Raw genomic sequence first — 57671 nt, 5'->3', positions numbered from 1 at the left:
CATGCTGGAAGATCGGTCGCGGCAACGCTCAGTAACGAGGCTATGCATTCAGTGCGGGCTATTTTTACTCCAGCACGGCGCAGAGAGCGCGCTGGTCGAGGAGCTGTCCACGCGCCTTGGGCTGGCGCTTGGCATGGACAGCGTGGAGAGCGCCATCTCGTCAAACGCCATTGTGCTCACCACCATCAAAGACGGGCAATGCCTGACCTCTACCCGCAAGAACCACGATCGCGGCATCAATATGCACGTGGTCACGGAAGTTCAGCACATCGTCATTCTGGCTGAACATAAGCTGCTCGACCTTCAGGGGGTTGAGAAACGTTTCAACCAAATCAAGCCGTTACGCTACCCGCGCTGGCTGGTCGTTCTCATGGTTGGCCTGTCGTGCGCCTGTTTTTGCAAGCTCAACGGCGGCGGGTGGGACGGCGCGGTGATTACGTTCTTTGCCAGCAGCATTGCGATGTATGTCCGCCAGCTTCTGACGCAAAGGCGCATGCACCCTCAAATCAACTTCTGCATTACCGCCTTCGTCGCCACAACGGTTTCCGGCCTGCTGCTGCGCGTGCCCACGTTCGTCAACACGCCCACTATCGCCATGGCCGCCAGCGTGCTGCTGCTGGTGCCGGGCTTTCCCTTGATTAATGCCGTTGCCGATATGTTCAAAGGACACATCAATACCGGCCTGGCGCGCTGGGCCATCGCCAGCCTGCTCACGCTGGCGACCTGCATCGGCGTGGTGATGGCGATGACGCTGTGGGGGCTACGCGGATGGGCGTGATGGAATTTTTACTCGCACTGGTTCAGGACATGCTGCTCGCCGCCATTCCCGCCGTCGGTTTCGCCATGGTGTTCAACGTGCCGCAGCGCGCGCTGCCCTGGTGTGCGCTACTGGGAGCCATTGGCCACGGCTCGCGCATGGTGATGATGACGGCGGGTTTTAATATTGAATGGTCAACCTTTATGGCGTCGATGCTGGTGGGAAGCATCGGCATTCAGTGGTCGCGCTGGTATCTGGCGCACCCTAAAGTCTTTACCGTCGCCGCGGTCATTCCCATGTTCCCGGGCATTTCAGCCTACACGGCGATGATTTCAGCAGTAAAAATCAGCCACTTTGGCTACAGCGAACCGCAGATGATTCTGTTGCTCAGCAACTTCCTTAAGGCGTCATCCATCGTCGGCGCGCTGTCCATTGGCCTTTCGATCCCCGGCCTGTGGCTGTATCGTAAGCGCCCTCGCGTTTGAGATTTGTGTTCTCACGCGGCCATGGTAATAATCCCTGCACTCCGTTTGGTGATGAAAAGGAAAGGATGTGGCTCCCCCTGACAGTGAACATCTCGAAATGAATGAAAGCGCCAGCCTGAAGGACAAGATTTTTCAGAGCGCCATCGTCCTCTTTGCCGAGTACGGGCTAAACGGCGCGCGCATGGAACAAATCGCCGAAAAAGCGGGCACGACCAAACGCATGGTGGTGTATCACTTCAAGAACAAAGAAAACCTGTACCTTCTGGTGCTTGAGCATGTTTACACTCAGATCCGCGCCAGCGAGACGCGGCTCAGCCTGGCCGGCATGCCGCCCGTTGAAGCGCTGGTGCATCTCGTTGAAGCCACCTTTGACTATCATGCCGACCATCCGGACTACATCCGCATCATCTGCATGGAGAACATGCAGCGCGGCCGCTTTATGAAGCAGTCCGCCTATCTGCGTCAGGTTAACCGCAGCGCGCTGGAGCTACTGGAAGATATTCTGGTTCGCGGCAAAGAGAAGCAGCTCTTCAACCACACGGTTGACGCCCGCGATCTTCACCGGCTGATCAGCAGCTTCAGCTTCCACTATGTCGCCAACAGCTACACCTTTACCCTGCTGTTTGAAGAGGGCGCAGACGAACAGGCCCAGCGGCAGCACTACCGTAAAATGGCGGTTCAGGTTGCCCTCCGCTACACCTGCCCATAAATTGCTTGCAATTAAATCGCGCACTACCTATATTCATCCCATGAACGCGAAAACGAACAATTCTGCCGAAGCGCTAATGCTGGATAACCAGCTCTGTTTTGCCCTTTACTCGGCAAACCTGGCGCTTAACAAGCTGTACCGTCGCCTGCTGGCGCCGCTCAAACTGACCTACCCGCAGTATCTGGTCATGCTGGTGCTGTGGGAGCAGGATGACGTGACGGTCTCGGACATCGGCGAACGGCTGTTCCTGGATTCCGCCACGCTGACGCCGCTGCTCAAGCGCCTGGAAAGCGCCGGGCTGATCGGCCGCCAGCGCTCCCGACAGGACGAGCGTCAGGTCGCCGTCACGCTGAGTGAAGCGGGACGTGAGCTGCAGCAGCAGGCCGCCGGTATTCCGCACGCCGTGGGCTGCGCAGCGCAGTGTGATACCGACACTCTGCTGGCGCTCAAGCAGCAGCTTGAACACCTGCGGCAACAGCTTCAGCGCGCGTAGGGCTATACTTTACGCGTCTTTATTTACCCAACTAAATCGCACGCTATTTAATAGCGAACTTTATAAAATGAGGAACCTGCCATGTCTTTAGAAAAAGTTGTCTACACCGCCAAAGCAAAAGCAACCGGTGGCCGCGACGGTCGCGCAACCTCTTCCGATGGCGTACTGGACGTTAAGCTGGGCGTGCCAAAAGAGATGGGCGGCATGGGCGGTGAGGTAACCAACCCGGAACAGCTGTTCGCTGCGGGCTACTCCGCCTGCTTCCTGGGCGCGATGAAGTTCGTTGCGGCCCGCGATAAGTTCAGCCTGCCTAAAGAGGCGTTTATCGAAGGTGAAGTGGGCATCGGGCCGCTGCCAACCGGTTTTGGCATTGAAGCCAAACTGAACATCCACGTCGAAGGCATGGATCCGGCTGAAGCAAAAAAACTGGTCGATGCGGCCCACATCGTGTGCCCTTACTCCAACGCCACGCGCGGCAACATCGACGTGACGCTGAACATTATTGCGTAATCGCGTCCGCTATCCTCTCCTTCCCGGAGAGGATATCATCCCCCTCCTTCCCTTCCCCTCTCTGTGCTACCATAAGCCCCAATCACGCCCGTAGTAACCCAGTTGAGAAAGTGTTATGTCCTCCAGAATCCTGACTTCCAGCATCGCTGGCATTGATGCCTTTCTGCGCGATCCGCGCGGTATGCTGACGCATGCCGAAAAAGGCACGCTCGCGGTATTTGCCGACAACGCCCCGGCGTTCTATGCAATCACCCCGGAACGTCTGGCGCAGCTGCTGGAAACCGAAGCGCGCCTGTCTCGTCCGGCGAGCGACGTGAGTCTGGATACGCAGTTTTTCGATGAGCCAACGGGCGGCCCGGTGGCCGTCCCCATGGGCAAGTTTCCCATGTATGCGGGCTGGCAGCCGGATGCAGACTTCCAGCGCCAGGCCGCGCTGTGGGGCATCGCCCTCTCACAGCCCGTCACCCCGGAAGAGCTGGCCGCGTTTGTCGCGTACTGGCAGGCGGAAGGGAAAGTGTTCCATCATGTACAGTGGCAGCAAAAGCTCGCGCGCAGCATTCAAATCAACCGCGCCAGCAACAATGGCCAGCCTAAGCGGGATATCAACGCTTTTTCAGAACCGGATAAACAGATCCCTAACGGATTCCGAGGTGCTAAATGAAAAATGTCGGCGACCTAATGAAACGTCTGCAGAAGATGATGCCCGCCAACGTCAAGCCCGCCTTTACCACGGGTGAAGAGCTGCTGGCCTGGCAAAAAGAACAGGGCGAAATCCGCGCGGCGGCGCTCGCCCGCGAAAACCGCGCCATGAAAATGCAGCGCACCTTCAACCGCTCGGGCATTCGCCCGCTGCACCAGAACTGCTCTTTTGATAACTACCGGGTCGAGACCAGCGGGCAGATGAACGCCCTCGCCGCCGCGCGCCAGTATGTGGACGAATTCGACGGCAACATCGCCAGCTTTATCTTCAGCGGCAAGCCCGGCACCGGGAAAAACCATCTGGCGGCGGCCATCTGCAACGAGCTCCTGCTGCGCGGAAAGTCGGTGCTGATTATCACCGTCGCCGACATCATGTCCGCGATGAAAGAGACGTTCAGCAACCGTGAAACCAGCGAGGAGCAGCTGCTCAACGATCTGAGCAACGTGGACCTGCTGGTCATCGACGAAATCGGCGTGCAGACCGAATCGCGCTATGAAAAAGTGATCATCAACCAGATTGTTGACCGCCGCTCCTCTTCCAAGCGCCCGACGGGCATGCTGACCAACCACAATATCGACGAAATGACCCGCCTGCTCGGCGAGCGCGTTATGGACCGCATGAAGCTCGGCAACAGCCTGTACGTTATCTTCGACTGGGATAGCTACCGCAGCCGCGTCACCGGCAAAGAGTATTAGGATTTTTGCTATAAATGCGCGTTGGGCCGCGGCGTTATACTGGCTCAACTTCCGGCCCACTACGGACCTCTTTTGAGTAAGCCATGATGAAAAAACAGATCCTCTTAAGCACACTCTTCAGCGCACTGCTGGCTGCTGGCACGGCGCAGGCCGCCTCCTGGCAGGATTCACTGACCAGCGCCGCGAATCAGCTGACTAAGGAAAGCGGTTCGACCCAGGGCGGACTGTCCGCATCTTCACTGACCGGCCTGCTGGGCAACAGCTCGCAAAGCCTGAGCGCGGGCACCATGAACAACGCGGCCGGGATTCTGGAATACTGCGCGAAGCAAAAGCTGGCGTCGGTAACGGACGCGCAAAACGTCAAAAATCAGGTGCTTGGCAAGCTGGGGCTGGACACGCAGGAGCAGAAGCAAGATACCAACTATATGGACGGTATTCAGGGCCTGCTCAACGCGCAAAACGGCCAGCAGCTCAATCTGAGCACCATCGGCAACTCGTCTTTGGGTAAACAGGTCAAAACCAAAGCCTGCGATCTGGTATTAAAACAGGGCGTTAACTTCATCTCCTGATCGACCCCATTTTCTGCCACAACACGCCGGGTTTATTGCGTTAGCCTTACGACCCGGCGTGAAATGAGCGTTTCCCCTCCTAAGCCCTCTCTCAGCGTCACCATACCTGGATGCGACTGCCGTCAAAGAAACGATTTTCTCAACCAAATCCTAACCACAGCACACTTTTGTGACACTAAAATTGCAGCTTAACGACATCGCGATTACATTGTATCACCCAAAAAATAAACGCTTAGCCAGCAAAGCAACTGGCGTCATGAGGATATGCTGTTGTCAGAGTTAATGTCCCTTGTCCTTTTTATGGCTTCCATCGGCATTTACGCGTGGAAAGCTGGCCGCAACACCTGGTGGTTTATCGCCACCCTGGTCGTGCTCGGCATTTTTATTGTTTTAAACATTACGCTTTATGCCAGCGATTACTTTACCGGCGACGGTATCAACGACGCCGTTCTCTATACCCTGACGAACAGCCTGACGGGCGCAGGTGTTGGTAAGTACATACTTCCTGGTCTGGGCCTGGTTGTTGCGCTTGTGGCAATTTTCGGTTCACTGGCCTGGGTGCTGCGCCGTCGTCGACACCATCCCTATCATCTCGGCTACAGCGTGCTGGCCCTGTTTCTGGCGCTGGCGTCCGTAGATGCCAGCCCGGCATTTCATCAGATTACGGAACTGGTGAAATCCCAGTCCCGCGACGGCGATCCGGATTTCGTCGCCTACTACAAAGAGCCGTCGAAAAAGATTGCCGCGCCGACGCTCAACCTGGTCTATATCTACGGCGAGAGCCTGGAGCGTACCTATTTTAATAACGACGCCTTCCCCAACCTGACGCCCGAACTTGGTGCCCTGAAAAACGAAGGCCTCGACTTTAGCCACACCGCGCAGCTGCCCGGCACCGATTACACCATCGCCGGAATGGTCGCCTCCCAGTGCGGCATCCCGCTCTTTGCGCCGTTTGAGGGGAACGCCTCCGCGTCGATGTCGAGCTTCTTCCCGCAGAATATTTGTCTGGGCGATATCCTGAAGAACTCCGGTTACGAAAACTACTTTATGCAGGGCGCGAACCTGCGCTTCGCCGGAAAAGACGTGTTCCTGAAATCCCACGGCTTTGACCATCTGTACGGTTCGGAAGAGCTAAAAGCCACGGTCGCCGATCCCACCTATCGCAACGACTGGGGCTTTTACGATGACACGGTGCTGGACGAAACCTGGAAGAAATTTGAGGAACTCTCCCGCTCCGGCAAGCGCTTCTCGCTGTTTGCCCTGACCGTGGACACGCACCATCCGGACGGCTTTGTCTCGCGCACCTGCCAGCGCAAAAGCTACGACATTAACGGTAAAAGTAATAAATCGTTCAGCGCCGTCACCTGCAGCCAGGAGCATATCGCGGCGTTAATCGAGAAAATCAAAGCCTCGCCGTACTTTAAAAATACGGTCATCGTCGTCTCTTCCGACCATCTGGCGATGAAAAACAGCGCCTGGGACGAGCTGAACAAGCTTGACCGCAGCAACCTGTTCTTCGTCCTGCGCGGCGATAAGCCTCAGCAGGATGTCATCGCCACCCGACGTAACTCGATGGATAACGGCGCCACCGTGCTGGATATTCTCGGGGGCGATAACTTCATTGGCCTGGGGCGCAGCACGCTGTCGGGGCAGTCGCTGTCGGAGGTGTTCCTCAACATGAAGGAAAAAATTCTCGCCTGGAAGCCGGACATCATCCGCCTGTGGAACTTCCCGAAAGAGATCAAGGAGTTCACGGTCGATAAGGATAAAAACATGATCGCCTTCTCCGGCAGCCACTTCCGCCTGCCGCTGCTGCTGCGCGTGTCGGACAAGCGCGTCGAACCGCTGCCGGAAAGCGAATACTCCGCGCCGCTGCGCTTCCAGCTCGCGGATTTTGCCCCGCGCGATAATTTCGTCTGGATCGACAGATGCTACAAGATGGGCCAGCTCTGGTCGCAGCCGCTGTCGCTTTCAACCGACTGGTGCGTTTCCCAGGGCCAGCTCGGAGGAGAGCAAACCGTTCAGCACGTTGATAAACCGCAGTGGAAGGGTAAAACCGCGTTTAAAGATACGGTCATCGACACCGCCCGCTACCAGCACAACGTGGATATGCTGAAAATTGTCGAGAACGACATTCGCTATAAGGCGGACAGCTTTATCTTCAACGTCGCCGGCGCGCCGGAAGAGGTGAAGCAGTTTAGCGGGATCTCACGCCCGGAATCCTGGGGACGCTGGTCCAACGCCCAGCTGGGCGACGAGGTGAAAATTGAGTATACGCAGCCTCTGCCGGAAAAATTCGATCTGGTGATTACGGCTAAGGCGTTTGGCCCCAATGCCAGCCACCCGATCCCGGTGCGCGTCGGTGATACGGAGCAAACGCTGACGCTCGGAAATGAGGTCAGCACCACTACGCTCCATTTCGACAATCCGTCCCGTAGCAACACCGTGGTGATCGTGCCGCCGGAGCCGCAGTCCACCAACGAGGGGAATATTTTGGGTCATTCTCCGCGCAGGCTAGGGATTGGCATGGTCGAAATTAAAATCGTCAACCAGACGGGCTGACGCGATCCGCTGCGCCATATGCCTGCCTCTGTAATACCGCCCGGTGGCGCTTCGCTTACCGGGCCTACAAAAACCGCACGTCATCATACCGTAGGCCGGGTAAGGCGAAGCCGCCACCCGGCAATAACCACGATCCGTAGGCCGGGTAAGGCAACGCCGCCACCCGGCACAACGCGCAGGGTTAGAACGTTTCCCAGTTATCGCCCGCGTCGGCGGTTGCCGCTTTACGCAAGATCACCGGAGAGACAACGTTTTTGGCCGCGGCCAGCTCGCGCGCCTTCATCTGCTCCTGCTGAATGCGGAACACCGCAACGGCCTGCGTCAGGCGGCTCGCCTGCTCTTCCAGCGCGGCGGCAGCGGCGGCGGATTCCTCCACCAGCGAGGCGTTTTGCTGGGTTACGCGATCCATCTCGGCCACCGCCAGACCCACCTGGTCGATACCGCGGCTCTGCTCGTCGGACGCAGAGGCAATCTCACCCATGATGTCGGTCACGCGGGTTACCGCATTCACGATTTCGCCCATCGTTTCACCGGCGCTTTCGACAAGCGTTGAGCCCAGTTCCACGCGGCCCACGGAATCCTCAATCAGGCTCTTGATCTCGCGTGCCGCCTGGGCGCTGCGCTGTGCGAGGTTACGAACCTCACCGGCCACGACCGCAAAGCCGCGGCCCTGCTCGCCCGCACGCGCCGCTTCTACCGCCGCGTTCAGCGCCAGGATGTTGGTCTGGAAGGCAATGCCGTCGATCACGCTGATAATGTCGGCAATTTTCTGCGAGCTACCGGCGATGTCGCGCATGGTTTGCACCACGTTGTCGACCACCTTACCGCCCTTCTGCGCGGTTTCCGACGCGCTCAGCGCCAGGTTGCTCGCCTGACGAGCGTTCTCGGCGTTCTGCTTCACGGTCGCGGTCAGCTGTTCCATGCTCGCAGCGGTCTCTTCCAGAGAGGCGGCCTGCTGCTCGGTGCGAGAAGAAAGATCGTTGTTGCCCATCGAGATTTCACTCGCGCCGCTGTAAATGGCGTTCGCCCCGTTACGCACGTCGCCCACGGTGCGCACCAGCTCGCCCTGCATGTGGCGCAGGGAATCGGCCAGCAGGCCCATCTCGTTGCTGCCGTCAACGTCGATGCGCTTCACCAGGTCGCCGCTGGCGATGTGGCGAATGCTGTCGATCAGGCGGTTCAGCGGCGAAATCAGCGCCTGCTTGATGCCCAGCCAGACGGCGACAATCACCACCAGCACGGCAACCAGCACGCTAATCAGCACCCAGATAGCCTGGCTGTAGGAGCTGTTGCTGTCTTCTACCGCCTTCTGGTACAGCGCGTCGTTCTGCTGCAGGTAGCTAACGTACTGTTTCTCAAAACCGTCCTGATAGCTCTGGGTCGGCTGGTCGAAGAAGGCGTTGATTTTGCCCGCGCCCAGCAGCTGGATCAGCTCGGCCAGCGCGCCGTGGTAGATATCGTAGTTGCGCTTAATCTCCAGCGCGGCGGCATCGCTCTGACGCGGGTCGCGCGGCAGGGCTTCGTAATCCGCCCAGTTTTTCTCCGCCTGCTTGAGGGACGCCGCCGCAATCTGCATCAGATCGGAAACGGTCGCGCCGCTGCCGATATTGCTCTGATCCATCATGTAGCGGATGCCCGCGCGGTTGAGGGTGTTACGGGTTTGCAGCAGCGCCACCCAGCTGCCGTTCAGCGTGGATTGCTGCTGGCGAATGGTTTGCAGGACGGTGAAGTTCTCTTTGTCATGCTTGAGTGCATTAAAGAAAAGACCACCGGATGTCAGCTGTAGCAGGCCAAAAATGGCCAAAACCAGCAATAAGCTGGTGACAATCTTGATACGATTTAACATGTTTTCTCTTTCCATCAGACAGATAACAGAATTTTCGGCCTGGCAGGAGAAAACTTTACGAAAATCGTACTAAAAGTGATGATTAATCCAACTCTTCCGGCGCTGAATTTTGCCGATTCCCCAGCGTAATAAACTCCTCAAGCAGCGCCGTTAGCTGCTGCATCTTCTCCGGCGTGAACTCCGCCTCAATGCGCTGATACGCCTCTTCCACCTGCGCCTGGGCATGCTCGTACAGCGAATTGCCCGCTTTGGTCAGCGACACGTACAGCTTACGCTGGTCGTTCACCGGCTTCAGGCGCAGCACCAGGCCGTCGCGCTCCATGCGCGTGAGGATGCCCGTCAGGCTCGGGCGCAGGATACAGGTGCGAAACGCCAGGTCGTGAAAATCCATCGACGGGTTTTCCGCCAGCACGCGCACGATGCGCCACTGCTGCTCGGTCAGGTTATGCCGCTTCACGATAGGCCGAAAGTAGGACATCGCCGCTTCCCGCGCCTGCAGCAGCGCGATGGTTAAAGAGTCATGCATAGCCACCCCAAAATTCATTAATACATAAACAATCTATAAGCGCTGGTTTTATAAACAACCTGTTTAACGCTAAAAAGTTTAACAGAAATCACACATTTTAATTAACCCACTGTTTTGTATAGATATCGAAATAGTTATGTAAATTTATTGTTATTCCTATCACAAAATTTTCACTTCTGATTGCGAATTAACCAGCAAAAGCTTAAAACCAGATCATTAACATATTAATGAAATCACAGCCCGGAGAACCGGCTGAGGAGTATGTGGATGAAAGGTACCGTTTTTGCCGTCGCGTTAAACCATCAAAGCCAGCTGGCGGCGTGGGGAGACGCGTTCACGAAGCCCCCCTATAACGCGCCGCCGAAAACGGCGGTCTGGTTTATTAAGCCCCACAACACCGTCATTCGCGCGGGCGAGCCCATTCCGTTTCCGCAGGGAGAAACGGTGCTGAGCGGTGCCACCGTCGCGCTGGTGGTCGGTAAAACGGCGAGCAAGGTGCGCGCGGAAGACGCCGCGGAGTACATCGCCGGATACGCGCTGGCGAACGAAATCAGCCTGCCGGAAGAGAGCTTCTATCGCCCGGCGATTAAGGCCAAATGCCGCGACGGATTTTGTCCGTTAGGGGAGTTGGTCGCCGTCGACAGCGTGGACAACCTGACCATCATCACCGAAATCAACGGCCGCGAGGCCGACCACTGGAACACCGCTGACCTGCACCGCAGTGCCGCCGAGCTGCTGAGCGCCCTGAGCGAGTTCGCCACCCTCAATCCGGGGGATGCGATCCTGCTCGGTACGCCGCAAAGCCGCGTTGAGATCCGCCCGGGCGATCGCGTGCGCGTGCTGGCAGAAGGCTTCCCGGCGCTGGAAAACCCGGTGGTCGATGAGCGCGAGGTATCCCCCACGCACGGCGCACACCCGCACCCGACGCTGTTTGCCCTCGGCCTGAACTACGCCGATCACGCCAGCGAGCTGGACTTCACGCCGCCGACCGAGCCGCTGGTGTTCATCAAAGCGCCGAACACCTTCAACGGCGATAACCAGACCTCGGTTCGCCCGAACCATATCGAATACATGCACTACGAGTCCGAGCTGGTGGTGGTGATCGGCAAAACCGCGCGTAACGTCAGCGAAGCCGACGCGATGGACTACGTTGCGGGCTACACGGTCTGCAACGACTACGCCATCCGCGACTATCTCGAAAACTACTACCGCCCGAACCTGCGGGTAAAAAGCCGCGACGGGCTGACGCCAATTTCCCCGAACGTGGTGCCGAAAGCGGCCATTCCCGACCCGCACAACCTCACCCTGCGCACCTTCGTTAACGGCGAGCTACGTCAGGAAGGCACCACCGCGGATCTGATCTTCAGCATCCCGTTCCTGATTGCGTATCTCAGCGCGTTTATGACCCTGCAGCCGGGCGACATGATCGCCACCGGCACGCCGAAAGGGCTCTCCGACGTGAAGCCGGGCGATGAGGTGGTGGTGGAAGTGGAAGGCGTGGGACGCCTGGTAAACCGAATTGTGAGCGAGGAGACGGCAAAATGAAAAAGATTAACCACTGGATCAACGGTAAAAACGTGGCCGGAAGCGAGTACTTCCACACCACTAACCCGGCCTCCGGCGAGGTGCTGGCGGAAGTGGCCTCCGGCGGCGAAGCGGAAATCCACCTGGCCGTTGCCGCCGCCAAAGAGGCGTTTCCGAAATGGGCCAACCTGCCGATGAAGGAGCGCGCGCGCCTGATGCGCCGCCTGGGCGATCTGATCGACCAGAACGTGCCGGAGATCGCCGCCATGGAGACCGCCGACACCGGCCTGCCGATCCACCAGACCAAAAACGTGCTGATCCCGCGCGCCTCGCACAACTTCGAGTTCTTCGCCGAAGTGTGCCAGCAGATGAACGGCAAAACCTACCCGGTCGACGACAAGATGCTGAACTACACCCTGGTGCAGCCGGTGGGCGTCTGCGCGCTGGTGTCGCCGTGGAACGTGCCGTTTATGACCGCCACCTGGAAGGTTGCGCCGTGCCTGGCGCTGGGTAATACCGCGGTGCTGAAAATGTCCGAGCTCTCGCCGCTGACCGCCGACCGCCTGGGCGAGCTGGCGCTGGAAGCGGGCATTCCGGCGGGCGTGCTGAACGTGGTGCAGGGCTACGGCGCGACGGCGGGCGACGCGTTGGTGCGCCATCACGACGTGCGGGCCGTGTCGTTTACCGGCGGCACCGCCACCGGGCGCAACATCATGAAAAACGCCGGGCTGAAGAAGTATTCCATGGAGCTGGGCGGCAAATCCCCGGTGCTGATTTTTGAAGACGCCGACATCGAGCGCGCGCTGGACGCCGCCCTGTTCACCATCTTCTCGATCAACGGCGAGCGCTGCACCGCGGGCTCGCGCATCTTCATCCAGCAGAGCATCTACCCGGAGTTCGTTAAACGCTTTGCCGAGCGCGCTAACCGCCTGCGCGTGGGCGACCCGACCGATCCGAACACCCAGGTTGGCGCGCTGATAAGCAAGCAACACTGGGAGAAAGTGTCCGGCTATATCCGCCTCGGCATCGAAGAGGGCGCAACCCTGCTGGCGGGCGGGCCGGACAAACCGACCGACCTGCCTGCGCACCTTCGCGGCGGCAACTTCCTGCGCCCGACCGTGCTGGCGGACGTCGACAACCGCATGCGCGTGGCGCAGGAGGAGATCTTCGGGCCGGTGGCCTGCCTGCTGCCGTTTAAGGACGAAGCGGAAGGGCTGCGGCTGGCGAACGACGTGGAGTACGGCCTGGCGTCCTACATCTGGACCCAGGACGTCAGCAAGGTGCTGCGCCTGGCGCGCAACATCGAAGCCGGCATGGTGTTTGTGAATACCCAGAACGTGCGCGACCTGCGCCAGCCGTTTGGCGGCGTGAAGGCCTCCGGCACCGGGCGCGAGGGTGGCGAGTACAGCTTTGACGTGTTTGCGGAGATGAAAAACGTCTGTATCTCCATGGGCGATCATCCAATACCAAAATGGGGAGTCTGATATGGGAAAGTTAGCGTTAGCAGCAAAAATTACCCACGTTCCGTCGTTGTATCTTTCCGAGCTGCCGGGCAAAAACCACGGCTGTCGCCAGGGTGCCATCGACGGGCATAAAGAGATTAGCAAGCGCTGCCGCGAGCTGGGCGTCGATACCATCATCGTGTTCGACACCCACTGGCTGGTGAACAGCGCGTACCACATCAACTGTGCGGACCACTTTGCGGGCGTCTACACCAGCAACGAGCTGCCGCACTTTATCCGCGACATGACCTACGACTACGACGGCAACCCGGAGCTGGGCCAGCTGATTGCCGACGAGGCGGTGAAGCTCGGCGTGCGCGCCAAGGCGCACAACATCCCGAGCCTGAAGCTGGAGTACGGCACGCTGGTGCCGATGCGCTATATGAATGCGGATAAGCACTTCAAAGTGGTCTCCATCTCGGCGTTCTGCACGGTTCACGACTTCGCCGACAGCCGCAGGCTGGGCGAGGCCATCGTCAGCGCCATCAAAAAATACGACGGCACCGTGGCGGTGCTCGCCAGCGGCTCGCTGTCGCACCGCTTTATCGACGACCAGCGCGCCGAGGAAGGGATGAACAGCTACACCCGCGAGTTCGACCGCCAGATGGACGAGCGCGTGGTGAAGCTCTGGCGCGAGGGCCAGTTCAAAGAGTTTTGCAGCATGCTGCCGGAGTACGCCGACTACTGCTACGGCGAGGGCAACATGCACGACACGGTGATGCTGCTGGGGATGCTCGGCTGGGACCGCTACGACGGCAAGGTGGAGTTTCTCACCGAGCTGTTTGCCAGCTCCGGCACCGGCCAGGTTAACGCCGTTTTCCCGCTGCCCGCGTAAGGAGCCACCGTGCCGCACTTTATTGCTGAATGCACCGACAATATCCGCGAGCAGGCCGACCTGCCGGGGCTGTTCGCCAGAGTGAACGAGGCGCTGGCCGCGACGGGGATTTTCCCGCTCGGCGGCATCCGCAGCCGCGCGCACTGGCTGGATACCTGGCAGATGGCCGACGGCAGGCACGATTACGCCTTCGTGCACATGACGCTGAAGATTGGTGCCGGGCGCAGCCTGGAGAGCCGTGAAGCGGTCGGGGAGATGCTGTTTGAACTGATCAAAGCGCACTTCGCCGAGCTGATGGCCGCCCGCTATCTGGCGCTGTCGTTCGAGCTCGACGAGCTGCATCCGACCCTCAACTACAAGCGGAACAACGTGCACGCGTTGTTTAAGTAATGCCGCACGGTCTGTTCCCTCTCCCTCTGGGAGAGGGTTAGGGTGAGGGGAAATCGCTGCGGCCGGTTGCCCTCACCCCGGCCCTCTCCTACGGGGAGAGGGAGAAAACATTACAACAGGAAACCGCCATGCTCGACAAACACACCCACAGCCTGATCGCCCACCGCCTGCACCGGGCGGAACAGTCCCGGGAGCAGATCCGCGCGATCTCGCTGGAGTACCCGGAGATCACCCTCGAGGACGCCTACGCCGTTCAGCGCGAGTGGGTCGGCCTGAAAATTGCCGAAGGCCGCACGCTGAAGGGCCACAAGATCGGCCTGACCTCAAAAGCGATGCAGGCCAGCTCGCAGATAAGCGAGCCGGACTACGGCGCGCTGCTCGACGACATGTTCTTCCAGGACGGCGGCGATATCCCGACCGACCGCTTTATCGTTCCGCGCATCGAGGTGGAGCTGGCCTTCGTGCTGGCAAAACCGCTGCGCGGCCCGAACTGCACGATCTTCGACGTCTATAACGCCACGGACTACGTCATCCCCGCGCTGGAGCTGATCGACGCCCGCTGCCACAACGTGGACCCGGAAACCCAGCGCCCGCGCAAGGTTTTCGACACCATCTCCGATAACGCCGCCAACGCGGGCGTGATCCTCGGCGGCCGCCCGATTAAGCCCGACGCGCTGGATCTGCGCTGGATCTCCGCCCTGCTCTACCGCAACGGCGTGATCGAGGAGACCGGCGTCGCGGCGGGCGTGCTCAACCACCCGGCCAACGGCGTGGCGTGGCTGGCGAACAAGCTGGCGCCGTACGACGTGCAGCTTGAGCCGGGGCAAATCATCCTTGGCGGCTCCTTCACCCGCCCGGTGCCCGCCAGCAGGGGCGACACCTTCCACGTGGATTACGGCCCGATGGGCTCCATCAGCTGCCGCTTTGTCTAGGAGACGACCATGCAAAACGCATTTAAAGACGCGCTCAGGGCCGGAAGGCCGCAGATCGGCCTCTGGCTGGGGCTAACCAGCAGCTACAGCGCGGAGCTGCTGGCCGGAGCGGGCTTCGACTGGCTGCTGATCGACGGGGAGCACGCGCCGAACAGCGTGCAGACGGTATTAACCCAGCTTCAGGCGATTGCGCCCTATCCCAGCCAGCCGGTGGTGCGCCCGTCGTGGAACGATCCGGTGCAGATCAAGCAGCTGCTGGACGTGGGCGCGCAGACCCTGCTGGTGCCGATGGTGCAAAACGCCGATGAAGCGCGGCTGGCGGTACGCTCGACACGTTACCCGCCCGCGGGCATTCGCGGCGTGGGCAGCGCGCTGGCCCGGGCGTCGCGCTGGAACCGCGTTCCGGACTACCTGCACAAGGCCAACGACTCCATGTGCGTGCTGGTGCAGATCGAAACCCTAAGAGCGCTGAAAAACCTGCCGCAGATCCTCGACGTGGACGGCGTCGACGGCGTGTTTATCGGCCCGGCGGATCTCAGCGCCGACATGGGCTTTGCCGGCAATCCGCAGCACCCGGAGGTGCAGGCCGCCATTGAACAAGCCATCGCGCAGATCCTCCGCGCGGGCAAAGCGCCGGGGATCCTGATGGCGAACGAACCGCTGGCAAAACGCTATTTAGAACTCGGCGCGCTGTTTGTCGCCGTCGGCGTCGACACCACCCTGCTGGCCCGCAGCGCCGAGGCGCTCGCCGAACGATTTGGCGCGCACGTCAGCGCGGTGAAATCCAGCGTCTATTAACCGCAGCAAGCCTCACCCTACAAAAATTCCCATCAGAGGAAACTACAATGAGCGACACATCATCAGCACTGCCGGATCGGCACGATCCCGCGAACCAGCACAAGCAGCTGACGGCGCGACAGCAGTCGGTTATCAACAAACTGTTCCGCCGCCTGATCGTGTTTTTGTTCGTGCTGTTTATTTTTTCGTTTCTGGACAGGATCAACATCGGCTTTGCCGGGCTGACGATGGGCCAGGATCTCGGGCTTAACGCCACCATGTTCGGCCTTGCCACCACGCTGTTCTATGCCACCTATGTGATTTTCGGCATTCCGAGCAACGTGATGCTGAGCATCGTCGGCGCGCGCCGCTGGATTGCCACCATCATGGTGCTGTGGGGCATCGCCTCCACCGCCACCATGTTCGCGACCGGGCCCAACAGCCTGTACGTGCTGCGAATGCTGGTCGGGATCACCGAAGCCGGTTTTCTGCCCGGCATCCTGCTCTACTTAACCTACTGGTTCCCGGCCTTTTTCCGCGCCCGCGCCAACGCCCTGTTTATGATCGCCATGCCGGTGACGACCGCGCTCGGCTCGATCGTTTCCGGCTATATTCTCTCGCTGGACGGCATGCTGAACCTGCACGGCTGGCAGTGGCTGTTCCTGCTGGAAGGGTTCCCGTCTGTGCTGCTGGGCATCATGGTCTGGTTCTATCTCGACGACAAACCCGCCAGCGCGAAGTGGCTGACGGAGGAGGATAAGCAGTGCCTGCACGAGATGATGGAGAACGACCGGCTAACGCTGGTGCAGCCGGAAGGCGCGCTGAGCCACCGCGCCCTGCAGCAGCGCAGCCTGTGGCGCGAGGTGTTCACGCCGATTGTGCTGATGTACACCCTCGCCTACTTCTGCCTGACCAACACCCTTAGCGCGATCAGCATCTGGACGCCGCAGATCCTGAAAAGCTTCAACGAAGGCAGCAGCAATATCACCATCGGCCTGCTGGCTGCCGTTCCGCAGGTGTGTACGATTCTGGGCATGATCTACTGGAGCCGCCATTCCGACAGGCACCAGGAGCGCAAGCACCACACCGCGCTGCCGTTTCTGTTTGCCGCAGCGGGCTGGCTGCTTGCCTCCGCGACCGATCACAGCCTGATCCAGCTGCTCGGGATCGTAATGGCCTCGACCGGCTCCTTCAGCGCGATGGCGATCTTCTGGACCACGCCGGATCAGTCCATCAGCCTGCGGGCGCGGGCGATCGGCATTGCCACGATCAACGCCACCGGGAACATTGGCTCGGCGCTCAGCCCGTTTATGATCGGCTGGCTGAAAGACGTGACCGGCAGCTTTAACAGCGGCCTGTGGTTTGTCGCCGCGCTGCTGGTGATAGGCGCGGTGATTATCTGGATTATCCCGATGAATGCCTCGCGTCCTCGCGCCACGCCGTAAGGAGCCGCCATGTGCCAAAGCCCGATTGCCAATATCGACATCAGCAAAGAGTACGACGAAAGCCTGGGCACGGACGATGTGCATTATCAGTCGTTCGCCCGCATGGCGGCCTTTTTTGGCCGCGATATGCAGGCGCACCGTCACGACCAGTATTTTCAGATGCACTTTCTCGATACCGGGCAGATTGAGCTTCAGCTCGACGATCACCGCTACTCGGTGCAGGCGCCGCTGTTCGTCCTGACGCCGCCGTCGGTGCCACACGCGTTTATCACCGAGTCCGACAGCGACGGGCACGTGCTGACGGTGCGCGAGGATCTGATCTGGCCGCTGCTGGAGGTGCTCTACCCCGGCACGCGGGAAACCTTCGGCCTGCCGGGGATTTGTCTGTCGCTGGCGGATAAGCCGGACGAGCTGGCGGCGCTGAAGTACTACTGGCAGCTGATCGCCCGCGAATCGATCGGGCAGCTGCCCGGCCGGGAGCACACGCTGGTCCTGCTGGCGCAGGCGGTCTTTACCCTTCTGCTGCGCAACGCGAAGCTCGACGATCACGCCGCGAGCGGCATGCGCGGCGAGCTAAAGCTGTTCCAGCGCTTTACCCAGCTGATTGACGTGCATTACCACCAGCACTGGACGGTGCCGGACTACGCCTGCGAGCTGCACCTGACCGAATCCCGCCTGACGGATATCTGCCGCCGCTTCGCCAACCGCCCCCCGAAGCGGCTGATTTTCGACAGGCAGCTGCGCGAGGCCAGGCGGCTGCTGCTTTTCTCCGACAGCGCGGTCAGCGATATCGCCTGGCAGCTAGGCTTCAAGGACCCAGCCTATTTCGCCCGCTTTTTTAACCGGCTGGAGGGCTGCTCGCCGAGCGCGTATCGGGCGCAGAAAGTACCGGTGTCGTAATTCCCCTCACCCTAACCCTCTCCCCAAAGGGGAGAGGGAACGATGACACCCTCGCCCCTTTGGGGAGAGGGCCGGGGTGAGGGGACAACGATCACAAAACTAAACCTCCCCCGAAAAGTACCCGCCGTTGTCCCAAACGTCCCTTCACGTTCCGCCCCGCACAGGCTTCAATTGAACAACAAATACAAAACATAAATTTAACAAACACACTTCCGATAACGAGGTCCCTATGAAGCCTGAAGATTTCCGCGCTGACGCCAAGCGCCCGCTTACCGGCGAAGAGTATTTAAAAAGCCTGCAGGACGGCCGCGAGATTTATATCTACGGCGAACGCGTGAAGGACGTCACCACCCATCCGGCGTTTCGCAACGCGGCGGCGTCCGTCGCGCAGATGTACGACGCGCTGCACAAGCCGGAGATGCAGGACACCCTCTGCTGGGGCACCGACACCGGCAGCGGCGGCTACACCCACAAGTTCTTCCGCGTGGCGAAAAGCGCCGACGACCTGCGCCAGCAGCGCGACGCCATCGCCGAATGGTCGCGCCTGAGCTACGGCTGGATGGGCCGCACGCCGGACTACAAAGCCGCGTTTGGCTGCGCGCTCGGCGCGAACCCGGCGTTTTACGGCCAGTTCGAGCAAAACGCCCGTAACTGGTACACCCGCATTCAGGAAACCGGCCTGTACTTCAACCACGCGATCGTCAACCCGCCGATCGACCGCCATAAGCCCGCGGACGAGGTGAAAGACGTTTACATCAAGCTGGAGAAAGAGACCGACGCCGGGATTATCGTCAGCGGCGCGAAAGTGGTGGCGACCAACTCGGCGCTGACCCACTACAACATGATCGGCTTCGGCTCCGCGCAGGTGATGGGCGAAAACCCGGACTTCGCGCTGATGTTCGTCGCGCCGATGGACGCCGAGGGCGTGAAGCTGATCTCCCGCGCCTCCTACGAGATGATGGCCGGTGCGACCGGCTCGCCGTACGACTACCCGCTCTCCAGCCGCTTCGACGAGAACGACGCGATTCTGGTGATGGATCATGTGCTGATCCCGTGGGAAAACGTGCTGATCTACCGCGATTTCGACCGCTGCCGCCGCTGGACGATGGAGGGCGGCTTTGCCCGCATGTATCCGCTGCAGGCCTGCGTGCGCCTGGCGGTGAAGCTCGACTTCATCACCGCCCTGCTGAAAAAATCGCTGGAATGTACCGGTACCCTGGAGTTCCGCGGCGTGCAGGCGGATCTCGGCGAGGTGGTGGCCTGGCGCAACATGTTCTGGGCGCTGAGCGATTCCATGTGCTCCGAAGCCACGCCGTGGGTCAACGGCGCGTACCTGCCGGACCACGCGGCGCTGCAAACCTACCGCGTGATGGCGCCGATGGCCTACGCCAAGATCAAGAACATCATCGAGCGAAACGTCACCTCCGGGCTGATCTACCTGCCGTCCAGCGCCCGCGATCTCAACAACCCGCAGATTGACCAGTACCTGGCGAAATACGTGCGCGGCTCCAACGGCATGGATCACGTCGAGCGCATCAAGATCCTCAAGCTTATGTGGGACGCCATCGGCAGCGAGTTCGGCGGCCGCCACGAGCTGTACGAAATCAACTACTCCGGCAGCCAGGACGAAATTCGCCTCCAGTGCCTGCGCCAGGCGCAAAGCTCCGGCAACATGGACAAGATGATGGCGATGGTCGACCGCTGCATGTCCGAGTACGACCAGCACGGCTGGACCGTGCCGCACCTGCACAATAACTCTGATATCAACATGCTGGACAAGCTGCTGAAATAGCGCAGCGGGAGATAATCATGCATACAGATGAACAACGCCTGCGCTTTCGCGACGCGATGGCCAGCCTGTCGGCCGCGGTCAACGTGGTCACCACCGAGGGCGACGCCGGACGCTGCGGCATCACCGCCACAGCCGTCTGCTCGGTCACGGACACCCCGCCGTCGCTGATGGTCTGCATCAACGCCAACAGCGCCATGAACCCGGTCTTTCAGGGCAACGGCAGGCTGTGCGTGAACGTACTGAACCATGAGCAGGAGATCATGGCCCGCCACTTCGCGGGCATGACCGGCATGACGATGGAGGAGCGCTTTGGCCTCTCCTGCTGGCAGAAAGGCCCGCTGGGGCAGCCGGCGCTAAAAGAGGCGCTGGCCTGCCTGGAGGGGGAGATAAGCCAGGTGCAGACCATCGGCACCCATCTGGTCTATCTGGTCGAGATTAAAAACATCATCCTCAGCGAGGAGGGCCACGGCCTGATCTACTTCAGGCGCCGCTTCCACCCGGTGATGATGGAAATGGAAGCCGCCGTGTAGCGCCGCCCGCCTCCTCACCCGCCAGCGCGCGGTGAGGAGGATATATTCTGTGATCGTCATCACATATATTCTTTACTTTACCTGACGTTAGAACCACTCGGCCCGTTCTTTGACCACTCACTCATCGCTTTCAACCGCTCACGCATTTACCGTCCTTTACGCGCGCGAGGATCTGGCACGATCGCTCCAGCATTACTCAATACCTCCTCAAAACGAACCCTGACCCCTTTTTTCTTACATAAAAAACCAGGTCTTACTATGGATACTAAAAAACTATTGAAGCACGTGCCCTGGGCATTACTCGGGATCCTCGGCGCTTTCTGTCTGGCGGTCGTCGCATTACGCCGGGGCGAACACGTAAGCGCCCTGTGGATCGTGGTCGCGTCTGTCTCCGTCTATCTTGTGGCTTATCGCTACTACAGCCTGTACATCGCGCAGAAGGTCATGAAGCTCGACCCAACGCGCGCCACCCCGGCGGTCATTAACAACGACGGCCTGAACTACGTGCCAACCAACCGCTACGTGCTGTTTGGCCACCACTTCGCCGCTATCGCCGGCGCAGGCCCGCTGGTCGGGCCGGTGCTGGCCGCTCAGATGGGCTACCTGCCGGGTACGCTCTGGCTGCTGGCGGGCGTGGTGCTGGCGGGTGCGGTGCAGGACTTTATGGTGCTGTTTATCTCTTCCCGTCGTAACGGCTCGTCGCTGGGCGAAATGATCAAAGAAGAGATGGGCCGCGTGCCGGGCACCATTGCGCTGTTCGGCTGCTTCCTGATCATGATCATCATCCTCGCGGTGCTGGCGCTGATCGTGGTGAAAGCCCTGGCGGAAAGCCCGTGGGGCGTGTTCACCGTCTGCTCTACCGTGCCGATCGCGCTGTTCATGGGGATCTACATGCGCTTCCTGCGTCCGGGACGCGTGGGCGAAGTCTCCGTAATCGGCATCGTGCTGCTGGTGGCCTCCATTTACTTTGGCGGCATCATCGCCCACGACCCGTACTGGGGCCCGGCGCTGACCTTTAAAGACACCACCATCACCTTCGCGCTGATTGGCTATGCGTTTATCTCTGCGCTGCTGCCGGTCTGGCTGATTCTGGCCCCGCGCGACTATCTGGCGACCTTCCTGAAAATCGGCGTTATCGTGGGCCTGGCGATCGGCATTGTGATCATCAACCCTGAGCTGAAAATGCCTGCGGTCACCCAGTACATCGACGGTACCGGTCCGCTGTGGAAAGGCGCGCTGTTCCCGTTCCTGTTTATCACCATCGCCTGCGGCGCAGTGTCTGGCTTCCACGCGCTGATCTCTTCCGGCACCACGCCGAAGCTGATGGCGAACGAAACCGACGCGCGCTTTATCGGCTATGGCGCAATGCTGATGGAGTCCTTCGTGGCGATCATGGCGCTGGTTGCAGCGTCCATCATCGAACCGGGCCTGTACTTCGCGATGAACACCCCGCCGGCGGGCCTGGGTATTACCATGCCGAACCTGCACGAAATGGGTGGCGAAAACACCGCGATGATCATGGCGCAGCTGAAAGAGGCGAGCACGCACGCCGCGGCGACCGTCAGCTCCTGGGGCTTCGTGATTTCGCCTGAGCAGATCATGCAGACCGCGAAAGACATCGGCGAACCTTCCGTGCTGAACCGCGCGGGCGGCGCTCCGACGCTGGCCGTGGGTATCGCACACGTGTTCCACAAGGTGCTGCCGTGGGCGGACATGGGCTTCTGGTACCACTTCGGTATTCTGTTTGAAGCGCTGTTCATCCTGACCGCGCTGGACGCCGGTACCCGTGCGGGCCGCTTTATGCTGCAGGACCTGCTCGGCAACTTCGTGCCGTTCCTGAAGAAAACCGACTCTCTGGTGGCGGGCGTTCTCGGAACCGCGGGCTGCGTAGGCCTGTGGGGCTACCTGCTGTATCAGGGCGTGGTTGACCCGCTCGGCGGCGTGAAGAGCCTGTGGCCGCTGTTCGGCATCTCTAACCAGATGCTGGCCGCCGTGGCGCTGGTTCTCGGCACCGTGGTGCTGGTGAAGATGAAGCGCACCAGGTACATCTGGGTGACCGTGGTGCCTGCCCTGTGGCTGCTGCTCTGCACCACCTGGGCGCTGGGCCTGAAGCTGTTCAGCACCAACCCGCAGCTGGAAGGCTTCTTCTTCATGGCTAACCAGTACAAAGAGAAGATCGCCGCTGGCGGCGGTGACCTGACCGCGCAGCAGATTGCCAACATGAACCATATCGTGGTGAACAACTACACCAACGCAGGTCTGAGCATTCTGTTCCTGGTCGTGGTGTACAGCATCATCTTCTACGGCATCAAAACCTGGATGAAGGTGCGTAACGCCGAAGGCCGCACGGATAAAGAAACCCCGTACGTGCCGGTGCCGGAAGGCGGCGTGAAGACCTCTTCACACCATTAATCCCCGCACCTCCCCCCTCACCCCAGCCCTCTCCCCAAAGGGGAGAGGGTGTCAATATTCCCTCTCCCCTTTGGGGAGAGGGTTAGGGTGAGGGGCTTTTTCTGTCTGGAATGCACAATGTTTGGTAACTTAGGCGAAGCAAAAAAATACCTCGGTCAGGCGGCAAAGATGCTGATCGGCATCCCGGACTATGACAACTACGTTGAGCATATGAAGACCAACCATCCGGATAAGCCGTACATGACCTACAACGAGTTCTTCCGCGAGCGCCAGGAAGCGCGCTACGGCGGAAGTGGCGAAGGCGGCGTACGCTGCTGCTAAAGGAGAGACCATGACCCCGATTGCCGTTACCCTTCTCACCGGCTTTCTCGGCGCAGGCAAAACGACCCTGCTGCGCCACATCCTCAACGAACGGCACGGCTTTAAAATCGCCGTCATCGAAAACGAGTTCGGCGAAGTCTCCGTAGACGACCAGCTCATCGGCGACCGCGCCACGCAGATCAAAACCCTGACCAACGGCTGCATCTGCTGCACCCGCTCCAGCGAGCTGGAAGACGCCCTGCTGGACCTGCTCGACGGCCGCGACCGCGGTGAGATCGACTTTGACCGCCTGGTGATTGAGTGCACCGGCATGGCCGACCCCGGCCCGATTATTCAGACCTTTTTCTCCCACGACGTCATCTGCCAGCGCTACCTGCTCGACGGCGTGATTGCCCTCGTCGACGCGGTTCACGCCGACGAGCAGATGAACCAGTTCACGATTGCCCAGTCGCAGGTTGGCTACGCCGACCGCATCCTGCTGACCAAAACCGACGTGGCGGGCGAAGCCGAAACGCTCCGCGAACGCCTGACGCGCATCAACTCGCGCGCGCCGATTTACACCGTGACGCACGGCGATATCGACCTGTCGCAGCTGTTCAACACCAACGGCTTTATGCTCGAAGAGAACGTGACGTCGAAGCCGCGCTTCCACTTTATGGCGGACAAGCAGAACGACGTCTCTTCTATCGTGGTCGAGCTGGACTACCCGGTAGACATCAGCGAGGTCTCGCGGGTGATGGAAAACCTGCTGCTGTCGTTTGCGGATAAGCTCCTGCGCTACAAAGGAATGCTGTGGATAGACGGCGAGCCAAACCGCCTGCTGTTCCAGGGCGTGCAGCGTTTGTACAGCGCCGACTGGGATCGCCCGTGGGGCGAGGAAGCGCCGCGCAGCGTAATGGTCTTTATTGGTATTCAGCTGCCGGAAGAGGAAATTCGGGCGGCGTTTGCCGGGTTGAAGAAATAGCATATATGCTCCCTTTTATTTCGGAAGGGAGCACCTGCCGTTTGACCTGAATCCCTCGCTATATCCTTTGTGTGAACAATATTGTCTGTTAAGGTTTCTCAAATAAAGAAACCTTCTTTAAACAACCATTTATCTCAATTTTTATTGAACTTATAAATATAAGCCTCGTGAATGAGTAGGTGTAACATGGCAATTATTATTCCCACAGTCAGCAGCTGTAGCGATAAAATCACCGCCGGTGAAAAACGGCTGGCACGGATCCTGGAAGGCGGCCTGAGCGATCAATGTACCTGCTGGTACGACACGCGAATGGGAGAAAAACAAAATCATCCCGATTTTGTGATACTGAGCCCGGAGAAAGGCTTATTATTTCTCGAGGTCAAAGACTGGTTCATCACTAAAATAAAATCAGCCAACAAGACGCATATCCATTACGAAACCGCAAACGGCATCGAGCCGTTAAAAAATCCGCTTGAGCAGGTTCGCCAATACGCTTTTGATACCGTCGATAGTCTTAAAAAAGATCCGCAGCTTCGCCAGACGGACGGCAATTATCAGGGCAGCTTTATTCTTCCCTACGGGTTCGGGGCGTATTTAAGCAACATCACCCGCGCGCAGCTCGAAAAACATTTTTCACCCGATGAGCTCAATGAAATCCTCCCTGCCGACCAGGTGATCTGCAAGGATGAGCTGAATGAGTTTATGACCAAAGCTGAAATATCCTCGCGGCTGGGCACGCTTCTCAAACATCGCTTTGCACACCATGCCACACCGCAGCAGCTCGATCGAATCAGATGGCACCTCTATCCTGATGTGCGCATCAACAAATCGATTACCGACGTCGAGCTACACCATTTCACGCTTCATACGCCTGACATCATCTCCATTATGGACCGCAATCAGGAACAGCTTGCCAGAAGCATGGGCGAAGGCCACCGCGTAATCCACGGCGTTGCCGGATCGGGCAAGACGCTTATTTTGCTGCACCGCTGCATCGCGCTTGCTAACAGCATTGAAAATGACAAGCCGATTCTGGTGATATGCTACAACATCACGCTGGCCAGAAAGCTTAAGGCCCAGCTCGAGCAGCATACCCTTCCGGTCCCCGTCGACGTCATCCATTTTCACGCCTGGTGTTATCAGCAGCTGAACGCGCTCAAGCGACTCCCACCAAAAGGTAAAAGCTTTGTAAGTCAGATGGAAAATGCACTAACGGAAGCCTTTGAAGCGGGTGCGATCGAACCTGAGCAGTACAGCGCGGTGCTGATCGATGAAGGGCACGACTTTAAGCCAGAATGGCTGAGAATACTGGCCCGCATGCCGGACAGCCGGGATAACGCGCTCCTGTTTCTCTATGACGATGCCCAGTCCATTTACCAGAAAAAGAAAGCGCTCGATTTCACCCTCTCAAGCGTGGATATCAAGGCCCAGGGCCGAACCACCATCCTGAATATCAACTACCGCAACACCCGCCAGATACTGCATTTTGCCAGCAGCATCGCCTTTAATTATTTAAATAATCACATTGATGCCGCCCTCAAATATCAGCAGCCCGATGCGGGCGGCCTGTCCGGCCACTACCCCGTGCTGTCGCGCTTTGACAACCAGGACGATGAGATTACCCACGTCCTAAACTGGGTAACCGAGCAGCGCAAGCAGGGGGTTGCGTGGTCAGAGATAGCCATTCTTTGCCCCTCAACCTACAGCATCTCCGGCGCGCTCGCGCCCAGGCTGACGGCCCGCAAGATCCCTTATCAGATGATTGTCACCGGCAATGATAAAAAACACTGGTCGCCGCAAAACGATCTTCTCTGCGTATTGCCGCTGCCGAGCAGCAAGGGACTCGAGTTTCATTCCGTCGCCATTATGGATGCGGCAAAAGGACGGGAGGAAGAGGATCTGAGCGACGATATTAAACGCCTGTACGTCGGCTTTACGCGTGCTCGCCAGAATCTGTTAGTGACGATGCACGGCAGCGGAGAGCTGCACGATCATCTTCTGGAAACATATGCCCACAGCAATAAAATGGCATAACGACGTTCTTTTAGCTCCCCCGGCCTTCGCGCCGGGGAAATTTTCAGGTAAATATCGCAGCCAGAAATGTAAATTTACGTTGATATCGATGACTCGTGAAACATTTTTGGAAATTATTAGAAATGCAATAAATGCACCTCAAATCAGTTTTTTTTAATCGTTCAGCGAATGTTTAGCTAAAAATCTAAACCGCTCCTAAACGTTGAATTGTTAACAGTTGACGCCGCAAATAAGACACTTCAACTACACACGTAAGCTTCAGTTAATTAACAAAACCAGCATAAAACCTCGACCTTCATCACATTTGCAGTCATAAACATCGCCTGTTAGGGTGTGCCCAGATTAACTTGATGACGAGGTATAAAACATGAAAAAGCTCAACGTTCTGGTTCTGGCCGCACTGACCGCCGTATCGGGTTCCGCACTGGCAATGGGCGGCAGCATCGAGCAGGGTACAAACTATACCAACCTCAATCTGGAAATGGGCAAGTCCTCTTCCGGCCTGTACGCTGAAAGCAACTGGCTGAAAAACACCGACGACGGTACGCAGACCGGCGGCGTGGGCGCAGGCTACAACCTGGAAGTGGGCCCGGTGATGCTGAACGCGGGTGCTAAAGCGATCTACATCGGACCGAAGAAAGGCGATAACGGCGTGGCGTTCCCAATCGGCGGCGGCGTAAGCGTTGCCCTGACCGACAGCATCCACGTGTTCGGCGAAGGCTATGCCGCACCGGAAGGGCTGAACAACAGCGTGAAAAACTACGTTGAAGCCAACGGCGGCGTAAGCTGGACGCCAATCTCGCCGGTGACGCTGAAAGTGGGCTACCGCCACGTGAGCGTTGACGGCAAAGACGGCCGTCCAAACCACACGCTGATTGACGGTGCCTATGTTGGCGGCGGGATCACTTTCTAATACCTAAAAAAAACCTGCCGAACGGCAGGTTTTTTTATTACCTCTTACTTACGCAACACCACCAGCTTCTGGTTCACAAACTCTTTGATCCCCAGATCCGACAGCTCGCGCCCGTAGCCGGAGCGCTTCACGCCGCCGAACGGCAGTTCCGCCGCGGTATCGGTGAGCCAGTTGATGTACACCATGCCGGTCTCAATGCGCGACGCCATTTTCTTCGCCCGCGCAATGTCCTGGCTGAACACCGCGCCGCCCAGGCCGTAGTGGGAGTCGTTCGCCAGCGCGACCGCTTCATCGTCGCTTTTCACGACGTACATCTGCGCCACCGGGCCGAAGAACTCTTCGAAGTACGCCGGGTTCTCGCGTGAGATGTGGGTCAGGATCGTCGGCTCAAAGAAGCTGCCGTCGCGCTGGGCAGGCTTACCGCCAAAGTGCAGCTTCGCGCCGTTTTTCACCGCCTCGTCGACCTGTTTGGTCAGGGTTTCCAGCGCGTCCTTCGAGGACAGCGGCCCCAGCGTGGTGCTCTCGTCCAGCGGATCGCCCATCTTCACCTGCTTAAAGGCCTCGGTGAACTTGCTCAGGAACGCGTCGGCGATTTTTTCATGAAGAATAAAGCGCTTCGCCGCGGTGCAGACCTGTCCCGCGTTGTTCAGACGGGCATTGACGCCAATCTTCACGGCTTTGTCGATATCCGCGTCGTCGAGCACCACGAACACGTCGTTACCGCCCAGCTCGAGGGTCGATTTTTTGATGTGCTTGGCCGCCTGCGCCGCCACCACGCTGCCGGCCTTTTCGGAACCGGTCAGCGCTGCGCCCTGCACGCGGTCGTCGGCAATGATCTTCGCCACCTGATCGGACGAAATAAACAGGTTGGTCCACGCCCCTTCCGGCGCGCCCGCTTCGCGCACCAGATGCGCAAAGGTCTCGGCGCAGTGCGGCACGATGCTGGCATGCTTCGCAATGACCGGGTTACCCGCCGCCAGGTTTGGCGCAAGGACGCGCATCAGCTGATAGTACGGGAAGTTCCACGGCTCAACGGCCATCAGCACGCCGACAGGATGGTGCTCGACCCAGGCTTCGCCCAGCTCGGTTTTGTACTCCACCGGCGCCAGGAACTGCTTCGCGTTGTCCGCATAGTAGCGGGCGATCTGCGCGCACAGCTTCACCTCGCCGCGGCTTTGCTCAATGAGTTTCCCCATCTCCTGGCTGGCGATTTTGGCCAGATCCTCCACGCGCTCGTCGATCAGATCCGCGAGCTTGTGCAGCACCGGCAGGCGCTGGTCGATATCGCCCTTTGACCAGTCGGAATGGTAGAGCGCGTCGGCGGCCTTCAGCGCCGCTTCGACGTCCGCATCGGTATGCGAGGGGTATTCTTTGATGAGCTGGTTAGTGGCAGGGTTGACTGTCTGATAGGCCATTTCGAATCTCCTTGTTTTACCGCTTAGGGTATTAAGGGTAGTCAACGTGGGCGGGTGCGGGCGTAAAGTTGGGTATATCCGGAAGGTTCTTAGTTTTCTGTTCTTTGCCTTATCCCCCCGCTTCCCTCTATCCTTACCCCATGGAAAAACATACCGAACTGAAACGCGCCAAGCTGCTGGCGCTGTCGCTGCTGCTGGTTGCCGCCGCGGCGTTTATTGCCACCCTCTTCCTGCCGCAGACCTTCTGGGTGCGCGGCGTAAAGGCCATTGCCGAGGCGGCGATGGTCGGCGCGCTGGCGGACTGGTTTGCCGTGGTCGCCCTGTTTCGCCGGGTGCCGATCCCGTTTATTGCCCGGCATACGGCGATTATCCCGCGCAATAAGGACCGAATTGGCGACAATCTCGGCCAGTTTGTGCAGGAGAAGTTTCTCGATACCCAGTCCCTGGTGGCGCTGATCCGCCGCTACGAGCCTGCAAAAATGATCGGCGCATGGTTCAGCCAACCGGACAACGCCCAGCGCGTGGGCCAGCATCTGATTCAGGTCATGGGCGGTTTTCTCGAGCTTGCCGACGACGGGCGCATCCAGCGGCTGCTCAAGCGCGCGGTGCATAAGGCCATCGACAAGGTGGACCTCACCGAAACCAGCGCGGTGATGCTGGAAAGCATGACCAAAAACAACCGCCACCAGGTGTTGTTAGACGCCATTATTAACCGCCTGATTACGTTGATTCAGCGCGACAGCTCGCGAGAATTTATCGCCACGCAGATTGTCCACTGGCTCAAAACCGAGCATCCGCGCAAGGCGAAGGTGCTGCCCACCGAGTGGCTCGGCGACCAGAGCGCGGAGATGGTGTCGAACGCGGTCAACAGCCTGCTGGACGACATCAGCCACGACCGCACGCACCAGATCCGCCAGGCGTTCGATCGCGCCACGCTGAAGCTGATCGACAATCTGAAAAACGATCCGGACATGGCGGCCAAGGCCGACGGCATTAAGCACTACCTGAAGAACGACGAGGCGTTTAACCGCTATCTGGGGGAGATGTGGGGCGACCTGCGCGACTGGCTGAAGGCGGACATGCACAGCGAAGATTCGCGCGTGAAGCAGCGCATCGCCAGCGCCGGGCTGTGGTTTGGCGAAACGCTCGCCGCCGATGCCAGCCTGCGCGCGTCGCTGAACGAACATCTGGAGCAGGCGGCGCACCGCGTCGCGCCCGACTTTGCCGCGTTCCTGACGCGCCACATCAGCGACACGGTGAAAAGCTGGGATGCAAAAGACATGTCGCGCCAGATCGAGCTGAACATCGGCAAAGACCTGCAGTTTATCCGCGTCAACGGCACGCTGGTCGGCGGGACGATCGGCCTGATCCTGTTCCTGCTGTCGCAGCTGCCCGCCCTGCTTGCGCGCTAGTCCTCCTTCGGCGGCGCGATGACGTAGCGCGTCGGCTCGAAGCAGTTGAGGATCCGGTGCACCAGGAAAACCAGCGTCAGCGTCGCCACCAGCGCGAACGTGACCGAGGTGATGCGGTACAGATCGCTGAACACCAGGTCGCCGTCCGGGTGCATGTTCTGCCCGAACATAATCCCGATGGTGGTGATGCTGGCGAAGCCCACGCCCGCGCCGACCTTCTCCATCACGTGCAGCCGCGCGCCGAACGCCAGCCCGAGAGCAATCAGCGGCATCATCAGCAGCATGTGGCTGCTGTGATCGTACAGAATAAGCTGCACCACCAGAATGTACAGGCAGCCCAACACCACCCCGGCCACGCGCCAGATGGAGCTCATCACCGCGCCGCGATAGTGCATCGGAAACAAGATCAGCACGCCCGCCATCAGCGCCGACAGGGAATCGCTGAGGTCGCTTATCTGGAACACCACAAAAATCAGCGTGGCGACGGTGCCGGACAGCAGGGATTCGTGGCGCACGCGGGCGTCGTCTTTCTCAATCAGCGGCGGCGGCCTGCGCGGCTCTACGTCCGGCAGCAGGTAGTTCATCAGCGCGCTCAGGCACACCGCCATTACGCTCGCCTCGATGTTGGAAAACAGCAGCGTGTGCCAGTTGGTCGTGGGATAGCTCATAAAGTTGAGCATCACGCTCTGGCACACCACGCCCATCGAGCCGAACAGGAACAGCGGCCCCTTGCTCATAAAGCGAAAGCGCATCACGTACAGGGCAAACACCACCAGCGTCATGATCAGCGGCCATTGCGACAGATAGCCGATGATAAATATCATTTCGACGCAGTTCAGCGAGGCGCTAAAGATGAACTGCTTCGCCACGTGGCGATTAAACACCGGCACCAGCGACAGCAGCATGATCGGGTAGACCACGAAAAACACCCCGTACGAGGTGTTGTAGAAGCTGGAGATGCTCAGGGCGAACGTGCCGGCAAAGACGATGCGCAGGGTCTGGCGAAAGTCGTTTGCCGTATAGACGATGTTGCCGTGCGGGGTAAAGACCCGGGCCAGCGTGTTAATAGACATAGTGCAGCAGGCTCACCAGGTGGATCTGCATCCCGGAGAAGAAGCGGGAGAACGGCCCTTCGCTGTTGTAAAGCTGCACGGTGGCGCGCGCCCCGGTCGGCAGGCTTTTCGGCAGCGGCTCGTCCAGCGCCACGTGAATGCGCATCCGCTGGGCGTCGCGCACCCAGCGGTTGGAGGTCTCCGGCTGGGACAGCTCGCCGTTCACCGACTCCTGCCCGGCGAGGATCCCCGCATCGCTGCTGGTGACGTGGGCGCGGAAAACCTGGCCCGGGAAGGCGTCAAACACCACGGCGGCGTCGGTCCCCTGGCGGGTGTGGCGCAGGCTCTTCTCGCGGAAGTCGGCCACGATATCTGTCTGGGTGTTCACCAGCGCCAGCGCGGCGGAGCCGGACGCAGCGTAAAAGCCGGCGCTGAGCTGCAGGTTACTGATCGTGCCGTCCGCCCCGGCGTAGACCTTCGTCCAGCCGAGGTTGAGCTGCGCCTCGTCCAGCGCGTTGCGGTATTTTTGCAGCGTCACGTTGCGGTGCTCATCCCGCTCGCCGCGCTGAATGCGCAGGTTGTGGATGTTCGCCTCTATAGAATGGACGGACTGCTCGCTGCTCTGCCAGGCGGTGCGCACCTTGTCCAGATCCGACTGCGAGACGTTCTGCAGGGTGCTCAGCTTCTGGTAGCGGTCGAAGGTGACTTTGTCGTTGCGCGCGGTCAGCACGGCGGTTTTCAGGCTGGCCTGCGCGGCGGCGATCTGCGCATCGAGCTGGTCGTTTGACAGGCGCGCCTGCTCCAGCGCGATCTGCGCGGCCTCAACCTTATTGCGAAACGGCGTGTCGTCCAGCTCAAAGAGCAGGTCGCCCTTCTTCACCGGGCTGTTGTTGTGGACGTGCACCGCCGCCACGTAGCCCGACACGCGCGCGGAGACCGGCGTCACCACGCGCATGACGGTGGAGTCCGGCGTCAGCGGGATCCAGATATCCGCGACGATAAAGTAGACAAACATCAGCAGGAAAGAGGCAATACTTACCCTTACCCACCGGGCAAACTTTTGTTCAGGGGTCATTATTTTTCGGTCTTGTTATCTTCTTCGCGGAGAGTCCGCAAATTGCAGGCGAATTGATTAAGCGTTGCGCTGAAAATCTCGAGATGTTCCGGCGCGATGTTTTGCGATACGCGGGCCTGACAGGCTTCAATCACGCTGTTTAGCCTGCGCAGGACGGCATGGCCTTCCGGCGTCAGCGTCAGCAGGCGGATGCGCTTGTCGTACGGCGAGGTGGTGCGCAGCAGGTAGCCCCGCAGTTCAAGCTGGGCTATCGTGCGCATCAGCGGCGGCAGCTCGATGCCCTGCACCTCCGCCAGCTCGCTGACCGAGACGTTATCCCCAAGCTGATGCAGCTGCATCATTACCGTCCAGCTCGACTGGGTTAGCCCCGTATCAAGAATGGCGTCGTCGATTACCGCGCGCCACTGGCGCACGATCATCGCCATCCGCATGCCCATCGGCCTGCGGCTGAACATAATGTCTTCACTCATGGGAAACCCTCTCGTATCACCCGATAACGATAATAGTTATCAGGGTAAGTATCAAGAAACGAGAGGGATAAGCGCAATAATTGGTAACAAAATGCGGAAGAACGAGCGGGGAAAGGTGCCCTCAGGCGAAATGTACCCGCTGGTTTTGCAGGTAGTGTTCAAGGGTTATCCACTCCGTCAGGCGGATGAAGAGTTCCATCACCGCAGGGGCAATGTCGCTAAGCGCGCCAGCGTCAACGGCCGCCTCGTCGCCCTCGCCAGATGCCACCAGCGGCGCGAAGAGATCGACCAGGCGGTAATAGTCCTTGCGGATCACCGCGGGTATCCCCTGCGCCGTAACGGGATTAATGCACTGGCGATACACGCGCAGATGCTTTTCGGTAAAGTCGGCGTCCTGTGCCAGCAATAGCAATGCTTCTTTAAGCTTCTGTTGAGCAGCAATCATTTTGTCCATTTTTTCACCCGAGATCGCATTCATACACTGTGGTCAAATTTTTTATATAACCCGGTCAGATTGTTAACCGCGAACTTTTTATAAATGTTTCTACGATGATGGCTTACCGTTTTCCCGGTCACGTTAACGCAGCGGGATATTTCCTTATTCTTTTTTCCGGAGACAATATAGGGCAACAGCAGCGATTCCATTTTCGTCAGGCTTTTTTCGCGCTCAATATTACACCAGCGCATATTTTTGAAAATGGTGATCCGCTGGTCGGCAATCGCAAAGCGCGTCAGGCACTGGGTCACTTTATTAACCGAAGATTTACAGTCTATGGTTAAATCCGCCGCCGTGTTGATCAATATATTCTCAATCGTGCTGTCGAAGCAGGCCTCGCGCGTGATGAATATCACCTTGGCGTCAGGATATTTGTTTTTAACCTCGAGCAGGTTATTCAGCGCCTTAATGTCTGACTGGCCGTAATCCACCACGATAGCCTTGGCGCGCACAAGCGCGTCCCTGTGCGCCTTTTTAATATCATCCACATACGTAACGTCAGTGAAAATTGACGCCTCAGGATTCAGCGTTTTTAACAATAATTCAAAGCCTTGCCTGAAGTACCTACAGGATGAAATCACAATTATCATTCTCATAACCCTAACATCTCTGCGGATTAAATCATAATCCTCAGAAATGTATTTAATATCAATACGCTTTTTTCCGCACGGTATAGGAAAATTCTTAACGCATAAGAACAAATCGTGCTATTCATCACATTACAATAAAAAATTATTCTGATTTTATCTCATATAACATATGCATGAGATTTCTAATAAGATTTTTCCAACCTCACAAAGACCAATCCTAATAATCCCCTCCCGCTCGTTTTGTTATGCTTCAAAACGTAACAAGGAATTAAGCATTGTTCTAATTTAATGCCGTTATCGGCATAAGCGTAATGCATGTATAGAGGGATATATATAATGAACAAAACGTTTCAACTTTCTAAAATTGCCACCAGCATGAGCGTGCTTTTTGGGAGCAGTCTGCTTATGCCTTTCGCGGCGCAGGCAAATAGCTGTACCGCGTATTCCGCAGCCGGCGTCTGCGGGCTTCAGGAATATGAAATGACCTCGACGCTAGATCCCAAACCCGTCGCGTGGTATTTCACCGCCCCCTCGCAGGATGCCGCCATCAATAGCACGGCAAAAGCGCAGAATATCTATTTAGCCAGCGGCACCTCATCGCGGACGAGCACGGATACCCAGCGCCTGCTGGTGGACGGCGCGGATCTCAGCGGCTATTACATTAACGCCAGCAAAAACGGCAGCGCCGAGATTTCGCTGGTGAATAACGCGACGGTAGACTGGATTGAAGCGGGGGGATCAAACACGACCACCCATACCCAGATACGCGTGGATGGCTCGACGCTGAACGGCGCGAACGCTGAGGTGGATTACGATAAAAAGGGCGTAACCCCGATCAGTAAAGCGTATGCCAGGGGCTGGGCGCTGTTTCTGACGCCGAACGACAGCATCGACGTGACCATCGCCAACGACAGCAAGGTCAACGGCGGGATCTTAGCTCTGGGCACGGGTAAGCACCGCATCACCGTGCAAAACAGCAGCCTGACGGGCGCGCTCTACGCGACCAGCCCGGAAGAGATTATCACCGTCATCGATAACAGCCGGGTAACGGGCGACATCACCGCCAACGACGCGGCGGCGATTGCGATGGACATCACCCGCTCAGTCCTCACCTGCAGCGTGGACGCCCACACCGGCAGCGGCACGGTGGACGTCAGGCTCACTGACAGTACCCTTTCAGGAGACATTAACCTCGCGGGCAAAAGCATCCAGCGCGTTGACGTCTGGCTGACCAGCGCAAACGTAGAGGGAAACCTGTACGGCAGCGATCAAAACAGCACCCTGCACCTGGCGGGCAACACCTCGCTGGACGGAAAACAGTTCAGCCACTTCAGCCAGTTAACGTTCACGGATAATGCGAGCTTCACCGGCGGCTTTAGCAATGAAAACGTCGGCACGGCGCTGACCGTGACGGGAGGAACAATCACCGCCCCCGTGCAGCTCAGCAGCGGGAAGCTCACCTTCAGCGGGACAAAAATCATCGCCGATACGCTCTCGCTCAGCAGCGGCGCAGCGCTTGCCATGACCAACGGCAGCCAGCTCCAGACCCGCTCCGATCGGCTGTTTAACGCCTCTACCGCCGCCGCGCTTCCGGGCGGGTTTAACGCCACCGGGAAAAACCTGTCGCTGACGGACAGCACCCTCATTTTGACGGATAGCACCTACCGCCTGGACTACGTGACCGCGGTCAACGCGCTGATCGGCGCGGCCGTCGGCAACTCGCTGGTGATGCTCGGCAAAATTGAAAATCCCGGGAGCACGGGCGGAACGGCAAGCGTGGCGGATGCCTCCACCAGCCAGGCGACGCTGGCAACAACCCAGGTCACCTCAAGCAAAAACCGCCTGGTTATCGGCGCGGGCAATGCGCAGACGGAGAGTTCAATTGCCGTTGCCAACGGCTTTGGCGCGTCGCAGCTGCGCTTTGAGGGCTCCGGCACGCCGAAGATTGAGATTGAAGGCGATCAGTCGCTGACGCTGACGGGCGCCGCGGGCGGCGCGCTGATTGAGGTCGCCGGGCAGCCGAACGCCGCCGTCGACATCGCGGTAAATCAGGGCACGCTCAACCTCGGCTCGACGGTCGCGGGCAGCGAAAGCAACCACCTTAACGGCAGGCTGAACCTCTCTTCGGCGGGCACGCTCAATATCCTCGCCGGGGATCACACCATCGCCTCCGGCAGCGCGAAGGCGGGCGTGGTCAGCAGCGGCAAGATAGCGATCGCAGAGCATGCCGCACTCCATACGAACCTCGACCTGAATGACTCCGCGCAGCTGAGCGTTAACGGCGCGCTTATGGTGGAACGGCTCAACGCCAGCAAGGACGCGCAGATCGCCGTGGGCAGCGCGGACAGCGCCGGAACCCTGATCGCCCAGTCGCTGAACCTGCAGGGCGCGCGACTGTTTATCGACCCGGCGTGGAGCGAGAACGGCACGCTGGCCTCGGCCTCAAAGGTTGTCGCTGGCAGCAGCGACGTTAACGGCCGCCTGACCGTGGGGCAAAACTCGCTGCTGGTGCTGGGAGATACCTCCACGGCGGCAGCCGAAGCGGAATTTGCCGACTCGGGATTGCGCTGGGGACAGGACGCCATCACCGCGGCGCTGGCTATTCAGGCACCGCAAACCCTGAACGCCGCGCAGGGCGGCCTGAAGGTGGACGGCTCCCTGACGGGAAGCGCGGGCGTCCGCGATGCCGCATTCAATACGGCGGAGTTTGCAGACAACTCCCTGCTGATGGTCGACGGCGCAGCGTTAACCGCAGGCCGGGCGGCGCTTAACGCCGAGAACGGCACGCTGAAGGTCGCCAGCCGCGCCGCGCTGTACGTGGCGGACGCGAAGGCCAATCAGACCTATTCGGTGGCAAAAGGCTTCAGCGATATCAACATCGCCAGCGGCGGCTGGCAAAACGATAATTTGCGCCTCAACAGATTGCTCAGCGCCACCACCGCGGCGCAGAACGGTGAGGTGACGGTATCAACCAAGGCCCGCGACGCGCAGGACGTGCTGCCCGGCATCGCGACGCCGAACGCCCTGAATACGCTGATCGCCAGCGGAGAAAACGACCGCGCGGTGAGTGCCGCCGGGCAGCGCTTCCTCTCCATTGCCGTCGATACGCCTGATGTGACCAATCAGCAGATCGTGCGGACGGTGAACAGCGCGGCGCAGATGGCCATCGCGGGCGGCGCGCAGAGCAACACCTGGGCGGCGGGCATGGCGGCTATCGACGCGCTGCTCGACAGAACGTCCATTGCCGACGCGCGGCTGCAAAACGATCGGCCTGACGCCAGCGTGTGGGTGCATGCGCTTTACGGCAATGCGCGCAGCAGCGATTTGAGCGCGGGAAGCCTGCGCTACGGCCAGGACAGCAATTTCTACGGCCTGATGCTCGGCGCGGATAAAACCTACGGCACTGATTTCGGCGAGATGCGCTCGGGCGCGGCGTTCCACGCCGGGAACGGCGACAGCGATTCGCGCGGTGACTTCAGCGCCACGCATAACGATTTCAGCTTCTGGGGCGTTTCGCTGTACCAGAGCTGGACGCAGCGCCAGCTCAGCGTGACGGGCGACGTCAGCCTGACGCAGAGCAGCAACGACATCAATCAGAAGCAGCCGGGCTGGCTGGGAATGGGCAGCCGGTTTGATGCGAACGTCGATGCCCAGATGCTGAGCGCCGGGCTGCGGGGGGAATACCGGATTGAGACGGGCGTGGTAGACGTGATCCCTTACGCCGGCGCACGCTACAGCCAGCTGAAAACGGACGCCTTTGATACCAAAAGCGGCAGCGGCGAGAAGGTCTTCCATACCGACAAAGGCAGCCAGGATATCTGGCAGTTCCCGGTCGGGGTGAAGGTGAATAAAACCTTCGCGCTGGATTCCGGCTGGAACCTGAGCGCGCAGGCGGATGCCGGGGTGGTCGCCGTGACGGGCGATCGGGACGTTGACAGCAGGCTGCACACCGTCGGCATTCGCGGCAGCGACGTTATCTCGGCAGAGATGATCGACGACACCGCCTTTACCGGCCAGGCTGGGGTCAAGTTCCAGAAAGGCAACATGACCTTTGGCGTGGGCTACAGCATAAACGCTTCGGACCACGAAACGCGCCAGGGCGTCACCGCCACGTATCGGCTGGCGTTCTGACGTAAACCCCGCTGGCGCTGATTAGGCAACGTGCGCAGCGTTGTGCCGGATGGCGCTGCGCTTATCCGGCCTACGGGATCCCGCACCATTCAGCCGGCGGGATCGTGTAGGCCCGGTAAGCGCAGCGCCACCGGGCAATGCAATCACGTAGGCCCGGTAAGCGAAGCGCCACCGGGCGGTCGAGCGCGAAATTATTCCAGATTAGCCTTGTTCAGCCCGTAGGCCACGTCCAGCGAGCCGGGCTCCATGCGCGAGGTGATCCCCAGACGGTTCCAGGCGTTTATCGCCACGATGGCAAAATTCAGCTCTGAAATCTCCACGTCCGAAAAATGCTCCGCCACGCTGCGGTACAGCGCGTCGCTCACGCCGTGCACGCCGATCTGCGTCAGCGCTTCGGTAAACGCCAGCGCCGCTTTTTCGCGGGCGCTAAACAGCGGGGACTCGCGCCACGCCGCCAGGTGGTACAGGCGCAGCTCGCGCTCTCCGGCGATTTTGGCCTCTTTCGAGTGCATATCCAGGCAGAAGGTGCAGCCGTTCAGCTGCGACACGCGAATGTCGATCAGGTGCTTGAGCGCCGGGTCGATGGAGGTTTTCGCCACTTCCATGCTCAGGGCGGACAGCGCGTTGGCGAGTGCAGGTGTGGCCTTATGGTGATTAACGCGAGTGCTCATTGTCTTTCCTCTTTTTGTTTGCGGCATACGTCATGCGATACAGCAAATCTACGCCGTTCATGACATAGTAAAAAGACACAAAAACCGTGAAACGAGGTAGGACATGAAGCCCGGCTACCATGAGATTTATAGCCGCTATCGGGACAACATCGCGCGCGGCGTGCTGAAGCCCGGCGACAGGGTTCCCGCCATTCGCGTGCTGGCCGCGCAGCTGAAGGTGGCGCGCAAAACCGTGGAGACGGCGTACGCGATTCTGATCGGCGAAGGCTATCTGGTGAGCGCGGGAGCGCGCGGCACGCGGGTGAATCCCGACCTTTTACTCTCTTCGCCAAAGCCAGAACAACAGGCGACCGGCACGCTCCCGGAATCGCTGATCGGCCAGCGCGAGCGCGCCGGTTTCCTGCGTCCGGGCGTTCCGTCTCTCGACGCCTTCCCCTATAAAAAATGGCTGCTGCTGGCGGGACAGGCCACGCGCGCCATGCGCCAGGAGGAGATGCTGAGCCCGCCCGTGATGGGCTGGTATCCGCTGCGCCAGGCCATCGCCCGCTACCTCAACATCTCGCGCGGCCTCTCCTGTACCGCTGAACAGGTGCTGATCACCAGCGGCTACAGCGGCAGCCTGCGCCTGATCCTCGATACGCTCGCCAGCCGCAGCGACAAGGTGGTGTTTGAGGATCCGGGCTATTTTATGGGCCAGCAGCTGCTCAAGCGGATCGTGCCGCGCCTGCACACCGTCCCCGTCGATCGGTCCGGCCTCAACACCGACTACCTGCTGCGCCACCATCGCGACGCGCGCTTTGCCATCGTCACGCCGTCGCACCAGAGCCCGCTGGCGGTGACGCTCTCCCTGCCGCGCAAGCAGCAGCTTCTCGACTGGGCAGGCCAGAACGGAGCGTGGATTATCGAGGACGACTACGACGGGGAGTTTCACTACACCCGCAAGGTGCTGCCGTCCCTTAAGAGCCTGGACCAGCACGACCGGGTGATTTTTATGGGCACCTTCAGCAAAACCATTATGCCCTCGCTGCGGATAGGCTACGTGGTGATGCCCGCCAGCACCGTCGACGCGTTCACCGACTGCGCGGACATTGTCGCCAGCGGCCAGCCGATCCTGACGCAAAAAATCCTCACCGCCTTTTTGAACGAGGGCCATTTTTTCCGCCACCTCAAGAAGATGCGCGCCCTGTATCAGACCCGCCGCGACTGGATGATTGCCGCCCTGCGGGAGGTGTACGGGGATCGTTTCTTCACCGAGCAAAACGACGGCGGGATGCACATCGTGGCGTTCCTGACGAAAGGAAGCGCCGACCGCGACATCGCGCGCTGCTGGCAGCAGCACCAGCTGCAGGTCAACGCGCTATCGGAGTGGTATTGCGGGTCCGGCAAGCGGTACGGGCTGGTGATGGGCTATAACAACGTGCGGACGTACCAGGAAGCGGTGGAATTGCTGGAGAGGCCAAAGCAGCAGACGCTTGAAATAATGGATTGAAGAAAACGCGAGGTGCGATAATTATCGACCCGGGCGTGTCGCCCTGCAGATTTATATTCACGAGCACAATTCTTAAAACAGCATTACGCTCCGGTAATAACCGGAGCGCAATGAGGCATTTAGCGACGGTAATGAATTTACGCGTCCTGCCACTCAGCAAAAACTTCTTTATGGTTTTTGGTGAGAACGACTTTATTATCCTCTACCTTATCGACCCAGCCGAGGGGAATAAAGTGGTGCTTGCCGCCTGATTCTGGATCGCTTTTCGCGAGCTTGATGCGTTCGCCGTCCAGATGGTCAACCACGCCGACGTGCGTTCCGCAGCTCGCGACAACCTGGGTATGATCCTTAATTTCGCTTTTATTAACCATGTTGATTCTCCTGTTTCGGTTATTTGGCTGTTGCACGAAACTAACTGTAGCCCATAAATTGGGGTTACAAAGGGCTATTAGCATTTTGAAACAACATTGACAGAATATTAAATCACCGCTATACGGGCGCGAGTCATAAAAATAGTAAAATTAAGAATTAGATGAATTATTACCGTCCGTTCAGACATCTTTTATAATTAGGTTATCGCAAACCACGAGGAGGTATTTATGACGATTCAAAATAATCGGACAGAAATTTCGCTGGCTCTTGGTGAAGCGGTTTTAGACATCGTGCAAAAAGGCCATGAAGTTTCACGCGAAAATCTGGCACAGGCTATGAAGATCAAGGCGGAACGGGAACGTGATGATGAACGGCTCCTGAACTACTGGAAAGCCTGTAATATGCTGGTCTAAATCACGCGGCGTTTAGCCTGGCTAAACGCCGCGCTTTATTTACTCTTCGAAGTACCAGTAGCCCTGGTTAATCAGCCCGGTTAACTCATCGATGAACGCCGGATTGTTCAGCGCCTCTCCAAGCTCGGCCTGGCCCAGCGCCGTGAAGCGGCACAGCGCGTCGGCGGCGTTCGCATCCACCGTTTCCAGCAGCTCGCTGTTGATGAAGAACGTGCCGTTGATGTTCAGCACGCGAAGGCCGCTCAGGCGCGTCAGGGTTTCTCCGCCCTGCAGCGCGTCGAGCACCTCTTCCGGCGTATACGGCGGCTCGGCGGCGGCGATGTCCAGCTCGTGACGCGGCGTAGAGACAAAGCTGCCGAACCATTTCGTGAAATCATCCGGTTTGCTAATCATCTCGATCATCATCTGGCGAACGCGATCGAGCTCGTACTGCTCCACGCGGCCAGGGTGCTCGCGGCAGGTGAGATCCGGATCGCTGTAATGCTCGCCGCCCAGATCGTTTTCCAGCGCGTAATCGGCAAAGCTGCTGATCAGATCGCGGCCGTTCGGCCCGCGGAAGCCCACGGAGTAGTTAAGCGCGGTTTCGTGCGTGAAGCCGTCATGCGGGAATCCCGGCGGAATGTAGAGGATATCGCCCGGGGCCAGATCTTCGTCGATGATCGGCTCAAACGGATCGACGTGGAGCAGCGCCGGATGCGGGCAGAATTGACGCATCGGCAGCTTGTCGCCCACGCGCCAGCGGCGGCTTCCCATCCCCTGAATGATAAACACGTCGTACTGGTCGATGTGCGGACCCACGCCGCCGCCCGGCACCGAGTAGGAGATCATCAGGTCATCGAGACGCCAGTCCGGCAGGACGCGGAACGGACGCACCAGCTCCGCGGACGGCATGTGCCAGTGGTTAACCGCCTGCGCCAGCAGCGACCAGCCGGTTTCGCCCAGGCCGTCGAAGTGCTCAAACGGACCGTTGCTGGCCTGCCATTTACCGTTCGAATGGCTCACCAGGCGGCTGTCGACCTCTGGCTCCATCGCCAGGCCGGCCAGCTCGTCCGGGGTAATCGGATCGACAAAATTCGCGAAGGCATTTTTCAGCACAACAGGTTTTTTTTGCCAGTATTTTTCGAGAAATTCCGGCCAGTTCAGGTTCAGTTGATACGCCATGGTATGCACCAGTGAGAAGGGAGACAGGCGCGATTATGGAAGAGAGCGTGGAGGGCTGCTTTGTCGTGGGTCAAGCTCAATGGAATTGATGTGCGCTATCGAAAATAGCGCCTCGAGCCATCGATATATTATATATAATAAGGCCCGCATTGTACTCCGCTGGTAAAGAAATGCAGATCAAGTATAAACATTTTGCTCCCGTGCCGATAATAGCAATGTATCATATCCGCTTTAGGCCTGCGGTGTCACAGGCTCAGCGTATGATTGGGATCGTTAATAAAAGCTGAGAATACCAGCGCCATTTCCACACAGCTATTTATCAAATAAGGTAGATCATCATTATGTCTGTTGACGTTGAAATAGAAAATAAAAATGAAAATAACGGCCCGGGCCTCTGTTTTCTTATTCTTCTCATTTTAGGCGGAGTGGTACTTTTTATTCCTGAAAGTATCGTTGTCGCTTTGCCGGTGGTAGCCGGAGCGTCCTTTCTGTATTTCGTCTGGTATCTTATTTCGGAAGGGCATTTAGCAAATATTCTGGGCAGCATGATCGTCAGCATGGTTCTGATGGCTATCGCCGCGGCAATCCCCATTATTGGCTGGATTTTGCTGCTGCTGTGGATTTTCTACAACATTGCAAAAGCCTTTGAAAGCATCAAAAGCCTGCTGCCTGATGCCTTTTGCAGCGCCGTGCTTTACGGCTGCCTGCTTTTCCCTGCCATCCAGGAGATGACGTCGCCGGGGGAAAGTCACACCATGTCCAACATCGCGTGCGGCGTCGTTTATGTGATTGCAGCCGGGCTCTACTGTTCCCGCCTCTCACAGCTCGCCGCCGACACGAAGCAGAGCCTGTTCTTTTTCTCCATTATGTGGCTCTCGGTTCCGATTATCGCACTGCTGATTGTGTCTATCGTAGCATCGCTGCGCGCGGCGTTCAGAACGGTATTAACGCCGGTGCAGACCGTGGTTAAAACGCCGCAGCATGTCTCTGCGCATATGCGCGGTGATACCCCCGTCAGCGCCTATACCCGAACGGTGACGAGCATAAAAACGATCGATGTTGCCCACACGCTGCCCGGTGCAGGGGCGGTGGGCGCGGGAGTGGTTGGTTCCGTTTCGCAGGTGAGTACGCCGGGCCATTCACAGGCGTTGCCTATGCCTCAGAGCAAAACGTCCTCAGCCGGAACAACGCAGTATGCCACCAACAAAGAGCACAGCTTTTATCGCTACGATGGCCTGAACCGGGAAAAAATAGGCCATTTTCTTCAGGCCGTTCAACGTCAGCGGGCACTGCCTCCGCTGTCGGAAGAAGATATTTTGTTTTACTTCGATGAAACTGTTTTCGGCCATGGCGATCGGGGAGTGGTATTAACGGACGAATGTGTTTACTGCGTGCTGGGCAAGCTATATGAAACGTTTTACGTCCGCTTCGACGATATCAAAAGCGTCACCCTGAAGGGCGCACTGAATAAAGATATTGTCCTGCACATGAAAAATGGCCAGAAGCACCGCGCTGAATTAACGCAGTCAAATGCTGGTGCAAAAAAGATCTACGAGCTTATTTGTATCGCAATTGAAGAGTAAATCGTTGTGATGCAATAGCGCCCGTAACAGGGCGCTAGCAAGAGAAAGATTAATCCAGCTTCAGATCGTCATAGTGCGTAATCATTTTACCCACGATGCCGTAGTCCAGCGCTTCTGCCGGAGACATCCAGAAGTTGCGGTCGGTGTCTTTTTTCACTTTCTCCAGCGGCTGGCCGGTGGCGTCTGCGATCAGCTTGTTCACGCGATCCAGCATGCGGATGATCTCGCGCGCTTCGATCTCAATGTCCGTCGCCTGGCCGCGCACGCCGCCCAGCGGCTGGTGGATCATAAAGCGGGTATTCGGCAGCGCGTAGCGGTGCTCTTTTTTCGCCGCCAGGAAGATGGTGATCCCGGCGCTGGCCACCCAGCCGGTGCCGATCACGTGCACGTCCGGACGGATGAACTTAATGAAGTCGTGAATGGTGTCGCCCGCTTCCACGTGGCCGCCCTGGCTGTTGATGTACAGCTTGATCGGATCGTTGCTGATGCTTTGCAGCAGGATCAGCTGGGTGATCACCTTTTCGGCCAGCGCCTGGTCGATCTCACCGGAGATGATGATCGAACGGGATTCCAGCAGCTTTTGCTGGAGGGCGCCCGCCACGTTTTTGCCGTCCGCTTTTTCGGTGTTGTCGTTTTTCTGTGTGAAGTGCATTGTGATTTCCTCAGCTTTTCGCGCTCAAACCCAGAGTGTAGCCTGTGATGGGGGGAGCCGATAGCAATAAAACGGGCTGCACCCGTTCTGCTGGCCGCAGGACGCGCCCTTTTGCATTCCGAGCCAGACGTGGTACGGTATCCCGATGAACATAAACTACGCCGTACTCACCGTAAACCGCTGGTGGCTGCCTTCTTAAAGGCGGCACGGAATCGTTTTCCCCATTTCAGAGAGCCGCCGAAAGGCGGCTTTCATACGTTTAAGACTCCTTTCGGCACTTGCACATTAAGGAGTCTTTATGAACGCTAAAACCACCATCCTCACCGGCGACCGCCCTACCGGCCCGCTGCACCTTGGTCACTTCGTCGGATCGCTGCGCCAGCGCGTGGCGCTGCAGCAGACGCATAACCAGTACGTATTGATTGCTGACCTGCAGGGGTTAACCGACAACGGCAGCAACCCGCAGAAGATCCGCGACAACATTCCCGAGGTGCTGGCCGACTATCTCGCCGCCGGCATCGACCCGAACCTGACCACGATCTGCCTGCAGTCCGCCCTGCCCGCCCTCGCCGAGCTGACGATGCTGTATATGAACATCGTCACCGTTGCCCGCGTGGAGCGGAACCCGACGGTGAAAAACGAGATTGCGCAGAAGGGCTTTGCCCGCTCGCTGCCGGTCGGGTTTATGGTCTACCCCATCAGCCAGGCGGCGGACATTACCGCGTTTAAGGCCGAGTGCGTGCCCGTCGGCGACGACCAGCTGCCGATGATTGAGCAGACAAACGAGATTGTGCACAAGATGAACAGCCTGCTGCCCGCCCCGGTGCTGCGCCACTGTAAGGCGATGCTGAGCGACACCGGCCGCCTGCCGGGCGTCGACGGCAGCGCCAAGATGTCGAAATCGCTCGGCAATACGCTGCATTTGTCCGCCAGCGAGGAGACGATCCACCGCGCGGTGAGCGCCATGTACACCGACCCGAACCACCTGAAGGTGAGCGATCCGGGGCAGATTGAGGGGAACGTGGTGTTTACGTATCTCGACGCGTTTCATCCGGACAAAGAGAAAGTCGCGGCGATGAAGGCGCACTATCAGGCGGGCGGGCTGGGTGACCGGGCGTGCAAGAACGAACTGGAGGCGTGCCTGCAGGAGCTGATTGCGCCGATGCGCGAGCGCCGGGCGATGTACATTCGTGACAGAGGCGAGCTGATGGCGATGCTCAGGCGCGGGACCGAACGGGCGCAGGGCGTGACGCAGGAGACGCTGCGGGAGGTGAAGGTTGGGCTGGGGGTGCCGGTGTTTTAAGCTGACGGGATAACCGAGGCTGGCCGCCAGCGCGCCATCATATTTTGCAAACCGGTGATGGCGCCGCCTGGCTTCGAGCTGGATCACACTTTTCCTCCTCAAACATTCCCTTATAAAAAACGGGTGTTATCATTCACGCCGTAAATACCTATCAACTCAACCCGAGGCTTTGATGCTGGAGAATGTAATCATCCGATAATCAGCTTCCCGACCTTTTCAGGCCGGACTGATTATCAATGCGCCGAAATCGAATGCGGACACCGCTGCGTGTTTGCACGTTTTGCACATGATGATTAAACAGGTTTTCCAGTATGAATTTATCCCGTCAGGAACAGCGTACCTTACACGTTCTCGCCAAAGGTGGCCGAATCGCGCACGTCCGCGATGCATCAGGCCGCGTTACTTCCGTTGAATGCTACAGCCGCGAAGGGCTGTTGCTCACCGACTGCACGCTCGCCGTCTTTAAAAAGCTCAAAACCAAAAAGCTGATCAAGTCCGTTAACGGTCAGCCCTACCGCATCAACACCACCGGGCTGAACAGCGTTCGCGCCCAGCCTGATAACCGCTAAGGAGAGGATGATGGATATCCCACGTATTTTTACCGTCAGCGAAAGCGAACACCGCATTCATAACCCGTTCACCGCGGAAAAATATGCCACGCTGGGCCGTGCGCTACGCATGAAGCCGGGCACGCGCATTCTCGATCTCGGCAGCGGCTCGGGAGAGATGCTGTGCACCTGGGCGCGCGATCACGGCGTTACCGGCACCGGTATCGACATGAGCCCGCTCTTTACCGAACAGGCCAGGCGCCGCGCCGAGGAGCTCGGCGTGAGCGAACGCGTGCGTTTCATGCATAACGACGCGGCCGGATACGTCGCTGATGAACAATGTGACGTCGCGGCCTGCGTGGGCGCCACCTGGATCGCGGGCGGCGTGGCCGGGACGATGGCGCTGCTGGCCAAAAGCCTTCGGCCAGGCGGGATCATGCTCATCGGCGAACCTTACTGGCTTCAGGTTCCCGCAAGCAATGAGATCGCCCAGGCCTGCGGCGTTTCGTCGGTGTCTGATTTTCTCACCCTGCCCGACCTTGTCGCCTCCTTCGACGAACGGGGCTATGACCTGGTGGAAATGGTGCTGGCCGATCGGGAAGGCTGGGACAGATACGAAGCGGCAAAATGGATGACTATGCGCCGCTGGCTGGAGGCCAACCCAGACGATGACTTTGCGCAGGAGGTCCGGGCGGAGCTGACGGCAGCGCCCAGGCGCCACGTCACCTACGCACGGGAATACTTCGGCTGGGGCGTATTTGCGCTGATGGCCCGATAGCCTGAAACAGGCGGTATAGCGTTAATGCTATGCCGCCTGCATGGTTTATTCAGATATAACTCTTGCCCACGCTTAATGACCGGAATGTAGACTAGCTGCCGCCGAGGGGAAGATATTGATTATCGACGCGGGAATACAATTTAAATAAAGCGAGGAGGATTCAGGAAATAATGTGATGTGCGGTAACCTCATGTTTTTGCTAGTACTGGGTTGAATGGTTGGAGTTTTGCGAGCATCATCGCAATTATTTACCTTATTCCGTAACGCGATGGCTTCCAGCAAAACTCTCGAACAGGCAATTGCCGACATCACCATCTGGCGCAAAGGCGGAGAACGCGCGCCACATAAGCCCTTATTGCTTCTTTACGTGCTGGCGAACTATCAGCAGGGGCATGCGCGCCTGTTTGATTACGGTACTGAAGTCCACGAGCAGCTGCTTAGCCTGTTGGAACGCTTTGGCCCGCAGAGGAAGTCGCATTACCCGCATATGCCCTTCTGGCGGCTAAGAGGTGATGGATTTTGGGATCTTCAGAATACCGAGTTCTGTTCGACCACTGGCAGCAAACAGCCGCCCGTCAGAGAGCTTGTGGAACAGAAGGTCGCAGGCGGATTTGACGAAGAACACTTTGCGCTGCTCGGTAAGAACAAGAACCTGATCGGCTCGCTGGCGCAGCAGATCCTCGAAGCGCATTTTCCAGAAAGCATTCAGGAAGAGATCGCGGATGAGATGGGTTTTGATATCCAGCAGATCCGTAAGGTTCGCGATCCGCTGTTCCGCCAGCAGGTGCTGCGCGCGTATAACTATGAGTGCGCTATCTGCGGGTTTAATATGCGGCACGACAATACATCCGTAGCGCTCGAAGCCGCGCATATCAAGTGGAAGCAGTTTGGCGGGCCGTGCGAGATCCCGAACGGGCTGGCGCTATGTGCGATTCACCATAAGGCGTTTGATAAGGGGTCGATTGGGCTGGATGACAGTATGAAGGTGCTGGTGTCAGAGGCAGTGAACGGGAGTGGGATTGTAGGGCGGTTGTTCTGGGATTTTGCCGGGAAGCAGATCGCGCTCCCGATGGTGAAAGGGAATTATCCTGGGGAGGGGTTTGTGGAGTGGCACAGAAAAGAAGTTTTTCGCTCTTAAATTTGATAAAGATAAACTAAATAGAATATGCAAAAGTCATAAAATAATTAATCTCGCAAATATTATTATGCTACGCGCAGCAAGGATATAAAATGTCGACATTTGATAGTACGAAATTGCCGCTGAAGGATCTGTTAAAGGATATTATTGAAGGTAAAATTCAGCTCCCTGATTTTCAGCGCGGATGGGTATGGGATGATGAACATGTTCGTAGCCTGTTGGTAAGCCTCGGCCGCTCATTTCCAGTTGGTGCTGTAATGCTTCTTGAAACAGGTGGCGAAGTACGTTTTCAGGTTCGCCCTGTTGAGAATGTCTCTCCAGTTGGTCTTCCTGCCCCTGAAAAATTAATTCTGGACGGTCAGCAGCGGCTGACAACATTAACTCAGGTTCTTAAACTCTCGGGGCCGGTAAAAACGACGACCGATAAAGGTAAACCAGTAGATCGTCATTACTATATCCATATCCCTACTGCGCTCGAAGGTGCAGACCGGCTAGACGATGCAATTATCGCAACGGATGATAGCCGCCAGATTCGCAGCGATTTTGGCCGCAAGATTGAGCTTGATCTCTCAGAAAGAAAACGTGAGTGCCAGCAGCTTTATTTTCCTTGCTCCGAAATCCTCGAAGCAATGGGCTGGCTGCAAGATCTTTACACCCACAATCCCGAAGCAGTACAGCTCTTCTTCGAATTTAAGGCGAAGGTTCTGGATGCCTATAATGATTACCAAATACCTTTGATTGTCCTGAAAAAAGATACGTCAAAAGAAGCCGTTTGCCTTGTCTTTGAAAAAGTGAATACCGGTGGTATACCTTTGTCTGTGTTTGAGCTTGTCACGGCCAGCTATGCTGCTGACGGCTATAACCTTAGGGATGACTGGTACGGCAGTGATATTCGCAAAGTAGATTCTCGTAAGCAGCGTCTTTCGGCAGAGCCAATCCTTAAAGTGGTTGAAAACACAGATTTCCTTCAAGCTGTAACGATGCTCCATACGCTGGAAAAGCGTAAAGCCGACCTTGCGGCGGGTAAGACCGGAAAGCAGGTATCTCCAGTGAGTGCCAAAAGGGCTTCAGTTCTTGAACTACCTTTAACTGCTTATAAGGACTGGGCCGATGTAGTTGAGAAAGGGTTTAAATGTGCCGCAAAGTTCTTGCGTCAGGAATGCTTCAGCTCTCAGCGTGATTTACCGTACCGCACACAAATTGCCCCCCTGGCCGCAGTAATGACCATTATTTGTAGCAAAGATGATGAACGCTGGAGAGAACCACAGATTCACCAAAAACTTGCTCGCTGGTTCTGGTGTGGTGTGTTAGGTGAACTCTATGGCGGCGCCGTTGAAACCCGCATTGCTAACGATGTCGAAGAGCTTCTTTCATGGATCGAAGCTGGCGGGGGCCTACCCAGAACAATCAATGATGCTAATTTTCAGATTGATCGTCTGGGGTCTCTCACTTCACGTTTGAGTGCGGCGTATAAGGGTATAAATGTGCTTGTTCTGCGAGATGGCGCTCATGATTTGTTCTGGAAATCCCAAATTCGTGATCTTGAAGCAGATGAAGTTTCTCTGGATATCCATCATATCTTCCCAAAAGACTGGTGTGAAAAACAAGGTATTCCTCGTCGTCAGTACGATTCGATCATCAATAAAACACCCATTTCCTATAAAGCCAACAGAATGATTGGGGGCTCTGCGCCGTCTGTATATCTGGCAGCGCTCCAGTCACATTCACAGGTTCAGTTGGGTGATGATGCAATGGATGCGCTACTACGTAGCCATCACATGCCAGTGAGTGCACTACGTCATGATAACTTTGAAGAATTCTATGAGCAGCGGCAAAAGGAATTACTGAGTTTAATTGAAAGAGCGATGGGAAAATCGCTTAATTCTTAATACTGATAGACTTCTGTGCGAGGGCCCCCCGCACAGAAGTAAGCTAAAAACTTACTTTCATTTAAACATGCTACTTCACACTTAATAGTTTACTCGGCACACCGGATGCAGTCTTCTGGTTAGATGGTAATCGGACCCAAATAACCTATCCATGGGCTGAGAAAGCGGGCGAGCTATGGAACAAAATTACAGATAGGGAAGGCTGACATCACCGTTGCGAGTACAAAGAACACTATCGAGCAAATATCAATATCCCTGTTCACTACAACGATCCTGGCAGTATTGCCAACATACGGCATGTACTCGCCTATATGACAAAAATCCAACAGAAGGAGGGGTTGCTACTCCACAGCTGCAATGAAGTACCTGAGCGTCCACTGACAGGTCGTCCACGGCTTCCCCAGCGACTCAACTGAACAGGTATGCAGGTTTATCTGCTGCAGGATACGATCTAATGCCCAATGCGGCAGACCAGAAAACGATTACTGCAGCACAGCAAATAATCAAATTTTACAATGCACACAGATACGGGTAACTGGCATAGCCTTATGCCTCCACGAAGCCACTTAGCAGAAAGGGCATAACTGGATCTGATAAAGGTACAGTCGTTGTGAAAAAATTGCGGTAAAATCTCGTCATCAGCAGTTGCTAAAAATCGAACGCAGGATAAAAAAATGACAAGCTTTCAACAGCGTGCAGAACTACATCGCCAAATCTGGGCTATCGCCAACGATGTCAGAGGCTCGGTAGATGGATGGGACTTTAAGCAGTATGTCCTTGGTGCACTTTTCTACCGCTTTATCAGTGAAAACTTCTCCAGTTACATCGAAGCCGGTGATGACAGCATCCACTATGCTGCGCTGGATGACAGTATCATTACCGATGACATTAAAGATGATGCCATCAAAACCAAAGGCTATTTCATATACCCGAGCCAGCTATTCTGCAATGTTGCTGCTAAAGCGAATACTAACGATAGGCTGAATGCTGATTTAAACAGTATATTTGTCGCCATTGAAAGCTCAGCTTACGGTTACCCGTCTGAAGCTGACATCAAAGGCCTGTTTGCTGATTTTGACACCACCAGTAACCGTCTGGGTAACACTGTAAAAGACAAAAATAGCCGTCTGGCTGCCGTTCTGAAAGGTGTTGAAGGTTTAAAACTGGGTAACTTTAATGACCACCAAATTGATCTGTTCGGTGATGCGTACGAGTTCCTGATTTCTAACTATGCGGCAAATGCCGGTAAGTCAGGCGGGGAGTTCTTCACACCACAGCATGTCTCTAAGCTGATTGCTCAACTGGCAATGCACGGTCAGACCCACGTTAACAAAATCTACGATCCGGCAGCAGGCTCGGGCTCACTGCTGCTGCAGGCGAAGAAACATTTTGATAACCACATCATCGAAGAAGGTTTCTTTGGTCAGGAAATAAACCATACGACGTTCAATCTGGCGCGTATGAACATGTTTCTGCACAACATCAACTACGACAAATTTGATATCAGGCTGGGCAATACCCTGACTGAACCACACTTTGGCGATGAAAAGCCGTTTGATGCGATTGTGTCGAACCCGCCGTATTCGGTGAAATGGATTGGCAGCGACGATCCGACTTTAATTAACGATGAGCGTTTTGCTCCGGCAGGTGTGCTGGCCCCAAAATCAAAAGCTGACTTTGCGTTTGTGCTTCATGCGCTGAACTATCTTTCCGCCAAAGGCCGGGCGGCGATTGTCTGCTTCCCGGGTATCTTCTACCGTGGCGGCGCAGAGCAGAAAATCCGCCAGTATCTGGTTGATAACAACTATGTTGAGACGGTGATTTCACTCGCACCAAACCTGTTCTTCGGCACCACCATTGCCGTCAATATTCTGGTGCTGTCAAAACACAAAACAGATACCAGTGTACAGTTTATTGATGCCAGCGGTCTGTTTAAGAAAGAAACCAATAACAACATTCTGACCGATGCGCATATCAAACTGATTATGCAGGCCTTTGACACCAAGGCAGATACCGACCATCTGGCGAAATCTGTACCGTTTGAGACTGTTGCCGCCAATGACTATAACCTGTCAGTCAGCAGTTATGTCGAAGCCTTGGATACCCGTGAAATCGTCGATATCACCGAACTGAATGCCGAATTGAAAAATACCGTCAGCAAAATTGACCAGTTACGCAAGGACATTGATTCGATTGTGGCTGAAATCGAAGGTAGCGAGGTGAAGGCATGAGTGATCTGAGTTATCTGAAAAAGCTGCTGGATGGGGCAGGAGTTGAGTGGTTGCCATTAGGCAACATAACAACGATTAAAACGGGTCAATCTGTTAATAAAAATATGATTTCAGATAATCTCGGCGAATATCCTGTTATTAACAGTGGCCGAGAGCCATTAGGATTTATAGACACTTGGAATACCGACAATGACCCAATGGGTATAACTACCAGGGGGGCTGGTGTAGGTTCTGTTACATGGCAAAACGGTAAATATTTCAGAGGAAATCTCAATTATTCCGTTACGATAAATAAAGAACAAAGCGTTAATGTGAGATATTTGTATCATCTCTTGCTTGAGATGCAAAAGGAAATACAGGAGCTATGTACTTTTGACGGCATACCTGCTTTGAATGCTAGTAGTTTGAAGAAGCTACTAATCCCTATCCCCTGCCCGGGCACCCCAGAAAAATCCCTTGCAATCCAGTCCGAAATTGTCAGGATTCTGGATAAATTTTCTGCACTTACCGCTGAGCTTACCGCTGAGCTTAGCATGCGTAAAAAGCAGTACAACTACTATCGCGACCAGTTGCTGAGTTTTGAGGATGGTGAGGTTGAGTGGAAGACGCTAGGGGATGTAACAAAAAAATGGTACTCAGGCGGAACACCTACAGCAGGCAAAGCTGAGTATTATGAAAATGGTGATATTCCTTGGTTAAGGACTCAAGAGGTTAAATTCTCGGATATCAACAGTACTGAAATAAAAATAACTCAAGCTGCGTTAAAGAATTCTGCAGCAAAATGGATTCCAGAAAATTGTGTAATTATTGCTATTTCAGGAGCAACAGCGGGACGGTCTGCCATAAATAAAATCCCTTTAACAACCAACCAGCACTGTGGTTGTTTAGAAATTGACGACACAAAGGCGTTATATCGTTATGTCTTCCATTGGGTAAGCTTCAATTATGAAAACATAAAGTCGCTGGGACAAGGTGCCAGAGGTGACCTTAACTCAACCATTATAAAAAATTTCAAACTTCCTATACCTTATGCAACCGACCCTGATAAATCACTTAAAGAACAAGCTCGCATTGTTGAAATTTTGGATAAATTCGACACGCTGACCAACTCCTTCACTGAAGGCCTTCCCCGTGAAATCGAGTTGCGCCAAAAACAGTACGAATATTATCGGGACATGCTATTTAGCTTCCCGAAGCAGGAAGTGGCAGAGGCGTGACATGAGCAAGACACTCCTGGAAATAGCCCAACAGCTGAGTACGCCTAAGAAAGTCAAAAAAAATGTCTCTGAAAAAACAAAGGAAGTTGAAGAGACTAAGCCCGTGCCAAAGGTGCAGTTAATCTACGCTTTCAATGGCACAGGCAAGACACGTCTTTCCCGAAATTTCAAGCAATGGATTGCGTCCCAAGTTATTGACGGAGAAGGAGAAGGAGAAGGTGAAGACGAAGCTGAACAGTACGAGTTGCCGCACAAAAAAATTCTTTATTACAATGCCTTCACTGAGGACTTGTTTTATTGGGATAACGATCTGCAAGAAGACGCAGAACCGAAGCTGAAGGTGCAGCCGAATTCCTATACAAACTGGTTGCTGAAATTGCTCAAAGATTTGGGACAGGATGGCAATATCGTCCGTTATTTCCAGCGCTATGCAAACGACAAGCTAACGCCACACTTCAATCCAGATTTTACCGAAATCACTTTTTCCATGGAGCGCGGTAACGATGAACGTTCCGCCCACATCAAGTTATCCAAAGGTGAAGAGAGCAACTTCATCTGGAGTGTGTTTTACACCCTACTGGATCAAGTGGTAACAATTCTCAATGTCGCCGATCCGGATGTACGTGAGAACCGAGAATTTGATCAACTGGAATATGTATTCATTGATGATCCCGTTAGCTCCCTTGATGATAACCATTTGATTGAATTAGCAGTCAATCTTGCAGGGCTGATCAAATCCAGTGAATCCGATTTGAAGTTCATTATCACGACGCATAATCCACTATTTTATAATGTGCTTTTCAATGAGCTGAACGGCAAAGCTTGTTACATGTTGGAGAGTTTTGAGGATGGTACATTTGCCCTCACAGAAAAACATGGCGACTCTAACAAGAGTTTTTCCTACCATCTTCATCTAAAGCAAACCATCGAACAGGCCATTGCTAACAACAACGTGGAAAGATATCACTTCACGTTACTGCGCAATCTGTATGAGAAAACGGCCAGTTTTTTGGGCTACCCTAGATGGTCCCTACTTTTACCTGACGACAAAGAACTCTATTTGAATAGAATTATGCAGTTCACAAGCCACTGTACGCTATCGAATGAAGCCGTTGCAGAACCAACGCCAGCGGAGAAAGCAACGGTCAAACTGTTGCTCGAACATTTGAAAGATAACTATAACTTCTGGCAGCAGGAACAAAAAAATGGTTGATTGCACCAAGCCAATTGCTGAGTCCAATAATTTTATCATTTTGGACAAATACAACCCGGACTGGAAGATTACCGAGAGCTACCAGAGCGAAGGCGATCTGGAGCGTGAGCTGATTCAGGATTTAGTTAACCAGGGCTATGAATACCTGCCAACCCTGAACAACGCCAAGGCTATGCTCGCCAATGTCAGGGAACAGTTGCAAAGCCTTAACAATGTGGAGTTCCTGGAAGCTGAATGGCGTCGCTTTGTGGAAACCTGGATGGACAAGCCCAGCGATGGCGTTGTCGAAAAGGCCCGCAAGATTCATGATGATTATGTTCATGATTTCGTCTTCGACGATGGCCGTATTCAGAATATCTATCTGCTGGATAGAAAAAACATCCTTCGCAATAAAGTGCAGGTCATCAAGCAGTTTGAACAAGCAGGCACGCACGCCAATCGCTACGATGTCACTATTCTGGTCAATGGCCTGCCGCTGGTACAAATTGAGTTGAAAAAACGCGGTGTAGCGATTCGTGAAGCTTTTAACCAGATACACCGTTACAGCAAGGAAAGCTTTAACAGTGACAATTCGCTGTTTAAATACCTGCAACTTTTTGTCATTTCCAACGGTACCGATACCCGTTACTTTGCCAATACCACTAAACGAGATAAGAACAGTTTCGATTTCACCATGAACTGGGCGAAGTCTGATAATGAGCTGATTAAAGACCTGAAGGACTTTACTGCCACTTTTTTCCAGAAGCATACCCTGCTCAAGGTGCTGTTTAACTACAGTGTGTTTGACAGTAGCCAGACGCTGCTGGTGATGCGCCCCTATCAGATTGCTGCCACTGAGCGAATTTTATGGAAAATTAACAGTTCCTTTAAAGCAAATAACTGGTCAAAACCGGAAAGCGGGGGATTTATCTGGCACACCACCGGATCAGGTAAAACCCTGACCAGCTTTAAGGCCGCTCGTCTGGCAACCGAACTGGATTTTATTGATAAAGTATTCTTTGTCGTGGACAGAAAAGACCTCGATTACCAGACAATGAAAGAGTATCAACGCTTCTCGCCGGACAGCGTTAATGGTTCTGACAATACTGCAGGCCTTAAACGAAATCTGGATAAAAATGATAATAAAATAATCGTCACAACGATTCAGAAGCTGAATAACCTGATGAAAGCGGAAGCCGACTTACCCGTCTATCAACAACAGGTCGTCTTCATCTTCGATGAGTGCCACCGCAGCCAGTTCGGTGAAGCACAGAAGAACCTAAAAAAGAAATTCAAACGTTTTTACCAGTTCGGTTTTACCGGTACCCCGATTTTTGCCGGTAAAAATGCTTTGGGCGCAGAAGATACAAAAAGCGTCTTCGGCGTGGAGCTACATTCTTACATCATCACCGATGCCATTCGGGATGAAAAAGTACTGAAATTTAAAGTCGATTACAATGATGTCCGACCGCAGTTTAAAGCATTAGAAACCGAAACTGATGAGAGAAAACTCAATGCAGCTGAAAATAGACAGGCCCTGCTTCACCCAATGCGAATTCGCGAAGTTACGCACTATATCCTGAAAAACTTCCGCCAAAAAACGCACCGAGCGTTTTCCGGTGCAACAGGTTTTAATGCTATGTTTGCCGTCAGCAGTGTAGATGCAGCAAAAGCTTACTACGAAGCCTTCAAAAACATCCAGCAGGCAGCCCTCGAGCAGGATAACCACTACAAACCATTGACGGTTGCCACTATCTTTTCTTATGCCGCCAATGAAGAGCAGGATGCAGTCGGGGATATTAGCGATGAAAGCTTTGATGTTACTGCCATGAACAGCAGTGCTCGGGAGTTTCTGGAATTGGCTATTAGAGATTATAACTCCACCTTTAAAACCAACTTCAGTACCGATGGAAACAGTTTTCAAAACTACTACCGTGACCTTGCGAAACGGGTTAAGGGGCAAGAAGTTGATCTGCTGATAGTAGTCGGCATGTTCTTGACTGGCTTTGATGCCCCAGCGCTCAATACATTATTTGTGGACAAGAACCTGCGCTACCACGGGCTGATGCAGGCATTTTCCCGCACTAACCGGATTTACAATGCAACAAAGACCTTTGGGAATATTGTCACCTTCCGTGACTTAGAACAGGCGACCATCGATGCCATCACTCTGTTCGGAAAAAGCAATACCCGAAGCATGGTGATGGAAAAAAGTTATGCCGAATACATGGACGGCTTTACGGACAGTTTAACCGGCGAGGCGAGACGCGGTTTTATGGATATCGTAACCGAACTGGAGACTCGCTTTCCAAACCCTGCAGGTATCGAATCCGAAAAAGAGAAAAAGGCTTTCGTTAAATTGTTCGGAGAATACCTGCGAGCAGAGAACGTACTGCAAAACTATGATGAATTTACCACGCTGAAAGCCTTGCAAACCGTTGACCTCAGCGATCCAGTCGCTACAGAAGAGTTTAAAGCGGAACATTATCTGGACGATGAGCAATTCGCTGAGCTACAGATAATTCGCTTACCAACTGAGCGTAAAATTCAGGACTATCGTTCAAGTTACAACGATATCCGCGAGTGGCAGCGCCGTGAACGTGAGGCTAATGAAAAAGACAACAGCACGGTTGACTGGGATGATGTGGTCTTTGAGGTGGATTTGCTAAAATCGCAGGAAATTAACCTCGATTATATTATTGGACTAATTTACGACTACCACCAAAAGAATACCGATAAAGCAACAATGAAAGATGAAGTGAAACGGTTAATCCGCGCAAGTGTAGGCAACCGGGCAAAAGAAGGATTGATAGTTAATTTTATCGAACAGACGAATCTCAATGATATGCCGAGCAAAGAGAGCATTATTGAAGCTTTCTATACCTTTGCCCAGCAGGCTCAACAGCTTGAAGCTGAAGCCTTGATCAAGGAGGAAAATCTGAATGATGAGGCTGCCAGACGTTATATCAGAAACTCGCTGAAGCGAGAGTATGCAACGGAAAACGGTACGGCACTGAATGATACACTGCCTAAACTCAGTCCATTAAACCCTCAGTACAAAACAAAAAAACAAACGGTCTTTCAAAAGATAAGTGCCTTTATTGAGAAGTTTAAAGGTGTAGGCGGACAGTTTTAGATTTAGCCGCAAGGGGGACCTGATGTATGAACCGGTCACATGGGTTACAGATCTGACCGGTCACATAGGTAACACTTTTTGACTTAATCGGCCCGGATTATACGATGATTTCGTCTGTCGTACCGGGCCAGTAT

The 57671-nt window shown here is 56.3% G+C and carries 50 protein-coding genes and 1 pseudogene; 39 read left to right on the top strand and 12 right to left on the bottom strand.

All coding sequences use genetic code 11. The features are described 5' to 3' along the window. The first annotated feature begins 1 nt into the window (after window position 1). The 9 genes from AB8804_RS08425 to opgB all read left to right on the top strand — a co-directional run bounded on the left by AB8804_RS08425 (window position 2) and on the right by opgB (window position 7480). Complete coding sequence (locus AB8804_RS08425) at window positions 2-778, top strand: threonine/serine exporter ThrE family protein (RefSeq protein WP_371184990.1); 777 nt, start codon at window positions 2-4, stop codon at window positions 776-778. After that, window positions 769-1242, top strand: a complete 474-nt coding sequence (locus AB8804_RS08420; protein WP_371185206.1) for a threonine/serine exporter — start codon at window positions 769-771, stop codon at window positions 1240-1242. The genes AB8804_RS08425 and AB8804_RS08420 overlap by 10 nt, the downstream gene beginning before the upstream one ends. Before the next feature lie 67 nt (window positions 1243-1309). After that, window positions 1310-1951 (top strand): TetR family transcriptional regulator, encoded by a 642-nt coding sequence (locus AB8804_RS08415; protein WP_371184989.1) that lies wholly within the window; start codon window positions 1310-1312, stop codon window positions 1949-1951. A gap of 40 nt (window positions 1952-1991) precedes the next feature. After that, complete coding sequence (locus tag AB8804_RS08410) at window positions 1992-2444, top strand: MarR family winged helix-turn-helix transcriptional regulator (protein ID WP_371184988.1); 453 nt, start codon at window positions 1992-1994, stop codon at window positions 2442-2444. Between the two features lie 81 nt (window positions 2445-2525). After that, window positions 2526-2954, top strand: coding sequence for an organic hydroperoxide resistance protein (locus tag AB8804_RS08405; protein ID WP_335245012.1), 429 nt, complete (start codon window positions 2526-2528; stop codon window positions 2952-2954). Window positions 2955-3069: 115 nt separating this feature from the next. Then, window positions 3070-3615, top strand: a complete 546-nt coding sequence (gene dnaT / locus AB8804_RS08400; protein ID WP_371184987.1) for a primosomal protein DnaT — start codon at window positions 3070-3072, stop codon at window positions 3613-3615. Then, window positions 3612-4349, top strand: coding sequence for a DNA replication protein DnaC (gene dnaC / locus AB8804_RS08395; protein WP_371184986.1), 738 nt, complete (start codon window positions 3612-3614; stop codon window positions 4347-4349). Before dnaT ends, dnaC begins: the two co-directional genes overlap by 4 nt. Before the next feature lie 86 nt (window positions 4350-4435). Next, the gene (locus AB8804_RS08390) at window positions 4436-4918 is read left to right on the top strand and encodes a DUF2501 domain-containing protein (RefSeq protein ID WP_371185204.1); all 483 of its coding nucleotides are present in this window, start codon (window positions 4436-4438) and stop codon (window positions 4916-4918) included. A gap of 270 nt (window positions 4919-5188) precedes the next feature. Beyond that, complete coding sequence (opgB, locus tag AB8804_RS08385) at window positions 5189-7480, top strand: phosphatidylglycerol--membrane-oligosaccharide glycerophosphotransferase (protein WP_371184985.1); 2292 nt, start codon at window positions 5189-5191, stop codon at window positions 7478-7480. 181 nt (window positions 7481-7661) lie between these two features. Here opgB and tsr read toward each other — a convergent pair whose 3' ends face one another. Then, entirely contained in the window at window positions 7662-9326 is a 1665-nt protein-coding gene (gene tsr / locus AB8804_RS08380; RefSeq protein WP_371184984.1) for a methyl-accepting chemotaxis protein, read from the bottom strand. An 82-nt stretch (window positions 9327-9408) separates the two neighbouring features. Next, window positions 9409-9852 carry a homoprotocatechuate degradation operon regulator HpaR gene (gene hpaR, locus AB8804_RS08375; protein WP_371184983.1) on the bottom strand — a complete coding sequence of 148 codons (444 nt, stop codon included), beginning with the start codon at window positions 9850-9852 and terminating at the stop codon, window positions 9409-9411. Between the two features lie 267 nt (window positions 9853-10119). On the opposite strand from hpaR, the gene hpaG reads away from it, so the two are divergent. The 15 genes from hpaG to AB8804_RS08300 all read left to right on the top strand — a co-directional run bounded on the left by hpaG (window position 10120) and on the right by AB8804_RS08300 (window position 27123). Beyond that, window positions 10120-11397: a 4-hydroxyphenylacetate degradation bifunctional isomerase/decarboxylase gene (hpaG, locus tag AB8804_RS08370; RefSeq protein WP_371184982.1), complete on the top strand. Its 1278-nt coding sequence runs from the start codon at window positions 10120-10122 to the stop codon at window positions 11395-11397. Next, window positions 11394-12860, top strand: coding sequence for a 5-carboxymethyl-2-hydroxymuconate semialdehyde dehydrogenase (hpaE, locus tag AB8804_RS08365; protein ID WP_371184981.1), 1467 nt, complete (start codon window positions 11394-11396; stop codon window positions 12858-12860). Before hpaG ends, hpaE begins: the two co-directional genes overlap by 4 nt. Before the next feature lies 1 nt (window position 12861). After that, the gene (hpaD, locus tag AB8804_RS08360) at window positions 12862-13713 is read left to right on the top strand and encodes a 3,4-dihydroxyphenylacetate 2,3-dioxygenase (RefSeq protein ID WP_371184980.1); all 852 of its coding nucleotides are present in this window, start codon (window positions 12862-12864) and stop codon (window positions 13711-13713) included. Window positions 13714-13722: 9 nt separating this feature from the next. Further along, on the top strand, window positions 13723-14103 hold the full coding sequence (locus AB8804_RS08355; protein WP_371184979.1) for a 5-carboxymethyl-2-hydroxymuconate Delta-isomerase: 381 nt from the start codon (window positions 13723-13725) through the stop codon (window positions 14101-14103). A gap of 128 nt (window positions 14104-14231) precedes the next feature. Then, on the top strand, window positions 14232-15035 hold the full coding sequence (gene hpaH, locus AB8804_RS08350) for a 2-oxo-hept-4-ene-1,7-dioate hydratase (RefSeq protein WP_371184978.1): 804 nt from the start codon (window positions 14232-14234) through the stop codon (window positions 15033-15035). 9 nt (window positions 15036-15044) lie between these two features. Continuing rightward, complete coding sequence (gene hpaI / locus AB8804_RS08345) at window positions 15045-15833, top strand: 4-hydroxy-2-oxoheptanedioate aldolase (RefSeq protein WP_371184977.1); 789 nt, start codon at window positions 15045-15047, stop codon at window positions 15831-15833. Between the two features lie 47 nt (window positions 15834-15880). Then, window positions 15881-17257 (top strand): 4-hydroxyphenylacetate permease, encoded by a 1377-nt coding sequence (gene hpaX, locus AB8804_RS08340; RefSeq protein ID WP_371184976.1) that lies wholly within the window; start codon window positions 15881-15883, stop codon window positions 17255-17257. Between the two features lie 9 nt (window positions 17258-17266). Next, window positions 17267-18157: a 4-hydroxyphenylacetate catabolism regulatory protein HpaA gene (gene hpaA / locus AB8804_RS08335; RefSeq protein WP_371184975.1), complete on the top strand. Its 891-nt coding sequence runs from the start codon at window positions 17267-17269 to the stop codon at window positions 18155-18157. Window positions 18158-18386: 229 nt separating this feature from the next. Then, on the top strand, window positions 18387-19949 hold the full coding sequence (gene hpaB / locus AB8804_RS08330; protein WP_371184974.1) for a 4-hydroxyphenylacetate 3-monooxygenase, oxygenase component: 1563 nt from the start codon (window positions 18387-18389) through the stop codon (window positions 19947-19949). Between the two features lie 17 nt (window positions 19950-19966). Next, window positions 19967-20479 carry a 4-hydroxyphenylacetate 3-monooxygenase reductase subunit gene (locus AB8804_RS08325; protein ID WP_371184973.1) on the top strand — a complete coding sequence of 171 codons (513 nt, stop codon included), beginning with the start codon at window positions 19967-19969 and terminating at the stop codon, window positions 20477-20479. A 258-nt stretch (window positions 20480-20737) separates the two neighbouring features. Continuing rightward, window positions 20738-22891, top strand: coding sequence for a carbon starvation CstA family protein (locus AB8804_RS08320; protein WP_371184972.1), 2154 nt, complete (start codon window positions 20738-20740; stop codon window positions 22889-22891). Window positions 22892-23008: 117 nt separating this feature from the next. Then, the gene (locus tag AB8804_RS08315) at window positions 23009-23212 is read left to right on the top strand and encodes a YbdD/YjiX family protein (protein WP_059180224.1); all 204 of its coding nucleotides are present in this window, start codon (window positions 23009-23011) and stop codon (window positions 23210-23212) included. A 10-nt stretch (window positions 23213-23222) separates the two neighbouring features. Then, the gene (gene yjiA, locus AB8804_RS08310; protein WP_371184971.1) at window positions 23223-24176 is read left to right on the top strand and encodes a GTPase; all 954 of its coding nucleotides are present in this window, start codon (window positions 23223-23225) and stop codon (window positions 24174-24176) included. A 186-nt stretch (window positions 24177-24362) separates the two neighbouring features. Then, entirely contained in the window at window positions 24363-26210 is a 1848-nt protein-coding gene (locus AB8804_RS08305) for a 3'-5' exonuclease (RefSeq protein ID WP_371184970.1), read from the top strand. Window positions 26211-26577: 367 nt separating this feature from the next. Further along, window positions 26578-27123, top strand: a complete 546-nt coding sequence (locus AB8804_RS08300) for a YfaZ family outer membrane protein (protein ID WP_371184969.1) — start codon at window positions 26578-26580, stop codon at window positions 27121-27123. Window positions 27124-27167: 44 nt separating this feature from the next. Here AB8804_RS08300 and AB8804_RS08295 read toward each other — a convergent pair whose 3' ends face one another. After that, window positions 27168-28538, bottom strand: a complete 1371-nt coding sequence (locus AB8804_RS08295; RefSeq protein WP_371184968.1) for an NAD-dependent succinate-semialdehyde dehydrogenase — start codon at window positions 28536-28538, stop codon at window positions 27168-27170. A gap of 140 nt (window positions 28539-28678) precedes the next feature. Here AB8804_RS08295 and AB8804_RS08290 point away from each other — a divergent pair, with 140 nt between their 5' ends. After that, a complete protein-coding gene (locus AB8804_RS08290) occupies window positions 28679-29950 on the top strand; it encodes a DUF445 domain-containing protein (protein ID WP_371184967.1) in 1272 nt (423 codons plus the stop codon). Here AB8804_RS08290 and AB8804_RS08285 read toward each other — a convergent pair. From AB8804_RS08285 to AB8804_RS08265, 5 genes are all read right to left on the bottom strand, one after another. After that, complete coding sequence (locus tag AB8804_RS08285) at window positions 29947-31023, bottom strand: DUF2955 domain-containing protein (RefSeq protein WP_371184966.1); 1077 nt, start codon at window positions 31021-31023, stop codon at window positions 29947-29949. The genes AB8804_RS08290 and AB8804_RS08285 overlap by 4 nt on opposite strands. Next, window positions 31013-32080, bottom strand: a complete 1068-nt coding sequence (locus AB8804_RS08280) for an HlyD family secretion protein (protein ID WP_371185202.1) — start codon at window positions 32078-32080, stop codon at window positions 31013-31015. Before AB8804_RS08280 ends, AB8804_RS08285 begins: the two co-directional genes overlap by 11 nt. Beyond that, on the bottom strand, window positions 32077-32547 hold the full coding sequence (locus tag AB8804_RS08275; protein ID WP_371184965.1) for a MarR family transcriptional regulator: 471 nt from the start codon (window positions 32545-32547) through the stop codon (window positions 32077-32079). Before AB8804_RS08275 ends, AB8804_RS08280 begins: the two co-directional genes overlap by 4 nt. Before the next feature lie 121 nt (window positions 32548-32668). Next, window positions 32669-33001 (bottom strand): hypothetical protein, encoded by a 333-nt coding sequence (locus tag AB8804_RS08270; RefSeq protein WP_371184964.1) that lies wholly within the window; start codon window positions 32999-33001, stop codon window positions 32669-32671. Between the two features lie 20 nt (window positions 33002-33021). Then, window positions 33022-33633 carry a LuxR C-terminal-related transcriptional regulator gene (locus tag AB8804_RS08265; protein WP_371184963.1) on the bottom strand — a complete coding sequence of 204 codons (612 nt, stop codon included), beginning with the start codon at window positions 33631-33633 and terminating at the stop codon, window positions 33022-33024. A gap of 480 nt (window positions 33634-34113) precedes the next feature. On the opposite strand from AB8804_RS08265, the gene AB8804_RS08260 reads away from it, so the two are divergent. After that, window positions 34114-37764: an autotransporter outer membrane beta-barrel domain-containing protein gene (locus AB8804_RS08260; RefSeq protein ID WP_371184962.1), complete on the top strand. Its 3651-nt coding sequence runs from the start codon at window positions 34114-34116 to the stop codon at window positions 37762-37764. A 191-nt stretch (window positions 37765-37955) separates the two neighbouring features. On the opposite strand, the gene AB8804_RS08255 is transcribed toward AB8804_RS08260, so the two are convergent. Next, entirely contained in the window at window positions 37956-38435 is a 480-nt protein-coding gene (locus AB8804_RS08255; protein WP_063428717.1) for a carboxymuconolactone decarboxylase family protein, read from the bottom strand. Window positions 38436-38538: 103 nt separating this feature from the next. On the opposite strand from AB8804_RS08255, the gene AB8804_RS08250 reads away from it, so the two are divergent. Beyond that, window positions 38539-39924 (top strand): PLP-dependent aminotransferase family protein, encoded by a 1386-nt coding sequence (locus tag AB8804_RS08250; RefSeq protein WP_371184961.1) that lies wholly within the window; start codon window positions 38539-38541, stop codon window positions 39922-39924. A 137-nt stretch (window positions 39925-40061) separates the two neighbouring features. Here AB8804_RS08250 and AB8804_RS08245 read toward each other — a convergent pair whose 3' ends face one another. Continuing rightward, complete coding sequence (locus AB8804_RS08245; RefSeq protein WP_112010965.1) at window positions 40062-40295, bottom strand: DUF2171 domain-containing protein; 234 nt, start codon at window positions 40293-40295, stop codon at window positions 40062-40064. A gap of 228 nt (window positions 40296-40523) precedes the next feature. Between AB8804_RS08245 and AB8804_RS08240 the strand changes: the two genes are divergently transcribed. Then, the gene (locus AB8804_RS08240) at window positions 40524-40709 is read left to right on the top strand and encodes a DUF2767 domain-containing protein (protein ID WP_112010964.1); all 186 of its coding nucleotides are present in this window, start codon (window positions 40524-40526) and stop codon (window positions 40707-40709) included. Between the two features lie 39 nt (window positions 40710-40748). On the opposite strand, the gene AB8804_RS08235 is transcribed toward AB8804_RS08240, so the two are convergent. Beyond that, the gene (locus AB8804_RS08235; RefSeq protein WP_371184960.1) at window positions 40749-41870 is read right to left on the bottom strand and encodes a JmjC domain-containing protein; all 1122 of its coding nucleotides are present in this window, start codon (window positions 41868-41870) and stop codon (window positions 40749-40751) included. Between the two features lie 425 nt (window positions 41871-42295). Here AB8804_RS08235 and AB8804_RS08230 point away from each other — a divergent pair, with 425 nt between their 5' ends. Beyond that, window positions 42296-43453 carry a hypothetical protein gene (locus AB8804_RS08230; RefSeq protein WP_371184959.1) on the top strand — a complete coding sequence of 386 codons (1158 nt, stop codon included), beginning with the start codon at window positions 42296-42298 and terminating at the stop codon, window positions 43451-43453. Between the two features lie 49 nt (window positions 43454-43502). Here the strand turns inward: AB8804_RS08230 and AB8804_RS08225 are convergent, their stop codons facing one another. Next, on the bottom strand, window positions 43503-44105 hold the full coding sequence (locus AB8804_RS08225; RefSeq protein ID WP_112010962.1) for an ATP-dependent Clp protease proteolytic subunit: 603 nt from the start codon (window positions 44103-44105) through the stop codon (window positions 43503-43505). 298 nt (window positions 44106-44403) lie between these two features. Here AB8804_RS08225 and trpS point away from each other — a divergent pair, with 298 nt between their 5' ends. From trpS to AB8804_RS08175, 10 genes and pseudogenes are all read left to right on the top strand, one after another. After that, window positions 44404-45408 (top strand): tryptophan--tRNA ligase, encoded by a 1005-nt coding sequence (gene trpS / locus AB8804_RS08220; RefSeq protein ID WP_371184958.1) that lies wholly within the window; start codon window positions 44404-44406, stop codon window positions 45406-45408. A 311-nt stretch (window positions 45409-45719) separates the two neighbouring features. Then, window positions 45720-45977, top strand: coding sequence for a YjhX family toxin (locus AB8804_RS08215; RefSeq protein ID WP_112010960.1), 258 nt, complete (start codon window positions 45720-45722; stop codon window positions 45975-45977). 10 nt (window positions 45978-45987) lie between these two features. Next, a complete protein-coding gene (locus AB8804_RS08210; protein ID WP_371185200.1) occupies window positions 45988-46734 on the top strand; it encodes a cyclopropane-fatty-acyl-phospholipid synthase family protein in 747 nt (248 codons plus the stop codon). Between the two features lie 268 nt (window positions 46735-47002). Then, window positions 47003-47872: a phosphorothioated DNA-binding restriction endonuclease gene (locus AB8804_RS08205; RefSeq protein ID WP_371184957.1), complete on the top strand. Its 870-nt coding sequence runs from the start codon at window positions 47003-47005 to the stop codon at window positions 47870-47872. A 92-nt stretch (window positions 47873-47964) separates the two neighbouring features. After that, entirely contained in the window at window positions 47965-49761 is a 1797-nt protein-coding gene (locus AB8804_RS08200) for a DUF262 domain-containing protein (RefSeq protein ID WP_371184956.1), read from the top strand. A gap of 110 nt (window positions 49762-49871) precedes the next feature. Continuing rightward, window positions 49872-50177, top strand: a pseudogene (locus AB8804_RS08195) (hypothetical protein); the annotation flags it as partial. 258 nt (window positions 50178-50435) lie between these two features. Beyond that, the gene (locus tag AB8804_RS08190; protein ID WP_371184955.1) at window positions 50436-51992 is read left to right on the top strand and encodes a type I restriction-modification system subunit M; all 1557 of its coding nucleotides are present in this window, start codon (window positions 50436-50438) and stop codon (window positions 51990-51992) included. Beyond that, the gene (locus AB8804_RS08185) at window positions 51989-53209 is read left to right on the top strand and encodes a restriction endonuclease subunit S (RefSeq protein ID WP_371184954.1); all 1221 of its coding nucleotides are present in this window, start codon (window positions 51989-51991) and stop codon (window positions 53207-53209) included. The genes AB8804_RS08190 and AB8804_RS08185 overlap by 4 nt, the downstream gene beginning before the upstream one ends. A gap of 1 nt (window position 53210) precedes the next feature. Beyond that, window positions 53211-54422, top strand: a complete 1212-nt coding sequence (locus AB8804_RS08180) for an anticodon nuclease (protein WP_371184953.1) — start codon at window positions 53211-53213, stop codon at window positions 54420-54422. Continuing rightward, window positions 54415-57537: an HsdR family type I site-specific deoxyribonuclease gene (locus tag AB8804_RS08175; RefSeq protein WP_371184952.1), complete on the top strand. Its 3123-nt coding sequence runs from the start codon at window positions 54415-54417 to the stop codon at window positions 57535-57537. Before AB8804_RS08180 ends, AB8804_RS08175 begins: the two co-directional genes overlap by 8 nt. The last annotated feature ends 134 nt before the right edge of the window (window positions 57538-57671 follow it).

Origin of the sequence: Enterobacter sp. KBR-315C3_2022, assembly GCF_041399425.1 — a bacterium.
Taxonomy (GTDB): domain Bacteria; phylum Pseudomonadota; class Gammaproteobacteria; order Enterobacterales; family Enterobacteriaceae; genus Enterobacter.
This window is presented reverse-complemented; position numbering and strand designations above follow the sequence as displayed.

Bases quoted from the DNA above. Each gene is read 5' to 3' on its own strand.
- hpaI (WP_371184977.1), top strand. From the start codon at position 15,045: ATGCAAAACGCATTTAAAGACGCGCTCAGGGCCGGAAGGCCGCAGATC.
- AB8804_RS08215 (WP_112010960.1), top strand. From the start codon at position 45,720: ATGAATTTATCCCGTCAGGAACAGCGTACCTTACACGTTCTCGCCAAA.
- hpaG (WP_371184982.1), top strand. From the start codon at position 10,120: ATGAAAGGTACCGTTTTTGCCGTCGCGTTAAACCATCAAAGCCAGCTG.
- AB8804_RS08295 (WP_371184968.1), bottom strand. From the start codon at position 28,538: ATGGCCTATCAGACAGTCAACCCTGCCACTAACCAGCTCATCAAAGAA.
- AB8804_RS08245 (WP_112010965.1), bottom strand. From the start codon at position 40,295: ATGGTTAATAAAAGCGAAATTAAGGATCATACCCAGGTTGTCGCGAGC.
- dnaT (WP_371184987.1), top strand. From the start codon at position 3,070: ATGTCCTCCAGAATCCTGACTTCCAGCATCGCTGGCATTGATGCCTTT.
- AB8804_RS08205 (WP_371184957.1), top strand. From the start codon at position 47,003: ATGGCTTCCAGCAAAACTCTCGAACAGGCAATTGCCGACATCACCATC.
- AB8804_RS08305 (WP_371184970.1), top strand. From the start codon at position 24,363: ATGGCAATTATTATTCCCACAGTCAGCAGCTGTAGCGATAAAATCACC.
- AB8804_RS08275 (WP_371184965.1), bottom strand. From the start codon at position 32,547: ATGAGTGAAGACATTATGTTCAGCCGCAGGCCGATGGGCATGCGGATG.
- hpaE (WP_371184981.1), top strand. From the start codon at position 11,394: ATGAAAAAGATTAACCACTGGATCAACGGTAAAAACGTGGCCGGAAGC.
- AB8804_RS08185 (WP_371184954.1), top strand. From the start codon at position 51,989: ATGAGTGATCTGAGTTATCTGAAAAAGCTGCTGGATGGGGCAGGAGTT.
- AB8804_RS08250 (WP_371184961.1), top strand. From the start codon at position 38,539: ATGAAGCCCGGCTACCATGAGATTTATAGCCGCTATCGGGACAACATC.
- AB8804_RS08425 (WP_371184990.1), top strand. From the start codon at position 2: ATGCTGGAAGATCGGTCGCGGCAACGCTCAGTAACGAGGCTATGCATT.
- AB8804_RS08325 (WP_371184973.1), top strand. From the start codon at position 19,967: ATGCATACAGATGAACAACGCCTGCGCTTTCGCGACGCGATGGCCAGC.
- AB8804_RS08420 (WP_371185206.1), top strand. From the start codon at position 769: ATGGGCGTGATGGAATTTTTACTCGCACTGGTTCAGGACATGCTGCTC.
- hpaB (WP_371184974.1), top strand. From the start codon at position 18,387: ATGAAGCCTGAAGATTTCCGCGCTGACGCCAAGCGCCCGCTTACCGGC.
- AB8804_RS08210 (WP_371185200.1), top strand. From the start codon at position 45,988: ATGGATATCCCACGTATTTTTACCGTCAGCGAAAGCGAACACCGCATT.
- AB8804_RS08225 (WP_112010962.1), bottom strand. From the start codon at position 44,105: ATGCACTTCACACAGAAAAACGACAACACCGAAAAAGCGGACGGCAAA.
- AB8804_RS08180 (WP_371184953.1), top strand. From the start codon at position 53,211: ATGAGCAAGACACTCCTGGAAATAGCCCAACAGCTGAGTACGCCTAAG.
- hpaA (WP_371184975.1), top strand. From the start codon at position 17,267: ATGTGCCAAAGCCCGATTGCCAATATCGACATCAGCAAAGAGTACGAC.
- AB8804_RS08315 (WP_059180224.1), top strand. From the start codon at position 23,009: ATGTTTGGTAACTTAGGCGAAGCAAAAAAATACCTCGGTCAGGCGGCA.
- AB8804_RS08175 (WP_371184952.1), top strand. From the start codon at position 54,415: ATGGTTGATTGCACCAAGCCAATTGCTGAGTCCAATAATTTTATCATT.
- trpS (WP_371184958.1), top strand. From the start codon at position 44,404: ATGAACGCTAAAACCACCATCCTCACCGGCGACCGCCCTACCGGCCCG.
- AB8804_RS08300 (WP_371184969.1), top strand. From the start codon at position 26,578: ATGAAAAAGCTCAACGTTCTGGTTCTGGCCGCACTGACCGCCGTATCG.
- AB8804_RS08320 (WP_371184972.1), top strand. From the start codon at position 20,738: ATGGATACTAAAAAACTATTGAAGCACGTGCCCTGGGCATTACTCGGG.
- hpaX (WP_371184976.1), top strand. From the start codon at position 15,881: ATGAGCGACACATCATCAGCACTGCCGGATCGGCACGATCCCGCGAAC.
- AB8804_RS08285 (WP_371184966.1), bottom strand. From the start codon at position 31,023: ATGTCTATTAACACGCTGGCCCGGGTCTTTACCCCGCACGGCAACATC.
- AB8804_RS08410 (WP_371184988.1), top strand. From the start codon at position 1,992: ATGAACGCGAAAACGAACAATTCTGCCGAAGCGCTAATGCTGGATAAC.
- AB8804_RS08270 (WP_371184964.1), bottom strand. From the start codon at position 33,001: ATGGACAAAATGATTGCTGCTCAACAGAAGCTTAAAGAAGCATTGCTA.
- AB8804_RS08255 (WP_063428717.1), bottom strand. From the start codon at position 38,435: ATGAGCACTCGCGTTAATCACCATAAGGCCACACCTGCACTCGCCAAC.
- dnaC (WP_371184986.1), top strand. From the start codon at position 3,612: ATGAAAAATGTCGGCGACCTAATGAAACGTCTGCAGAAGATGATGCCC.
- AB8804_RS08200 (WP_371184956.1), top strand. From the start codon at position 47,965: ATGTCGACATTTGATAGTACGAAATTGCCGCTGAAGGATCTGTTAAAG.
- AB8804_RS08190 (WP_371184955.1), top strand. From the start codon at position 50,436: ATGACAAGCTTTCAACAGCGTGCAGAACTACATCGCCAAATCTGGGCT.
- hpaR (WP_371184983.1), bottom strand. From the start codon at position 9,852: ATGCATGACTCTTTAACCATCGCGCTGCTGCAGGCGCGGGAAGCGGCG.
- AB8804_RS08235 (WP_371184960.1), bottom strand. From the start codon at position 41,870: ATGGCGTATCAACTGAACCTGAACTGGCCGGAATTTCTCGAAAAATAC.
- AB8804_RS08265 (WP_371184963.1), bottom strand. From the start codon at position 33,633: ATGATAATTGTGATTTCATCCTGTAGGTACTTCAGGCAAGGCTTTGAA.
- hpaD (WP_371184980.1), top strand. From the start codon at position 12,862: ATGGGAAAGTTAGCGTTAGCAGCAAAAATTACCCACGTTCCGTCGTTG.
- AB8804_RS08260 (WP_371184962.1), top strand. From the start codon at position 34,114: ATGACCTCGACGCTAGATCCCAAACCCGTCGCGTGGTATTTCACCGCC.
- AB8804_RS08405 (WP_335245012.1), top strand. From the start codon at position 2,526: ATGTCTTTAGAAAAAGTTGTCTACACCGCCAAAGCAAAAGCAACCGGT.
- yjiA (WP_371184971.1), top strand. From the start codon at position 23,223: ATGACCCCGATTGCCGTTACCCTTCTCACCGGCTTTCTCGGCGCAGGC.
- AB8804_RS08290 (WP_371184967.1), top strand. From the start codon at position 28,679: ATGGAAAAACATACCGAACTGAAACGCGCCAAGCTGCTGGCGCTGTCG.
- tsr (WP_371184984.1), bottom strand. From the start codon at position 9,326: ATGTTAAATCGTATCAAGATTGTCACCAGCTTATTGCTGGTTTTGGCC.
- AB8804_RS08390 (WP_371185204.1), top strand. From the start codon at position 4,436: ATGAAAAAACAGATCCTCTTAAGCACACTCTTCAGCGCACTGCTGGCT.
- AB8804_RS08240 (WP_112010964.1), top strand. From the start codon at position 40,524: ATGACGATTCAAAATAATCGGACAGAAATTTCGCTGGCTCTTGGTGAA.
- hpaH (WP_371184978.1), top strand. From the start codon at position 14,232: ATGCTCGACAAACACACCCACAGCCTGATCGCCCACCGCCTGCACCGG.